At 63.6% G+C, this 54891-nt stretch carries 57 protein-coding genes, 1 tRNA gene and 1 pseudogene (1 of these 59 only partly in view); 24 read left to right on the top strand and 35 right to left on the bottom strand.

The window, feature by feature from the left end; genetic code table 11:
* On the bottom strand, positions 1–743 hold the 5' portion of the coding sequence (locus tag AC0L14_RS23685; protein ID WP_091600116.1) for a branched-chain amino acid ABC transporter permease. Its footprint begins 124 nt before the window's first position; the window shows 743 of its 867 coding nt (coding positions 1–743); it begins with the start codon at positions 741–743; the stop codon falls past the left edge of the window.
* 76 nt (positions 744–819) lie between these two features.
* The gene (locus AC0L14_RS23680) at positions 820–2022 is read right to left on the bottom strand and encodes an ABC transporter substrate-binding protein (RefSeq protein WP_292209467.1); all 1203 of its coding nucleotides are present in this window, start codon (positions 2020–2022) and stop codon (positions 820–822) included.
* Between the two features lie 200 nt (positions 2023–2222).
* Here AC0L14_RS23680 and AC0L14_RS23675 point away from each other — a divergent pair, with 200 nt between their 5' ends.
* Positions 2223–2630 (top strand): hypothetical protein, encoded by a 408-nt coding sequence (locus AC0L14_RS23675; protein WP_473750912.1) that lies wholly within the window; start codon positions 2223–2225, stop codon positions 2628–2630.
* Here the strand turns inward: AC0L14_RS23675 and AC0L14_RS23670 are convergent.
* The 10 genes from AC0L14_RS23670 to AC0L14_RS23625 form a co-directional block, all read right to left on the bottom strand.
* Positions 2627–4342 carry a DUF6538 domain-containing protein gene (locus AC0L14_RS23670; protein WP_473750899.1) on the bottom strand — a complete coding sequence of 572 codons (1716 nt, stop codon included), beginning with the start codon at positions 4340–4342 and terminating at the stop codon, positions 2627–2629. The two genes, AC0L14_RS23675 and AC0L14_RS23670, sit on opposite strands and share 4 nt — an antisense overlap.
* Positions 4343–4437: 95 nt before the next feature.
* Positions 4438–4522 (bottom strand) — tRNA-Leu (locus AC0L14_RS23665).
* Positions 4523–4603: 81 nt separating this feature from the next.
* The gene (locus tag AC0L14_RS23660; RefSeq protein ID WP_258121210.1) at positions 4604–5224 is read right to left on the bottom strand and encodes a 2,3-bisphosphoglycerate-dependent phosphoglycerate mutase; all 621 of its coding nucleotides are present in this window, start codon (positions 5222–5224) and stop codon (positions 4604–4606) included.
* Positions 5225–5256: 32 nt separating this feature from the next.
* Positions 5257–6099: a 4-hydroxy-tetrahydrodipicolinate reductase gene (dapB, locus tag AC0L14_RS23655; protein ID WP_473485726.1), complete on the bottom strand. Its 843-nt coding sequence runs from the start codon at positions 6097–6099 to the stop codon at positions 5257–5259.
* Complete coding sequence (locus tag AC0L14_RS23650) at positions 6096–7949, bottom strand: ABC transporter ATP-binding protein (protein ID WP_473750896.1); 1854 nt, start codon at positions 7947–7949, stop codon at positions 6096–6098. The genes dapB and AC0L14_RS23650 overlap by 4 nt, the downstream gene beginning before the upstream one ends.
* 127 nt (positions 7950–8076) lie before the next feature.
* Complete coding sequence (locus AC0L14_RS23645; protein WP_473642016.1) at positions 8077–9096, bottom strand: glucokinase; 1020 nt, start codon at positions 9094–9096, stop codon at positions 8077–8079.
* Positions 9097–9355: 259 nt separating this feature from the next.
* Positions 9356–10450, bottom strand: a complete 1095-nt coding sequence (gene mepA, locus AC0L14_RS23640) for a penicillin-insensitive murein endopeptidase (RefSeq protein ID WP_473642014.1) — start codon at positions 10448–10450, stop codon at positions 9356–9358.
* Between the two features lie 136 nt (positions 10451–10586).
* Entirely contained in the window at positions 10587–11492 is a 906-nt protein-coding gene (locus AC0L14_RS23635; protein ID WP_473750894.1) for an SDR family oxidoreductase, read from the bottom strand.
* Complete coding sequence (queG, locus tag AC0L14_RS23630) at positions 11489–12649, bottom strand: tRNA epoxyqueuosine(34) reductase QueG (RefSeq protein ID WP_473750893.1); 1161 nt, start codon at positions 12647–12649, stop codon at positions 11489–11491. Before queG ends, AC0L14_RS23635 begins: the two co-directional genes overlap by 4 nt.
* The gene (locus AC0L14_RS23625; RefSeq protein WP_123145987.1) at positions 12630–13322 is read right to left on the bottom strand and encodes a glutathione S-transferase family protein; all 693 of its coding nucleotides are present in this window, start codon (positions 13320–13322) and stop codon (positions 12630–12632) included. Before AC0L14_RS23625 ends, queG begins: the two co-directional genes overlap by 20 nt.
* 198 nt (positions 13323–13520) lie before the next feature.
* On the opposite strand from AC0L14_RS23625, the gene AC0L14_RS23620 reads away from it, so the two are divergent.
* Positions 13521–14327, top strand: coding sequence for an undecaprenyl-diphosphate phosphatase (locus AC0L14_RS23620; RefSeq protein ID WP_473485720.1), 807 nt, complete (start codon positions 13521–13523; stop codon positions 14325–14327).
* A gap of 208 nt (positions 14328–14535) precedes the next feature.
* Here AC0L14_RS23620 and AC0L14_RS23615 read toward each other — a convergent pair whose 3' ends face one another.
* The gene (locus tag AC0L14_RS23615; RefSeq protein ID WP_473485719.1) at positions 14536–15594 is read right to left on the bottom strand and encodes a class I SAM-dependent methyltransferase; all 1059 of its coding nucleotides are present in this window, start codon (positions 15592–15594) and stop codon (positions 14536–14538) included.
* A gap of 180 nt (positions 15595–15774) precedes the next feature.
* Between AC0L14_RS23615 and AC0L14_RS23610 the strand changes: the two genes are divergently transcribed.
* Entirely contained in the window at positions 15775–16659 is an 885-nt protein-coding gene (locus AC0L14_RS23610; RefSeq protein ID WP_473750892.1) for a LysR family transcriptional regulator, read from the top strand.
* A 55-nt stretch (positions 16660–16714) separates the two neighbouring features.
* Here the strand turns inward: AC0L14_RS23610 and AC0L14_RS23605 are convergent, their stop codons facing one another.
* Positions 16715–17092 carry a YraN family protein gene (locus AC0L14_RS23605; RefSeq protein WP_123145990.1) on the bottom strand — a complete coding sequence of 126 codons (378 nt, stop codon included), beginning with the start codon at positions 17090–17092 and terminating at the stop codon, positions 16715–16717.
* Positions 17085–18014: a 16S rRNA (cytidine(1402)-2'-O)-methyltransferase gene (rsmI, locus tag AC0L14_RS23600; protein WP_473485717.1), complete on the bottom strand. Its 930-nt coding sequence runs from the start codon at positions 18012–18014 to the stop codon at positions 17085–17087. The genes AC0L14_RS23605 and rsmI overlap by 8 nt, the downstream gene beginning before the upstream one ends.
* A 187-nt stretch (positions 18015–18201) precedes the next feature.
* Here rsmI and AC0L14_RS23595 point away from each other — a divergent pair, with 187 nt between their 5' ends.
* Positions 18202–18399 carry a hypothetical protein gene (locus AC0L14_RS23595; RefSeq protein ID WP_123145992.1) on the top strand — a complete coding sequence of 66 codons (198 nt, stop codon included), beginning with the start codon at positions 18202–18204 and terminating at the stop codon, positions 18397–18399.
* A 283-nt stretch (positions 18400–18682) separates the two neighbouring features.
* Here the strand turns inward: AC0L14_RS23595 and hemW are convergent, their stop codons facing one another.
* Genes hemW through rph form a run of 4 tightly spaced genes read right to left on the bottom strand, consistent with a single transcriptional unit; the run spans position 18683 to position 21653 of the window.
* Positions 18683–19846: a radical SAM family heme chaperone HemW gene (gene hemW, locus AC0L14_RS23590; protein WP_473528320.1), complete on the bottom strand. Its 1164-nt coding sequence runs from the start codon at positions 19844–19846 to the stop codon at positions 18683–18685.
* Positions 19843–20505: an RdgB/HAM1 family non-canonical purine NTP pyrophosphatase gene (rdgB, locus tag AC0L14_RS23585; protein WP_473485715.1), complete on the bottom strand. Its 663-nt coding sequence runs from the start codon at positions 20503–20505 to the stop codon at positions 19843–19845. Before rdgB ends, hemW begins: the two co-directional genes overlap by 4 nt.
* A complete protein-coding gene (locus AC0L14_RS23580) occupies positions 20505–20900 on the bottom strand; it encodes a VOC family protein (RefSeq protein WP_473639160.1) in 396 nt (131 codons plus the stop codon). The genes rdgB and AC0L14_RS23580 overlap by 1 nt, the downstream gene beginning before the upstream one ends.
* A gap of 36 nt (positions 20901–20936) precedes the next feature.
* Positions 20937–21653, bottom strand: a complete 717-nt coding sequence (rph, locus tag AC0L14_RS23575; RefSeq protein WP_292183601.1) for a ribonuclease PH — start codon at positions 21651–21653, stop codon at positions 20937–20939.
* A gap of 134 nt (positions 21654–21787) precedes the next feature.
* Between rph and hrcA the strand changes: the two genes are divergently transcribed.
* From hrcA to cysK, 4 genes are all read left to right on the top strand, one after another.
* A complete protein-coding gene (gene hrcA / locus AC0L14_RS23570; protein WP_095495919.1) occupies positions 21788–22903 on the top strand; it encodes a heat-inducible transcriptional repressor HrcA in 1116 nt (371 codons plus the stop codon).
* A 136-nt stretch (positions 22904–23039) separates the two neighbouring features.
* The gene (locus AC0L14_RS23565; RefSeq protein ID WP_029347942.1) at positions 23040–23237 is read left to right on the top strand and encodes a hypothetical protein; all 198 of its coding nucleotides are present in this window, start codon (positions 23040–23042) and stop codon (positions 23235–23237) included.
* A 206-nt stretch (positions 23238–23443) separates the two neighbouring features.
* A complete protein-coding gene (locus tag AC0L14_RS23560) occupies positions 23444–24061 on the top strand; it encodes a LysE family translocator (RefSeq protein WP_473485713.1) in 618 nt (205 codons plus the stop codon).
* A gap of 186 nt (positions 24062–24247) precedes the next feature.
* Positions 24248–25228: a cysteine synthase A gene (gene cysK, locus AC0L14_RS23555; RefSeq protein ID WP_473528322.1), complete on the top strand. Its 981-nt coding sequence runs from the start codon at positions 24248–24250 to the stop codon at positions 25226–25228.
* 252 nt (positions 25229–25480) lie between these two features.
* On the opposite strand, the gene AC0L14_RS23550 is transcribed toward cysK, so the two are convergent.
* Entirely contained in the window at positions 25481–26731 is a 1251-nt protein-coding gene (locus tag AC0L14_RS23550; protein ID WP_473528339.1) for an RNA polymerase sigma factor, read from the bottom strand.
* Complete coding sequence (locus tag AC0L14_RS23545; RefSeq protein WP_473528323.1) at positions 26731–27084, bottom strand: YciI family protein; 354 nt, start codon at positions 27082–27084, stop codon at positions 26731–26733. Before AC0L14_RS23545 ends, AC0L14_RS23550 begins: the two co-directional genes overlap by 1 nt.
* Positions 27085–27325: 241 nt before the next feature.
* Here AC0L14_RS23545 and AC0L14_RS23540 point away from each other — a divergent pair, with 241 nt between their 5' ends.
* The 3 genes from AC0L14_RS23540 (at position 27326) to AC0L14_RS23530 (ending at position 30911) form a co-directional block, all read left to right on the top strand.
* Positions 27326–28285, top strand: coding sequence for a TAXI family TRAP transporter solute-binding subunit (locus AC0L14_RS23540; protein ID WP_473528324.1), 960 nt, complete (start codon positions 27326–27328; stop codon positions 28283–28285).
* A gap of 161 nt (positions 28286–28446) precedes the next feature.
* Positions 28447–30537, top strand: coding sequence for a TRAP transporter permease (locus AC0L14_RS23535; protein WP_473528325.1), 2091 nt, complete (start codon positions 28447–28449; stop codon positions 30535–30537).
* Positions 30534–30911 carry a DUF1850 domain-containing protein gene (locus tag AC0L14_RS23530; RefSeq protein WP_473485709.1) on the top strand — a complete coding sequence of 126 codons (378 nt, stop codon included), beginning with the start codon at positions 30534–30536 and terminating at the stop codon, positions 30909–30911. Before AC0L14_RS23535 ends, AC0L14_RS23530 begins: the two co-directional genes overlap by 4 nt.
* Here AC0L14_RS23530 and AC0L14_RS23525 read toward each other — a convergent pair.
* The 3 genes and pseudogenes from AC0L14_RS23525 to AC0L14_RS23515 form a co-directional block, all read right to left on the bottom strand.
* A complete protein-coding gene (locus tag AC0L14_RS23525; protein WP_473485708.1) occupies positions 30830–32551 on the bottom strand; it encodes a DUF4166 domain-containing protein in 1722 nt (573 codons plus the stop codon). The genes AC0L14_RS23530 and AC0L14_RS23525 overlap by 82 nt on opposite strands.
* Positions 32552–32620: 69 nt before the next feature.
* Positions 32621–32958 (bottom strand): annotated as a pseudogene (locus AC0L14_RS23520) (thiol-disulfide oxidoreductase DCC family protein).
* A gap of 302 nt (positions 32959–33260) precedes the next feature.
* Positions 33261–33407 (bottom strand): hypothetical protein, encoded by a 147-nt coding sequence (locus tag AC0L14_RS23515; protein WP_123146006.1) that lies wholly within the window; start codon positions 33405–33407, stop codon positions 33261–33263.
* Between the two features lie 407 nt (positions 33408–33814).
* On the opposite strand from AC0L14_RS23515, the gene AC0L14_RS23510 reads away from it, so the two are divergent.
* Both AC0L14_RS23510 and ligD read left to right on the top strand, forming a co-directional pair.
* Positions 33815–34321, top strand: coding sequence for a YciE/YciF ferroxidase family protein (locus AC0L14_RS23510; RefSeq protein WP_473485707.1), 507 nt, complete (start codon positions 33815–33817; stop codon positions 34319–34321).
* A gap of 163 nt (positions 34322–34484) precedes the next feature.
* A complete protein-coding gene (gene ligD / locus AC0L14_RS23505; RefSeq protein WP_473528326.1) occupies positions 34485–37049 on the top strand; it encodes a DNA ligase D in 2565 nt (854 codons plus the stop codon).
* A gap of 8 nt (positions 37050–37057) precedes the next feature.
* Here the strand turns inward: ligD and AC0L14_RS23500 are convergent, their stop codons facing one another.
* The gene (locus AC0L14_RS23500) at positions 37058–37732 is read right to left on the bottom strand and encodes an ArsR/SmtB family transcription factor (protein WP_473528327.1); all 675 of its coding nucleotides are present in this window, start codon (positions 37730–37732) and stop codon (positions 37058–37060) included.
* Positions 37733–37800: 68 nt separating this feature from the next.
* On the opposite strand from AC0L14_RS23500, the gene AC0L14_RS23495 reads away from it, so the two are divergent.
* From AC0L14_RS23495 to AC0L14_RS23485, 3 genes are all read left to right on the top strand, one after another.
* Positions 37801–38019, top strand: coding sequence for a DUF1127 domain-containing protein (locus tag AC0L14_RS23495; protein ID WP_473485704.1), 219 nt, complete (start codon positions 37801–37803; stop codon positions 38017–38019).
* A gap of 96 nt (positions 38020–38115) precedes the next feature.
* On the top strand, positions 38116–38448 hold the full coding sequence (locus AC0L14_RS23490) for an NIPSNAP family protein (RefSeq protein WP_473485703.1): 333 nt from the start codon (positions 38116–38118) through the stop codon (positions 38446–38448).
* A complete protein-coding gene (locus AC0L14_RS23485; protein WP_473485702.1) occupies positions 38445–38789 on the top strand; it encodes an antibiotic biosynthesis monooxygenase family protein in 345 nt (114 codons plus the stop codon). Before AC0L14_RS23490 ends, AC0L14_RS23485 begins: the two co-directional genes overlap by 4 nt.
* A 6-nt stretch (positions 38790–38795) precedes the next feature.
* Here the strand turns inward: AC0L14_RS23485 and mbfA are convergent, their stop codons facing one another.
* Positions 38796–39779 (bottom strand): iron exporter MbfA, encoded by a 984-nt coding sequence (gene mbfA, locus AC0L14_RS23480; protein WP_473485701.1) that lies wholly within the window; start codon positions 39777–39779, stop codon positions 38796–38798.
* A gap of 178 nt (positions 39780–39957) precedes the next feature.
* Between mbfA and AC0L14_RS23475 the strand changes: the two genes are divergently transcribed.
* The 5 genes from AC0L14_RS23475 (at position 39958) to AC0L14_RS23455 (ending at position 43992) form a co-directional block, all read left to right on the top strand.
* Positions 39958–40281: a hypothetical protein gene (locus AC0L14_RS23475; RefSeq protein ID WP_123146013.1), complete on the top strand. Its 324-nt coding sequence runs from the start codon at positions 39958–39960 to the stop codon at positions 40279–40281.
* Positions 40282–40509: 228 nt separating this feature from the next.
* Positions 40510–41487, top strand: coding sequence for a threonine/serine dehydratase (locus AC0L14_RS23470; RefSeq protein ID WP_473528328.1), 978 nt, complete (start codon positions 40510–40512; stop codon positions 41485–41487).
* 41 nt (positions 41488–41528) lie between these two features.
* Complete coding sequence (locus AC0L14_RS23465) at positions 41529–42191, top strand: glutathione S-transferase family protein (protein ID WP_473528329.1); 663 nt, start codon at positions 41529–41531, stop codon at positions 42189–42191.
* Between the two features lie 132 nt (positions 42192–42323).
* A complete protein-coding gene (locus tag AC0L14_RS23460; RefSeq protein WP_473528330.1) occupies positions 42324–42797 on the top strand; it encodes a Crp/Fnr family transcriptional regulator in 474 nt (157 codons plus the stop codon).
* Positions 42757–43992, top strand: coding sequence for an NAD(P)/FAD-dependent oxidoreductase (locus tag AC0L14_RS23455; protein WP_473528331.1), 1236 nt, complete (start codon positions 42757–42759; stop codon positions 43990–43992). The genes AC0L14_RS23460 and AC0L14_RS23455 overlap by 41 nt, the downstream gene beginning before the upstream one ends.
* Before the next feature lie 113 nt (positions 43993–44105).
* Here the strand turns inward: AC0L14_RS23455 and AC0L14_RS23450 are convergent, their stop codons facing one another.
* From AC0L14_RS23450 to AC0L14_RS23435, 4 genes are read right to left on the bottom strand one after another with little or no spacing between them, the layout of a single operon-like run.
* On the bottom strand, positions 44106–45242 hold the full coding sequence (locus AC0L14_RS23450; RefSeq protein WP_473528340.1) for an ABC transporter permease: 1137 nt from the start codon (positions 45240–45242) through the stop codon (positions 44106–44108).
* A gap of 8 nt (positions 45243–45250) precedes the next feature.
* A complete protein-coding gene (locus AC0L14_RS23445; protein WP_473485697.1) occupies positions 45251–46171 on the bottom strand; it encodes an ABC transporter ATP-binding protein in 921 nt (306 codons plus the stop codon).
* Entirely contained in the window at positions 46168–47121 is a 954-nt protein-coding gene (locus AC0L14_RS23440) for an HlyD family secretion protein (RefSeq protein WP_473528332.1), read from the bottom strand. Before AC0L14_RS23440 ends, AC0L14_RS23445 begins: the two co-directional genes overlap by 4 nt.
* Positions 47118–47801, bottom strand: coding sequence for a CerR family C-terminal domain-containing protein (locus AC0L14_RS23435; RefSeq protein WP_473528333.1), 684 nt, complete (start codon positions 47799–47801; stop codon positions 47118–47120). The genes AC0L14_RS23440 and AC0L14_RS23435 overlap by 4 nt, the downstream gene beginning before the upstream one ends.
* 89 nt (positions 47802–47890) lie before the next feature.
* On the opposite strand from AC0L14_RS23435, the gene AC0L14_RS23430 reads away from it, so the two are divergent.
* Complete coding sequence (locus AC0L14_RS23430; protein ID WP_473485694.1) at positions 47891–48364, top strand: CYTH domain-containing protein; 474 nt, start codon at positions 47891–47893, stop codon at positions 48362–48364.
* A complete protein-coding gene (locus AC0L14_RS23425) occupies positions 48361–49308 on the top strand; it encodes a CHAD domain-containing protein (RefSeq protein WP_473750890.1) in 948 nt (315 codons plus the stop codon). Before AC0L14_RS23430 ends, AC0L14_RS23425 begins: the two co-directional genes overlap by 4 nt.
* A 183-nt stretch (positions 49309–49491) precedes the next feature.
* On the opposite strand, the gene AC0L14_RS23420 is transcribed toward AC0L14_RS23425, so the two are convergent.
* The 3 genes from AC0L14_RS23420 to AC0L14_RS23410 form a co-directional block, all read right to left on the bottom strand.
* Complete coding sequence (locus AC0L14_RS23420) at positions 49492–49761, bottom strand: helix-turn-helix domain-containing protein (protein WP_473485692.1); 270 nt, start codon at positions 49759–49761, stop codon at positions 49492–49494.
* Positions 49762–50102: 341 nt separating this feature from the next.
* Positions 50103–50804 carry a phosphatase PAP2 family protein gene (locus AC0L14_RS23415; RefSeq protein ID WP_473485691.1) on the bottom strand — a complete coding sequence of 234 codons (702 nt, stop codon included), beginning with the start codon at positions 50802–50804 and terminating at the stop codon, positions 50103–50105.
* Positions 50805–50921: 117 nt separating this feature from the next.
* Entirely contained in the window at positions 50922–51260 is a 339-nt protein-coding gene (locus tag AC0L14_RS23410) for a hypothetical protein (RefSeq protein WP_473485690.1), read from the bottom strand.
* 205 nt (positions 51261–51465) lie between these two features.
* On the opposite strand from AC0L14_RS23410, the gene AC0L14_RS23405 reads away from it, so the two are divergent.
* Positions 51466–53484 carry a PhoX family protein gene (locus AC0L14_RS23405; protein WP_473639097.1) on the top strand — a complete coding sequence of 673 codons (2019 nt, stop codon included), beginning with the start codon at positions 51466–51468 and terminating at the stop codon, positions 53482–53484.
* 90 nt (positions 53485–53574) lie between these two features.
* On the opposite strand, the gene AC0L14_RS23400 is transcribed toward AC0L14_RS23405, so the two are convergent.
* Positions 53575–54255, bottom strand: coding sequence for a GNAT family N-acetyltransferase (locus AC0L14_RS23400; RefSeq protein ID WP_473485688.1), 681 nt, complete (start codon positions 54253–54255; stop codon positions 53575–53577).
* Positions 54252–54743, bottom strand: a complete 492-nt coding sequence (locus tag AC0L14_RS23395; RefSeq protein WP_473750889.1) for a MarR family winged helix-turn-helix transcriptional regulator — start codon at positions 54741–54743, stop codon at positions 54252–54254. The genes AC0L14_RS23400 and AC0L14_RS23395 overlap by 4 nt, the downstream gene beginning before the upstream one ends.
* Between the last annotated feature and the right edge of the window lie 148 nt (positions 54744–54891).

Raw genomic sequence — 54891 nt, 5'->3', positions numbered from 1 at the left:
ATCATGCCGAGGATGAAGCCGCCGGCGATCGCTCCGCTGACCACGCCGGCCCCGCCGATCATCACCATCAAGAACGCCTTGATCGAGATCGGCCCGCCGATGCCCGAATTGACGCCGGTGATGGCGACCAGCAGCCCGCCGACTATGCCGGCAAGCATGGCGCCGAGCGCAAAGCCGATCATCGAATAGCGGTCGACCTCGACGCCCATCAGCTGCGCCGCGACCCGGTCCTGCGCCAGCGCCCGCATGGCGCGTCCCGGCTTGCTGTACTGCATGAAAAGCACGAAGGAGGCGATGAACAGTATGGCGAGTGCGCCGACCAGAAGCCGGTCGTAAGGCATTATGAGGCTGTCGGAGACGAAGACGCCGTTGACGATCTTCGGCACGCCGCGCTGCTTTTCACCGAACAGGAGGAGGATCACGGCGTCGAGGAAGAATGCGACCGCCGCCGCGAGAAGCATCGTACTTTCCTCCCGCACGCTTCGCCTAATCACCGTTCTGAAAAGGAATTTCTCGACCAGCGCTCCAATGACCAGCAGCGTGATACCGGACGCGACGAGCGCGACGACGAAAGGCATGCCGAGCTGGCCATAGACGGTGTAGGTGACGAAGCCGCCGAGAACGTACATCTGCCCATGGGCAAAGTTAAGCACGTTCATCAGCGCGAAGATCAGGGTCAGACCGAGCGCGATCAAGGCGTATTGCGCGCCAAGATAAAGCCCGTTGGCGATGACTTGTTCCATCAGGATGGTTCCCGGCCATTCAGAGGCTCAAGGCGAATGCACGAGCCTCTGCGGCAATCCGCTTCAGTGCAGTGCGTCAATCGACTTGAGCGACGAAGAGCGTCTCGAACTTGCCGTCGCGGTATTCCGTGACCACCATCGGGACCGAAAGCTGGCGCTTCTGGCCAAACGACGTCATTCCGACATAGGTCAGCTTGGCATCGCCCTTCAGATAGGGATTGGGCGCCGAGAAAGTGTCGATCGTCTTCTTGAACTCCTCGACATTGTCGATCGCGGCCGGGTTCGCCTTCAGCGTCTCGATGATGTATTCGAGCGCGTAGACCTTGGTGTTGGACTCGTCATTGTATTCGCCGAACATTTTCGTATAGCGGTCGACGAACTCCTTCATCGTGTCGGACGCGATTTCGGGCGTCGATGCGCCGCCGACTGAGATGAAGCCGTTGGCCAACTCGCCCGCGCCCTCTTCCAGCACCTTGGCATCCTGCGCCGTTTCGGTGGAGATCAGACCTTCGTAGCCGAGCTCGCGCGCGGCGCGGATCAGCAGCGGCGCATTGCCGGGCGCGACACCCGAAAGCACCAGCAGGTCCGGTTTTTGCAAAACGATCGGCGTCAGTACCGGCGTGAAATCGCGGGTATCGTTTTGGTAGACATCCGTGGCAGCCACAACCTCGAGCCCGAGCGCCTTTGCCGCGGCAACACCGCCATCCCGCTGGCTCAGCGGATCGGATTCGTTGGCGGCGACAAAGGCAACTTTTTTCACGCCCCTGTTTTCCATGAGATATTTGTAGATCGCCGGAGCCGACTGGTAGTTGGCGATCATGCCGAGCACGGCGTTGGACGCCGGCGGGGTGTAGAGTTCCTTCGGGAATGCGTAGGGAAAATAGATGATGCCCTTGGATTCTGCCACGGGACGCACCGCCGCCGCGCCGTCGTCGACATTCGGACCGACGACATAGTGGATGCCCTCCTGGGCCATCTTCTCCATGCCGGCGATCGCCCGCTTCGGGTCCTTCTGGTCGTCGAAGGTGACGATTTTGATGTCATAGGTCTCGTCACCAATCTTCACACCGCCGGTTTCGTTGATCCAGGCGGCGCGTGTCTGCATCGAGCGGACGTTGGATGTGCCCCACGCAGCGGCCGCGCCACTCGTCACGCCGACAAAGCCGATCTTGAGTTCCTTGTTGGCGGCGTGCACCGTGATTGTGCCGCCGGCCATGATTGCCAGCGCGGAGACGGCGCCGAGCGCGGCGAATGTGATTATTGAACGTCTGTTGATCATTGTTCTTCCCCTTGGAGGCCGCGCATTGTTGCGACAGAACTCGACCGATACGCGGACTTTTGTGAGTGAAGGCTCAAATCAATCACCTGTCAACAAAACTTTTAAAGATTGTTGACAATCTTGTGACCGGCCGTAGATGAAGGACGTAGGACCGATCGCGGTTCGGTGCTTTCTCGAGAGCTTCGTGGTGTCGGAAATTCCTGAAGCTCGCATCGTGGTCAGAGCGACGGGTGTCTTTCTCACACTACCGGACCAAGGATCAGGACGAGGTCGGCGTCGTGATCGAGGATCGACGCGGTCGGGTCGTCGGTATCGAGGTGAAGGCCTGCGCAACGGTTCCGCAGGACTTTCGGGGATTGCGCCAGTTGCAGGAAAGAGTTTCGGGCGCCGGCAGGCGTACGAAAGTCCCCGAGGAAGGAAGGACGGGCCACAGGCGGTGGGCTCGCGACGGCGAGCAGTTCGCGGGCGAGCGCGAGCCCTTACCGCGCGCGCCCATCCCGCGCAGCGGGTTGGTTTGTCGGCCCCCAAATGCGACGTCTGAGCAGTGGTTCGGCGATAACCGCTCTTGGCGCAACCAGGAGGTTACGAGCTTGCTCCAGCAGCTCTAAGCGTCTAAGGGCAAGCCGCGGCGCGGTGGCAGTTCGATCTTCTCGAGCGCTGATGCCATCAGGGCCAAGCCGATATGCCTGTAGACACCCGAGGAACTGCTGTCGGTGTGGCCCTGAATGGCGTCGGCCACGCTGTCAGAAATGCCAACCCTTGACGCTTCGGTCTTGAACCAGTGCCTCAACGCATGATTCGGCGCCTTGCGTCGATCGGAAAACCCATTCTTTCGAATCCAGGTCGCCAGGCGGTTGGCAACGCCTTTCGAGGCGTGCTTTCGCTTTGGATCGCCTGACGAGCGGCCGTAGAAGAGCGGACCTTGTCCCTTCTCCGCCACGAATTCCAGGAAGCCAGCTGTGAGAAGTGCAGGATGGATCGGCACCGTCCTTTCACTTTCTGCATTCTTGATACTGCCGGCATCACTTGCGGGCGTGATCTTGACGACCTTGAAATCCGTCTTCCTCAAATACGTGACTGCCCTGGAGCTGTGCCACTTCCCCGATCCGCGAGCCTGTCGCGGCTGCCAGCCAGGGGAGCCACTTCTTCCCGGGGTCAGAAGCATTGCTGGCCAGGTCCAGCAGACGAGCCACCTCCTCGCCGCTATAGCCGAGCATCTTCGTGCCCGCCTTCGTCTTGCGCGCGACCTTGATGCCCTGGGAGGGAGCGGAGGCCGCGAGCCTGTTCGCCACGGCAAACCTGAACAGCGGACGGGCGCAGCCGAGATAGCCTCGCAGATTGTGGCCGCCGCCTTGTTGGCTTTGACGAGCTTGTCCTTCCAGCCGACGATATCTTCGGTGGTGATGCGAGCAATGTCCTCCGCCTTGTCGCCGACGAACGACTTGAGGTCACGAGTGATACCCCGCCAGCTCGAAAGCGTGCTGGCGCTCGGATCGGTTTCCGCCTCCCAGCGCTCGAAGAGTTCGTCGAGCGAGATCGGCTTGGCGGCTGGTGCCGTCGGCAGGGAACTGCCCAAGCTAGGCGCCTCAGGATTTTCCACCTGCCGAAAATTGCCTGCACGAAGATCGCCCAGCGAAGGGTCGGGCTGGCCCTCGACAATCGCCCGTAGTGCGTCGAGTTCCTCCTCAAGCAGCAATCGGGAGAGAGCGATCGCATCCGGGCGGTTCATCCCTGCAATGCGCTTGTCAGCGATCGCGACCAATTCGCCAAGGTTCCCGGTCGCCCGCATGCTCTGCAGCGCCTCGATCCGCTTCCGGAGACGAAAGCGATTGACGAAGGCGATGACATTTTCGAGATCTCCTTCGGCAACGAGGTGATCGAAATAGGTATAGGCATCCTCTTCGTCGTGCCCGAAGTCGGCCGGCACCGGCAGCGGTCCGAACTCGCCGCGCCAGAACCGAGCGGGAGCCGCGGTCGCCTGGCTGAAGAGCTCCGCACGGCGGGAGAACTCCTGATCGCTCGCCGCGATGGCGTGTTCACGGGCGATCTCGCAGAAGCCGGCACGGAGCGTTCGGGAGGGTGGCGGCGTTGCAACGCCAAGATTGACACCGGCGATCTGATCAGCACGAATTTCGTCGAACCGGTTTTCCAGTTCGACGCTCTTGCGAGCGAGACGGCACTTGGCTGTTTTCAGATCTTTTGTGCGCAAGGACCGGACCACAATTTGACGCCCGTATATAGGGGCAATGTCCGTAGGAACCCAAATGCGACAGTAAAAAGTGCCGCTGCGCGTCATCATCCGTTCGGGCAGTGTCGCCATCCTGTTCGAGCCCCGACTATAACAGTCACTGTTACAACAGGGCCGAACTGGAAAGCGAATCAGAACCTGAATGAAATCAGGTACTTACAAGATGATGGTGCCCAGAAGAGGACTCGAACCTCCACTCCTTGCGGAACACGGACCTGAACCGTGCGCGTCTACCAATTCCGCCATCTGGGCTGGTGCGGGCTCTTTAGGCGGGCAAGGGGTGAGTGTCAACGCGCTTTTTTGCTCAATCAAGAAACACGCCCGCGCGCCGGCTCACCCCTCCAGCACTTCCTTCGAAGCCACGGTCGAATCAGCGTTGAGCTTGTAGATGACCGGCACGCCGGTGCCGAGCTCCAGTCTGACGATCTCCTCACCCGACTTGCCGTCCAGCGCCATGATCAGCGCGCGCAGCGAATTGCCGTGCGCCGCCACCAGCACGGTGCCGCCGCGCAGCACATGCGGCTGCAGGTCGTGCAGATAATAGGGCCAGACGCGCGCGCCGGTGTCCTTCAGGCTTTCGCCACCGGGCGGCGGCACGTCGTAGGAGCGGCGCCAGACATGCACCTGCTCCTCGCCCCATTTCTGGCGCGCGTCGTCCTTGTTGAGGCCGGAGAGGTCGCCATAGTCGCGCTCGTTCAGCGCCTGGTCGCGGATCGTCTCGAGATCGCTCTGGCCGACGGCGTCGAGAATATGCTGGCAGGTCTTCTGCGCCCTGATCAGCGACGACGTGAAGGCGATGTCGAACTTCATGCCGCGCGCCTTCAGCTTGGCGCCCGCCTCCTTGGCCTCGGCGTGGCCCAGTTCGGTCAGGTCGACATCGCGCCAGCCGGTGAAAAGGTTCTTCAGGTTCCATTCGCTCTGGCCATGGCGCACGAGCACGAGAGTTCCCGACATTTTTGCTCCTTCAGTTTGTGGATCAGATCGTCTCAGGCGAGTCCGAGCACGTCCCGCATCGAATACAGTCCCGGCTTCCTGCCGCGTGCCCACAGTGCGGCCTTGACCGCGCCGCGGGCGAAGATCGCCCGGTCCTCGGCATGATGAGCGAGCGTGATGCGCTCGCCGGTGCCGGCCAGCACCACGGAATGGTCGCCGACCACCGAGCCGCCCCGCAGCGTGGCGAAGCCGATCGAGCCCGCCTTTCGCACGCCGGTGTGGCCGTCACGCGACCGCACGCTGTTCCCGTCAAGATCGATGCCGCGCCCGGTGGCGGCGGCTTCACCGAGCAGCAGCGCCGTTCCCGAGGGCGCGTCGACCTTGTGCCGGTGATGCATTTCCAGGATCTCGATGTCGAAATCGTCGGCATCGAGCGCACGCGCCGCCTGCTCCACCAGCACCGCCAGCAGATTGACGCCGAGGCTCATATTGCCTGACTTGACGATCGTCGCGTGGCGCGCCGCCGCCGCTATCTTTGCATTGTCGTCGGCCGAGCAGCCGGTGGTGCCGATGACATGGGCGATGCGCGCCTGCGCCGCGTAGCCAGCGAATTCGACTGTTGCTGTCGGGCTCGTGAAATCGAGCACGCCGTCGGCCTTGGCGAAGGCCGGCAGCGGATCGTCGCCGATCGCCACGCCGATAATGCCGATGCCGGCAAGCTCGCCGGCATCCTTGCCGAGATGTGGCGAGCCGGGCCGCTCGATCGCGCCGGCGACGCGTGCGCCCGGTACGGTGTGGATGGCGCGGATCAGCGCCTGGCCCATGCGTCCGGCCGCGCCGACCACCACCAGGCCCATTTCATTGACGGGGAGGTCGTTTGTGGCCGTACCGCTCATAAATTTCTCCCAATCGCTTTTTTCGCGCGCCGCACCGGAATGTGGATTGGCGTGCCGTCGTCGACAAGCCCCAGCCCCTTGTTGCCCTGCACCCGGTGGAACCGGGCATATACGCTGTGCGGGTCGGCCATCAGCGAGGCATGCGTGCCTTGTTCGACCAGCCGGCCCTGTTCCAGCACGATGATGTGGTCGGCATTGACCACCGTCGACAGCCGGTGCGCTATGACGATCGTCGTGCGCCCTTGCATAACCTGGGTCAGCGCCTGCTGGACGCGCGCTTCGGCCTCGTTGTCGAGCGCCGAGGTCGCCTCGTCGAGCAGCAGGATCGGCGCCTGCCGCACGATGGCGCGGGCGATCGACAGGCGCTGGCGCTGGCCGCCCGACAGCGTCAGGCCGCCTTCACCGACAGGGGTGTCATAGCCTAGCGGCTGCTGGCGGATGAAGCCATCGGCCTCGGCCTGTTGTGCGGCCAGTTCGATCTCGGCGTCGCTGGCGCTCAGCCGTCCGTAGCGGATATTGTCGCGAATGGTGCCTTCGAACAGATAGGGCTGCTGCGAGACATAGGCGATGGAGCAGCGCAGCGACTGCTTAGTCACCTCTAAAATGTCCTGGCCGTCGACCTCGATGCTGCCCGCTTCGACATCGTGGAAACGCTGCAGAAGCGCCACCAGCGTCGACTTGCCGGCGCCCGAGGCGCCGACGATGGCCGTCATCTTGCCGGCGGCGGCGACGAAGCTGAGATCCTGCAGCACCGGAGCGTCGGCGACATAGCTGAACGACACATTGTTGAAACGCACCTCGCCCCTGGTGATCTTCGCTTCGGCCGCTCCGGCCGCGTCGCCTTGCTGCGGCTCGAGGTCGAGCAGCTCGTAGATCATGCGTGCATTGACCAGCGCCCGTTCCATGCCGACCTGCATGCGCGCCAGCCGCCGGGCCGGGTCGTAGGCGAGCAGCAATGCGGTGATGAAGGCAAAGACGGCGCCAGGCGGCTGGCCGCCGACGGCCGCCCGATAGCCTGAATAGGCGATGACGCCGGCGACGGCGAAGCCGGCCAGCATTTCGGAGATCGGCGTCAACCGTTCCGAGACGCGGGCGATGCGGTTTGCCCGTTGCTCGGCACCGTCGACAAGGCCGCTGACGCGGCGCGACAGCTCGTCCTCCAGCGTAAACGCCTTGACGATGGCGATGCCTTGCGTTGCTTCCTGCATGGCGCCGATCAGCCGCGAGTTTATCTGCACGGCTTCGCGCGTGGCGCGCCTTATTCTGCGGGTGAGGTAGACGACGGTGTAGATCAGCGGCGGTCCGATCAGCAGCGACATCAAGGAGAGCATCGGATCCTGCCAGATCATGACGCCGATCAGCGCGATGAGCGATACGGCGTCGCGTGCCACTGATGTCAGCGTCATCGACAGCAGGTCGCGGATGCCGTTGACATTCTCGTTGATCTGGGCGGCCAGCCGTCCCGAGCGCGTGTCGTTGAAGAAACCGATGCCGAGCTTCATCAGGTGAGCGAAGATGCGGCGTTGGTATCGGGCCACCAGATTGTTGCCGATCCTGGCCAGCGTCACCGCCTGGCCGTAGGTGGCCAGCCCGCGCAGCATGAAGGCGCCCAGGATCGATAGACAGATCAGCGCGATGAGATCGCCGCGCTGCTCATAGAAGATCTGGTCGACGACATCCTTCATGATCCAGGCGGTGAAGGCAGTCGTGGCCGCAACCGTCACCAGGCACAGAACCGCCAGAACATAATACCAGCGATAGTCGCGGCTATTCTCGGCGATGATGCGGCGGATCACCGCCACGATCTGGCCGGGCCGGGCTTTGGCTTGGTGGTTTGGCGACTGGTTCAAGTCGGGATCGTTCCGTGATGTCGGTTCGGCTCCGCGGCCGGGCCAATTCGGCAATCCTCTTAGCGCCCCGGCGGCGGCTTGCCTATGGCAGAGGCCGGCAAAACTTCGCCGCGGCTTCTGTCGTCATCTAGGCCCGCCAGCGCCGCCCGGCGGTCTGGACGCCGAACAGCGACGGGTTTCTGGCATAGGCGGCAAGGCCGGAAAGCGCTGCCAGCGGATGGGTGATCACATAGACGGGCATGGTGCGCATCAGCTCGCTGTGCGGCGCCTTGTCCTCGAAGGCGGCGCGGAAATTGCCGGTTTTCAGCGCCGGCAGGATTTTCTGCGCGATGCCGCCGGTCAGGAAGACGCCGCCGCGGCTCATGAACACCAGCGCAAGGTCGCCGGCGGTGCGCGCCAGGCAGGTGACGAACATCGACAGCGCTTCCTCGGCCACCGGATCTGATTTGGCCAATGCCGCGGCGGTGACCTCGGCCGGCGTGGTGAAAGGCGTCGGCTTGCCGTCCGCCTTGGCCACCGCCCGATACGCATTGACCAGGCCGCGTCCGGACAAAATCTGTTCGCCGGAGATTCTGCCATCGAGCTTCTCAATATGCGGAAAGACCTGGAAATCGCGCGGCGAGCGCGGCCCGATGTCCATGTGTCCCCCCTCGCCGGGCACCGGAATCCAGTGGTTCAGCGCGTGGACCAGGCCGGCGACGCCAAGCCCGGTTCCGGGACCGAGCACCACCCGTCCGGCATTGGGCTCCGGCGCATCGCCGCCGATCTTTTCCATATGCTCTTCGCCGAGCGCCACGACGGCCAGCGCCTGCGCCTCGAAATCATTGAGCACCACGACGTCGCTGAGGCCGAGGCGGGCAAACATCTTTCGCGGCTTGACGATCCACGGACAGTTGGTGAGCGGGATCTCGTCGCTATCGACCGGACCGGCCACCGCCAGCACCGCGGAGTTGGGCCGGACCGACGAGCGGTCGAGCACCGCCGCCTGGATCGCCTCGTCGATCGTGTTGAAATTGGCGGTCTGGACGATCTGCGGTTCGGTTGGTACCGAGTTCGCGTCGAGCACGATCGAAAAGCGCGCATTGGTGCCGCCAATGTCGCCGATCAGGACCGGAAACTGCAGCGCTGTGTCGTCGTCGCCTGGCATGCTCTCGTCCGTCCCGGTTCCCAATGGCGTTCCGCCGTTCTTTCGTTGACTAGCGCATGACCCGGGAAAGGGAAATCGGTTTTCGAAATGCGGCGCCCAAGATTCAGAGCAGGATGGGGTCAAATGTAGCTTAGACGGACGCGCAAGCAACCACTGGATCGCTGCACTTCTCGACTACTGTATCGGCATGGATCCATGCCGTTACGTGAGAGCGCCGCTGCGTTGAGAGCACCCTCGACCGCCTTTCCCTAATGTCGCCTCAGTTCCCCGGCCGCGGCCGTGGCAGTGGAATGCCGATCTCGGGCGTTGCCGCGAAGGCGTTGACCGAGGCCGGAAGCGCTGCTCCGCCGCTTGCGGATGCCCGCGCCGGCGCCGGAGCCGTCATGAGAACGGGTGCAGCCGCGACCGGCACGCCGTCGCCATAATAGGTGACCGCCTCCGCCGAAGCCGGATCTGGCCCATCGAGCACCGCCTGGCATGCTGCGGGCAGGCTCGCCATGGTCATCAGGTCGCGCGCTTTCGGCCTATCCGGGTTCTTGTTGGGACGCCACGGTTCCTCCGTGAACCACCAGGCCAGCGACTGGTCGCAGCCGTCGCCGGGCGCCGTGTTTTCCTGCGCTTTGCAATTGGGCGAGCCGGGCTGGCAGCCGATGCGGATGTGGAAGTGATAGTCGTGGCCCCAGAACGGCCTGACCTTGCGCAGCCATGCGCGGTCGCCTTTCACCGTGTCGCAGAGCTTCTTCTTGATGCCGGGATTGACCAGGATGCGCTCGACTTCCGCGTAGCTTGCCGCGCGCTTCAGGAGCCGCATATGCGCCGGCACCCAGAGCGCATCTTTCACCAGGTGGTTCTTTTCATCGACAAGCAAGGTGGCGCTCATGTTTTCGCGCTGCTCGAGCGAAAGCTTGCGGTCGGGCATCGGCGTCAGCCAGATGTCGGCGTCGAGGCCGATCTGGTGCGAGGCATGGCCGCTCAGCATCGGGCCGCCGCGCGGCTGCGAAATGTCGCCGACCAGCAGGCCGGGCCAGCCGTCGGCCGCGGCGTCGCGCGACAGTTTCTCGATCAGCGCGATCATTGTCGGATGGCCCCAGCGGCGGTTGCGCGAAGGCCGCATCACCTCCCATTTCGGGCCGTCCAGGGGAATGGCGACGCCGCCGGCAAAGCAGCCCTTGGAATAAAAGCCGATCGATTGCGGCGCAGCAACGGCCGGCAGCTTTTTGGCGCCGAACAGGTTTTTCGCAAGCTCTTCGGCCGCTGCAGGTCGTGCTGCAAGCCCTGCCAGGGCGAGAACGGCGAGCGCTGCTAATGCATGTCGCCCAAAAGTGCGCAGCGGTTTTTGGACAACGACATGCATCGACAGAGATCTAAAGCGCGTTGCGACGCGCTTTAGCAGCAGCGTTCTACCGGGCAATGATCGCTTCAACGTTTTCATGAGGCAGAACCCCTCTGCGATTTAGTCGAATCATATCACGCCCGGCGCGCGGTTTCGATCACGACCGCTTCATCGGGCTGCGCGCCTCGCCGTCGCGCCAGTTGCCCTCAGCCCACATATGGTCGAAGGCCACCCGGTAGTCGGGAAAGCGGAAGCGATAGCCGGCAGCCTTGATCGCCGTGTTGGCGACACGCTTGTTCTCGCCATAGAAGGACCGAGCCATCGGCGAAAGCTGGGCGGTCTCGAACGGAATTTCGGGTGGCGGTGTGACGCCCATCAGCCCCGCGGCATAGGCGACGACGTCCTGCGGCGGCGCCGGCAGGTCGTCGGTGACGTTGAAGATGCCGCCGCGATTGTCCTTGAGCAGATGCCAGAGCGCCCCCGCAATGTCGTCGCAATGGATGCGGTTGAACACCTGGCCCGGCTTGACCAGCCGCCGCGCGGTGCCGTCTTCCAGATTGACCAGGGCATTGCGGCCCGGCCCGTAAATGCCGGAAAGCCGCAGGATCGCCACCGGCCGGCCGATGTCCCGACCCAGTTTCAGCCAGTCCTGCTCGGCGGCGACACGCAGCATCGAGCGCTTCGACAGCGGCCGGCATTCGGCGGTCTCGTCGACCCAGCCGCCGCCGTGGTCGCCATAAACGCCGACGGTGGAGAGATAGGCGATCCATTCGAGCGCCGGCATCTCCGCCGCGATTGTCCCGCGCGCCGCATTCAGCACTGGATCGCCGGCCTCTTCCGGCGCCACCGAGACGACGAGATGGGTTGTTTTTTTGAGCGCGTCGCTGATTTCGGGTGTCAGCGCGCCGTCGAAAAGCAGCGGCTGGATTCCGGCCCGCAGCAGCGCTTCGAATTTCTCCGACGCGCGTGTCGTGCCAAGGATCGTGCCGGCATCCCTGTTGGCGCGGGCAAATGCCTTGCCCGAATAGCCGGCGCCGAAAATGAAGGTCTGCTTCTGGCTCATGCATGCGCCTCGATTTGATTTGCCAGCGCCAGGCGCCATTCGCGTCGCACGGCCTCGTCGCCTTCTGCTTTCAGTGCAGAGCTCGCACATTTGGCAAATTCGGTCTCTGGCACAAGCCGCGACAGCGCCCATACCGCCGCGCCACGCACCAGAGGCGAGGCATCGCTGAGCAGCGCGCACACGGCGTTGCCGAGCGAGGGTTCGCCGGAATTGCCGGCGGCGATCAGCACATTGCGGACAAAGCGGTCGCGACCGATCCGCTTGATCGGCGAACCAGTGAAGAACGACCGGAAAGCAGCGTCATCGAGCGCTAAGAGATCGGCGAGCGGCGGTTCGCGCAAGTCCGCGCGGGCGACGAGCTTTGCCTCGGATGCCGCCTGGGCAAACTTGTTCCACGGGCAGGCGGCGAGACAGTCGTCGCAGCCATAGATGCGGTTGCCGATTTTTTCCCGGAACTCATGCGGGATCGGGCCCTTGTTCTCGATGGTGAGATAGGAGATGCAGCGTCGCGCATCGAGCCGGTAGGGAGCCGGAAAGGCGTCGGTCGGACAAGCGTCGAGACAGGCGCGGCACGAGCCGCAATGGTCGTCCTCGGGCGTATCGGGCACAAGCTCGGCCGTCGTGAAGATGGTGCCGAGAAAGAGCCAGGAGCCGTGCTCGCGGCTGAGCAGATTGGTGTGCTTGCCTTGCCAGCCGAGGCCGGCGGCTTCTGCCAGCGGCTTTTCCATCACCGGAGCAGTATCGACGAACACTTTAACGTCGCCGCCGGCGCGGGCCGCGATCTTGCCGGCGATCTCTTTCAGGCGGCCTTTCATCACGTCGTGATAATCACGGTTCTGCGCATAGACGGAGATCGCGCCGCGCTCGCGCTTCACTAGGACCGCGCGCGGGTCGTGGTCGGGGCCATAGTTCATGGCGAGCACGATGATGGAGCGAACTTCGGGCCAAAGTGCCGTCGGCTCGCCGCGGCGCTCGAGTGTCTCGGCGATCCAGCCCATCGAACCGTGAAAGCCGTCGGCGACGAATTCGGCCAGCCTGGCCGGCGCCTGCGGGATGGCATTTGGCGTGGTGACGGCAACGGCATCGAAACCGGCGCGCCGAGCCTCGCGGTCGATCAGCGCGCGCAGGTTTTGCGCTCTAGAAATCGAGGTCCGCATAATGTGACACCGGCGAAAGGCCGCGTACCCGGTCGGACAAAAGCGGCCGGAACGATGGCCGTGATTTCACCCGTGCATACCATTCGCGCGCGGCAGCATGTTCACGCCAGTCGATCTCGCCGAGATAGTCGAGCACGGACAGAGCAGCCGCAGCCGCGAGGTCGGCATAGGTGACCTTGTTGCCGGCCAGCCAATGGCGTGTGCCGGCCAGCCAGTTGGTATATTTCATGTGCTGCCGGATATTGGCGCGCGCTGCACGAATCGCCGCCGAATCTGGCGAACCGCCGCCCGCCGTTTCCGGCATGACCGGCTTCAGCACGCGCTCGCGCACCAGATGCCGCGTCACCTCGCCATCAGCCTTGCTGAGATACCAGTCGGTCAGCCGGCGGATTTCGGCGCGCCCCATCGGGTCCTCGGCGAACAGCCGCTTGTCGCGCTTGAGCACGCCGCGCGTCTCGTCGAGATATTCGGCGATGACCATGGCGCCGACGATCGGCACGTCGCCCTCGGCAAGCAGGATCGGCAGCGTGCCTGCCGGGTTCAGCGCCAGGAACTCCTTGCGCCGCATCCACGGCTTTTCCTCGATCAGCGCCAGCTCCTCTCCATACTCGCCGAAAGCGAGGCGAACGAAGCGGCAGGTGGCGAACATCGGGTGGTGGAAAAGCGTCAGCATGGTCCCGCGATAATAGAGCGCACTGGCAAATCGCCGGCTGCGCCGGTAAGTCTTGGCCGCCCCGATTCAGAGGGCTGCCCGGTTCAAAGGGCCGCCCCGATTCAGAGGACCGTCAGGGTGCTGCGACCTATAGGAGGAGTTCCGCGCCATGACAAGCAAGCCGTTCTTCAAAGCCCTCACTCGAACTCCGAGGTTTACATGGAAAGCCAGACCATCGTCGAAGCGCTGCTGCTCGGCATGATCGAGGGCATGACCGAGTTTATTCCGGTCTCGTCGACCGGCCATATCCTGCTTGCCGGCCATTTTCTCGGCTTCCATTCGACCGGCAAGGCCTTCGAGATCCTGATCCAGCTCGGCGCCATACTGGCTATCCTCAGCGTCTATTTCCATCGTCTGTGGCAGATGCTGGTGGATCTGCCGCGTGATCGGGTGACGCGGCATTTCGTCCTCGGCATCCTCGTCGCCTTCCTGCCGGCGGCCGTCATCGGCGCCCTGGCGCATGGCTTCATCAAGACGGTGCTGTTTGAATCGCCGAGGCTGATCTGCGTCATGCTGATCATCGGCGGCGTCGTCCTGCTGTGGGTGGATCGGTTCAAGCCGAAGCCGCTCTACCATGACGTCGAGCGGTTTCCGCTCAGGCTCTATCTGCAGATCGGACTGTTCCAGTGCCTTTCGCTTATCCCCGGCACATCGCGCTCCGGCTCGACGATCGTCGGCGCGCTGCTTCTGGGCGTCGACAAACGGGCGGCTGCGGAATTCTCCTTCTTCCTCGCCATGCCGACGATGGTCGGCGCCTTCGCCTTCGACCTTTTCAAGAACCGCAATGTGCTGACCAGCGCCGATCTGCCCATAATCGTCGCCGGTTTCATGGCGGCCTTCGTCGCGGCGCTTATCGTCGTGCGATTCCTGCTCAACTACGTCTCGCGCCACGGCTATTCGCTGTTCGGCTGGTGGCGGCTGGTCATCGGCACCGTCGGCCTGGCGGCGCTTTTCGTCTGGGGGTAAGGCGGCACAGTTAGTTTATCGCCCTTCAGCCATCGCTGATTGGGCTCCTTAAGTCACTCCCGCAACAACCAGCCCCGAGACGGGTCCGTCACGCCGAGATCGCCACCGAGGTCTTCAAGCAGATCACGGAACCTGTCGAGAATGGCGATCATGGAGGGCGATAGCTTCCTCCGATCCCTTTGAGCTGCAATTTCTATCGACGGCCGCGCTAGGGGCGGGCCTCCAGCACCATGTTGAACGGCGTCTCCGTGGCGCGACGGAATCGCTTGAAGCCGCCGCCGGTCACCACCTGGCGTAGCCTCGCCTCGCCGGCCTGGGCGCCAAGCCCGAGCCCGACTTCCTGCGACAGGGACGCGGGCGTGCACACGAACGTGGAAGCGGCATAGTAGACGCGTCCGACGGGATTGAGGTTCGCCGCTAGATGATCATGCGCGAACGGCTCGACGATCATCCACGTGCCATCCGGTTTGAGCGACCCGTGGACATGGGTGGCGGCGCCCGCCGGGTCGCCCATGTCGTGAAGGCAATCGAAAAAAGCGACGAGGTCATAGGTGCCGGGATAGGTCTTGGCGGCCGCGACCTCGAAGCGCGTGTTGGCGCCGACGCCGGCTTCCTCGGCGGCCTTGCGGGCGCGCTCGATCGAAGGGGCGTGATAATCGAAGCCGACGAAGCGCGAATTGGGGAAAGCACGTGCCATGAGCACGGTCGATGCGCCATGACCGCATCCGACATCCGCGACCTCGACGCCGCGTTCGAGCTTCTCGACTACGCCCTCCAGGGCCGGCAGCCAGGAGTCGATCAGATTGGCATTATAGCCTGGACGGAAGAACCGTTCCGTACCGCGAAACAGACACGCGCTATGATCGTGCCATGCAACGCCCTTACCGGACTGGAATGCCTGCCTCACCTTTTCTTCGTCGAGCCATAGCGCGGATAGGACCTCGAATGCGCCAGCCATGAAGGCCGGGCTATCCTCATCGGCGAACACCAGCTCCTGCTCGGCGTTGAGATAGAACTCGTCCTTGGCTTCATCGTAGTCGACGTAGCCCGCCGCCGCCTGCCCGGAAAGCCACTCCCTTACAAGGCGTTCCTGGGTGCCGGTGCGTGTCGAAAGTTCGGCCGCCGTCATCTTGCCACCTTCGCGCAATGCCTTGAACAGGCCGAGTCTGTCGCCCAGCAAGACCCCCGCGCCCGTAGCGATCGCACCGAGATCGCCGACCATTTTCCCCAAGAATGCGTCCAACTTTTCCTGACTCGCTTCAGGCATCGGAATCTCCCTTTGGGCTCTCCAACCGCGTTCGGTGACGCCCGATCCTGGTTCAGATCGGCTCCAGCAGCGGCCAAGCTGCCATAAAGGCTGGTGAAGTTTACTTGAGCGTGAGGGCGGCGGATAATGCCGAATTATCATCGCGACGATGCACACGAGACATCGGCGAGGGGGCGTTTCATGGAGATGCACGAAATCCGCTATTTTCTGGCGGCCAGCGAGACTCTCAACTTTCATCGCGCGGCGGACCTCGTTCACGTCGGCCAACCTGCGCTGACGCGGGCCATACAGAAGCTGGAGGCGGAACTTGGCGGCCATCTTTTCCACCGCGAGAAAACTCGCGTCCGGCTCACCGATTTTGGCTGTCTGATGCGGACCCATCTGGACGAAGTTTTCCGGCGTTCGGAGACTGCGAAGAGGACAGCCAGGAGCTTCCTCTCTCTGGAAACCGCGTCGCTGACGCTCGGTGTGATGTGCACCATAGGCCCGCTGCGCTTCATCGGCTTCCTCAATATCTTTCGAGAGCGCTATCCAGGCATAGAAGTGACAGTGATCGAGGGCCCGGCAAGCCATCTCACCGACCTTCTGATGGAGGGCAAGCTTGACGTCGCCCTGCTGGCCAGGCCCGAACCCTTCGGCCATGGTCTGAAGGCGGATCCTGTTTACCGGGAGCGCTTCGGGCTCGCCTTCTCGACCGGCCATCCTTTCGAGATGCGCAATACGCTTCATCTTACCGACGTCCGCGGCGAAGCCTATCTTGAGCGCATCAATTGCGAATATGGCGATCACATAGACGGGCTATGCCGGAATATCGGCTTCGATATCCGCAGCGCCTTCCGCAGCGAGCGCGAGGATTGGATTCTGGCGATGATCGCTGCGGGCATGGGCGTCTGCTTCATCGCGGAGTACTCGGCCAGCCATCCCGGTGTCTGTCACAGGCCCGTCGTCGACCCTGAAATCATACGCGAGGTGTCGCTCGTTTCAGTGGCCGACCGCTTGCCTTCACCTGTTGTCTCGGCTTTTGCCAAGGCGGTGAAGGAGCACGACTGGCAAACGGCCCAATAGGTGCCCCCGTCGGCACCGTCGGCCTGGCAGCGCTGTTCGTTGGGGGACGGCGCACCTAATTCCGCCCGTAAAAAACATTCTCAACATGCACCGGCCAGCGCCACGGCAGCACCGCGACCATGTCGAAGCGAACCGACAATCTTCCATAGTCGGATTGGCGCGACAGCCAGAGGTCGGCGGCGCTTTCGATGCGGCGCTCCGATTCGTAAGCGATAGCCTCCATCGCTTCCATCAGTGTGCGGCGCGCTTTCACCTCGACGATCAGCACCAGGTCGCCGCGCCGCGCGATCAGGTCGATCTCGCCGAACCGCGTGCGGTGGCGGCGCGCCAGGATCCGGTAGCCTTTTACCATCAATGCCGCCGCCGCCAGCCACTCACTGCGGTGGCCGCGCCGATAGGCCCGCTGGCGGCTGGCGACCGGGCGTTCAGCCATCGCCGTCCTTCCCGGCGTCCCGGTTCTTCCCTGTGTCCTTGAGTTCGAGCAGCCGCCGGTAAAGCGCCTGCTTTTGGCCGCCGGTCATCTTGGCGGCTTCCGCCGCCGCCTTGGAGGCCGGCATTTCGGCGGCAAGCGAAAGCAGCAGCCGGTCGATGTCGGCCGGTTCGTCGGCGGTCGCTTCCAACGGGCCGACGCAGATGACGATCTCGCCCTTCGGCGTGTCGGCCGCCGCGTAATGATCGGCGAGCGACTGCAAGGTGCCAGTCCGCATTTCCTCGAAGGTCTTGGTCAGCTCGCGGCCGATCGCGGCCCTGCGCTCACCGCCTAGCGCCACGACCATGGCACTGAGCGTCTCGGCCAGCCGGCGCGGCGATTCGAAGAAGATCAGCGTCGCCGGCACGGTTTTAAGCGCCTCCAGCCGCGCCAGCCGCTGTCCAGTCTTCACCGGCAGGAAGCCGGCAAACAGAAAGGCGTCGGAGGGCAGGCCTGATGCCGTCAGCGCCGCAAGCGGCGCCGACGGGCCGGGGATCGGCACGACGCGAATGCCTTGGTCGAGCGCTTCGCCGACCAGCCGGTAGCCGGGATCGGAGATCAGCGGCGTGCCGGCGTCCGAGATCAGCGCCACGCTCTGCCCGGCCAGCAAGGCTGCGATCAGTTTTGGGCCGGCCTCTGCGGCATTGTGCTCGTGATAGGCAGTGGTGCGGCGGCGGATGCCGTAGCGGTCGAGCAGCACGCGGCTGACACGCGTGTCCTCGCAGGCAACGATATCGGCGGCGGCGAGCGTCTCAAGCGCGCGTAACGTGATATCGGCGAGATTGCCGATCGGCGTCGCCACCAGATAGAGCGCCGGCGCGAGCGGCCGGGCTGGTATTTCGGTCTGGCCGATCACATAGCTGCGTCTTGCCAACTCGCCGGTCACCGGTGTCCCCCGTCAGGCTCTGACACTTTGAATAGGCTCTGACACTTTGAATGCATTCGGCCCTGTTTGGCACGGCTCACGCTCGGTTGCAAAACCCGTGCCGAAGTGAAGCACTCGCCATGCCTTCGCCACAGTACGGAACGAAACCATGCCCGGCGGATTTACCCCTGATCTCGGGAGGAGCAGGATGGACAGTCTTAAGATACAGGACGTTTTCGAACCCTACTATGCAGGGCGCAAGCGCTTTGCCGCGCGAAAGGACAAGGGTCAGCCTGCCAAAACCGGCGCCGGCTTGGCCAAAAAGCCGCGAAAGCGTCGTCCTTCAAAGGCAACCGACCTGGAAATCAAGCCTTCGACCGGCACCGGCAGCACGATGGAGCACTGACCAGACGATGCCCAATCGCTTCGACATTTTCATCACCCGCCTTGAAACGAAAAGCTCCCGCAACGGAGCGCCCCCACACCCGATGAGCGATCAACACCGCGCCCGCCGCGACAAGGGCGACGCCAAGCCGGCACGCTCCGGTGAGGCGGACGCCGAGAAAGACCACGCCAAGGGCCGCCACAAACACGACGCCTAATTCCTCGGCCCAGAGGGCGCGCTGTCCCCTTCCCCATCAAAGGGTCTGCACTCCTGCTCCGCCCCTTAATGACGAAGGCATGGCGCTCTACCGCGCCAGATCCGCCACCACGGCGTCGAGCACGATCATGCCGGCCGGAGTGGCGCGCAGGCGGGCATTGCCGATCGGCGCGACCAGCCCCTCGCCCTGCAGCACTGACAGCCGTGCCGTCGAGAGGCCGCGGCCGGAAAACGCTTCGTAACGGGAGAGGTCGATGCCCTCAGTCAGCCTCAGCCCCATCAGCAGGAACTCGTCGGCCTCTTCCGAGCGCGTCAGGGTCTCGCCGCCAGTGATGCCATGGCCCTTGGCCTCGACCAGATTGGCCCAGGTTTCCGGCATTCTTTCGGCGATCGTCACCACGCGGCGGCCGTTTTCGACGAAGCGGCCATGCGCGCCGGGACCGATGCCGACATATTCGCCATAGCGCCAATAGGTCAGATTGTGCCGACTTTCCGCACCAGGCCTGGCGTGGTTGGAAATCTCGTAGGCCGGAAGTCCATGCGCGGCGGTGATCTCCTGCGTCAACGCGTAGAGATCGGCGGCAAGATCATTGTCGGGAACGGCGAATTTCTTGGCCGCATGCAGCGCGTGGAACGGCGTGCCTTCCTCGATGGTCAGCTGATAGAGCGACAGATGGTCGGCGGCGTGGCTGATAGCCTGTTCGAGCTCCGCCTGCCACGCTTCAGGTGTCTGGCCGGGCCGTGCGTAGATCAGGTCGAACGACAGCCGCGGAAAGATCTCACGTGCTAGGCCGATCGCATGCAGCGCTTCGTCGACATTGTGCAGGCGGCCGAGGAAGCGCAGATCCTTGTCGTTCAGCGCCTGCACGCCGAGCGACACGCGGTTGACGCCCGCCGCCCGGTAGCCGCGAAAGCGCTCGGCCTCGACCGAGGAGGGGTTGGCTTCCAGCGTCACCTCGATGCCGGCGGGCACCGTCCAGTTCTTCGCCACCGCGTCCAGCACCGTCGCCACGGTTTCCGGCTTCATCAGCGACGGTGTGCCGCCGCCGAGAAAAATGCTGGTCACCTCGCGCGGTCCGGTGCGGTGGCGCATCGTCGCAAGCTCGGCCTCGAAGGCGCGCGCAAAACGCTCCTGGTCGACCGGCTGGTGGCGGACATGGCTGTTGAAGTCGCAATAGGGGCACTTGGCCGCGCAGAACGGCCAGTGGATGTAGACGCCGAAGCCGGGGCTGCGGTCAAGCAGCATGGTCATTTCACAGCCGATCGTGCCAAATCCAGTCTGGCTTGCGCGAATTTCTGGAAGGCGCGGGCGCGATGCGACAATGCCGTCGGCTGGCCGGGCTTCCAGCCATGTTTTTCCTCTGCGGTCATCTCGCCGAAGGTCTTTTCGAAACCGTCCGGCACGAACACCGGGTCGTAGCCGAAGCCGAGTTCGCCGCGCGGCGGCCACACCAGCGTGCCCTCGACCTCACCTCGGAAATATTCGGCCGCGCCGTCGGGAAAGGCCAGGCAGATGACGGCGACGAAGCGGCCCTTGCGCTGCGCAGGCGCGACCGCGCCGACTTCCTGCAACGCCACTTCCGCTCGCTGCATCGCCATGCCGAAATCGCGCGAACCGTCCGGCGCCTCGGCCCAATCGGCGGTGTAGACGCCGGGCGCTCCGCCCAGCGCATCGACACACAGGCCGGAGTCGTCCGATAATGCCGGCAGGCCTGTCGCCTTGGCGGCGGCAAGAGCCTTGATATAGGCGTTCTCCTCGAAGGTGGTGCCGGTCTCGTCCGGCTCCGGCAGGCCGTATTCCTTGGCCGACTTCGCTTCTATGCCGAATGGCGCCATCAGATCGGCGAATTCGCGCAATTTGCCGGCATTATGGCTAGCAACGACAATTCTGTGCCCATCAAGCGAATGCATCAGAAGCCCCAGATTCTTGGTTCGGCGAATTCGATCGAATTGCCGGAAGGGTCGCGAATATAGATCGAGCGGCCGCCTTGCGGCCATTCGAACTCGCTTTCGATGGCGATTTTCTTCTGCTCAAGATGTGCCTTCCAGCGCACGATCTCGTCCGCACTCGCCGCAAAGCAGAGATGGCCGTCGCCGACAGTGCCGTGCGGCGGCACCTTCAGTCTGGCATCGGGCGCCGGCGGCACCTTGGTCGCCTCGGCGTTGAAGATGAGCAGCACGCCGTCCCCGCAACGGAAGAAAAGATGCCTGCCGTCGACCTTGCCCAGCAGATCGAGCCCGAGCACGCCGGTGTAGAAGGTTTCCGCAGCAGCGAGGTCTGTGACGTATAGTGCCGATTCCAGGATTGCAGAGGGGGGCGGACAAGCTCGGCATTTTTAGGGCTACGCCACGGCCATCTGCTGCAGGCTGACCAGTCGCGCAATGCCCTTCTTGGCCAATTCCATCAGCGCCGTGAACTGCTCTTCCGAGAAAGGCTCGCCCTCGGCCGTGCCTTGGATCTCGACGATGCCGCCCTTGCCGGTCATGACGAAGTTGGCGTCGGTGCCGGCCGAGGAGTCTTCGAGATAATCGAGGTCGATGACCGGCTGGCCGTCATGGATGCCGCAGGAGATAGCCGCGACATGGTCCTTCAGCACCTTGGCGACGCTGGCCATCTGCCGGGCTTCCATCCAGCGCAGGCAGTCATGGAGCGCCACCCAGCCGCCGGTGATCGACGCGGTGCGCGTGCCGCCATCGGCCTGGATCACGTCGCAGTCGACGGTGATCTGCTGCTCGCCGAGCGCCTGCAGATCGACCACGGCGCGCAGCGAACGGCCGATCAGCCGCTGGATTTCGAGTGTGCGGCCGCCTTGCTTGCCGGCCGAAGCTTCGCGGCGCATGCGCTCGCCGGTCGAGCGCGGCAGCATGCCGTATTCCGCCGTCACCCAGCCCTTTCCGGAATTGCGCATCCAGCCCGGCACTTTTTCCTCGAGGCTGGCCGTGCACAGCACATGGGTGTCGCCGAACTTCACCAGGCACGAACCTTCCGCGTGCTTGGAGACGCCGCGCTCGAAGGAGATGGCGCGCATTTCGTCGAATTGGCGTTTAGAAGGGCGCATTCAGGCTTTTTTCCTATCTTTTTCGGAATCGTGGCCGGCTTGTAGCCGCATGGGGCGCAGGGCGCAAAGGAAAATGGCCGGTTGCGCGGGTGTGGCCGAAGTCTATATCTTTGGGCCGGAGGTATTTGGCTCGAATGACCAAGGCAGTCGATCCCGGTTCCCAGTCGGCGGCAGTGCTCCAGTCGCCCGCGCTTCAATCGCCCGCACTCCAGTCGCTCGACATGCGCTCGCGCGACATCTTTCGGCGCATTGTCGATTCTTATCTGAAGGACGGCGAGCCGGTCGGCTCACGCAGCCTGTCGCGTATCCTGCCGTCGTCGCTGTCGCCCGCCACCATCCGCAACGTGATGAGCGATCTCGAGCATCTCGGCCTGATTTATGCGCCGCATATCTCGGCCGGCCGATTGCCGACCCAGGCCGGCCTGCGCTTCTTCGTCGATGCTTTTATGGAGCTTGGCGACCTCTCCGACGAGGAGCGCCGCACCATCGAGGCGCAGGTACGCGCCTCCGGCTCGGGCGCGACGCTGGAACATCTGCTCACCGAAGCCAGCCAGATGCTGTCCGGGATGTCGCGCGGCGCCGGCCTCGTGCTTGCCGCCAAGAACGAGGTGCCGCTAAAGCACATCGAGTTCATCCAGCTCGAGCCGAACAAGGCGCTGGCCGTGCTGGTGTCGCAGAACGGCGACGTCGAAAATCGCGTCGTCGACCTGCCCGCCGGCATCACCGTCTCGCAATTGCATGAAGCGTCAAACTTCCTCAATGCCCATATCCGTGGCCGCACGCTGGCCGAGGCGCGGATCGAGATCGCCCGCATCAAGGAAGAGACCAAGGCCGCCCTCGACACGCTGTCTCAGGATCTGGTCGAGAAGGGCCTTGCGGTCTGGGCAGGCGCCGAGAGCGGCCTGCCGGCGCGTCTCATCGTGCGCGGCCGCGCCAACCTGCTGGAAAATGTCACCGCGCAGGCCGACATCGAGCTCCTGCGGCATTTGTTTGAGGATCTGGAGACGCAGGACGGGCTGATCCAGCTTCTCGACCTTGCCGAGGAAGGCTCCGGTGTGCGCATCTTCATCGGCTCGGAAAACAAGCTGTTTTCGCTGTCCGGCTCGTCGCTGGTCGTGGCGCCCTATCGCGACAAGGACGCCCGCGTCATCGGCGCGCTCGGCGTCATCGGCCCGACCCGGCTGAACTACGCCCGCATCGTGCCGATGGTCGACTATACCGCGCAGCTTATTTCCCGCATGCTGCGGTAATGCATGTCGCCCAAAAGCCTGCCCTCGGTTGAGCAGCGGTTTTGGAATAACGACATGCATGAAAACAAGAAAGCAAAGCGAGTCGCAGGAACCCCTCAACCGCGACGCGCTTTGGGTGGACCTCAAGGAGAAAAAAATGGCGCTGGAATCATTCAAGGCTCAGATCAGCCTGTTGCTCGAGCAGATGATCAACCAGCCTGAGGATCAGCATGAAGTGCAGGAGCAGCTGCGCGAAAAGCTGAGGGAAATGCGCGCCATGGGCCTGCCGTTGCCGGCCGATCTCGTCGCGCTCGAAAAGCGTCTGGATGATGATTTTTACGCGGCCGGAAACTGAGCCCGAAAGACAAACGGTCGATTGCTTCAACTCTCCGTGTGCTGGACCAGTCAAAGCGGAACTTGATCGGTGGGTTCGCCTGGCCGGCGGCGCTGGTGCAATCGAATCCGACTCTCAGGGAGTACACGCCTGCCCGCCTTTGTGCGACAAGGTCAGTCTTAAAAGGTCGATTCCGATTTTCGGGGTCATGCGCTAAGGCCGAAACCATGACCCTCACCGGATTCCTCGCTTATAGCGTGGCCCTCGGTATCGCCGCCGCCATCCCTGGCCCGGGGCTGACCGCGCTTATTGCGCGTGCGCTCGGGTCCGGCTTTCGCTCGGCGCTCGCCATGTCCTTCGGACTAATGCTCGGCGATCTCGCCTATCTCACCGCCGTGGTGCTCGGCCTCGCTCTCGTCGCGCAGACCTTCGGCATGGCCTTCCTGGCGATCAAATGGCTGGGCGTCGCCTATCTCGCCTTCCTTGGCTGGCGCTTCTGGACGAGCGGCATCACGTCCGAAACGGTGGAGGCGAAGAAGGGCAGGGGCGGGTTGGTGTCCAGCTTTATTGCGGGCCTCGCCGTCACGCTCGGCAATCCGAAGACCATGATCTTCTATCTCGCCATCACGCCGACCATCGTTGATCTGAAGACCATCACACTCGCCGACTACGGCATCCTCGTGGCGCTCACGCTCGTCGTGCTCCTGGTGGTGCTGGTGCCCTATCTGGTGCTGGCGGCCAAAGCGCGCGGGTTCCTGAAGTCGCCGCGCGCGCTGAGGGCGCTGAACCGCACCGCCGCCGGTTTCATGGCCGGCGCGGCGGCTGCGATCGCCGCCCGGCAATAGGTCACTTTGGCCTCGGCTGGAATGCTTTTCCGGGGCGAGTGTGTTTTCAGCATGCGACCCACTCGGATATTTTCAAACGGCAGACTATCTTGCGCGGCCGAAGGCTTTATCCTGCCTGGTCGAGAATTAGCTGCCTGACTCTTGCCCGTCTGACTCTTGCCCGCCTAACTCTTGGGAGCGAAACCAATGAACAAGCCCGCCACCACCGCGCATGTGCCCGGCCGCGGCCGCATCTACAATTCGATCACCGAGACGATCGGCGACACGCCGCTGGTGCGGCTCGACAAGTTCGCCAATGAAAAGGGCGTCGTTGCCAATCTGCTGGCCAAGCTCGAATTCTTCAATCCGATCGCCTCGGTCAAGGATCGCATCGGCGTCTCGATGATCGAGGCGCTTGAGGCATCGGGCAGGATTGCGCCCGGCAGGACCACGCTGATCGAGCCGACCTCGGGCAACACCGGCATCGCGCTCGCCTTCGCCGCCGCCGCCAAGGGCTACAAACTGATCCTGACCATGCCGGAAACGATGTCGGTGGAACGCCGCAAGATGCTGGCGCTGCTCGGCGCCGAACTGGTGCTGACCGAAGGGCCGAAAGGCATGAAGGGCGCCATCGCCAAGGCCGATGAGTTGGCCGCGACGCTGCCCGACGCCATTATTCCGCAGCAGTTCGAGAATCCGGCCAATCCGGAAATCCACCGCCGTACCACCGCCGAGGAAATCTGGAACGACACTCATGGAGAGGTCGACATCTTCGTCGCCGGCATCGGCACCGGCGGCACCATCACCGGCGTCGGCCAGGTGCTGAAGCAGCGCAAGCCCTCCGTGCATGTCGTCGCCGTCGAGCCGGAAGCCTCGCCGGTGCTGTCGGGCGGCCAGCCCGGCCCGCACAAGATCCAAGGCATTGGCGCCGGCTTCGCGCCGAAGATCCTCGACACGACGATCTATGACGAGATCGTCAAGGTCTCCAACGAGGATTCGGTTGCCAATGCGCGGCTCGTCGCCCGCCTCGAAGGCGTCCCGGTCGGCATCTCGTCGGGTGCTGCCCTGCAGGCGGCGATCGTCGTCGGCTCACGGCCGGAGAACAAGGGCAAGAACCTCGTCGTCGTCATCCCATCCTTCGCCGAGCGCTATCTGTCGACGATCCTGTTCGAAGGGCTGGGGGCTTAGGGCATATTGGTATTTGTGCCGGTCTGCGGTTGCGGTTTCCTGCGCTTCCGTATCGCCCGCTAATTGTCGAAGCCGGCGCGGCCCCTCACCTGCCTGCCGGCATCCTCTCCCCGTAAACGGGGCGAGGGGCGCTCTCATAGACGGCCTCGCCAATCGCCAGCGTTGCAGAACAGGGCAATGAGGGGCGGCGCCTGCGCTCGGCCTTAGCTCCCAAACATCGGATCTTGTCTGACCTCCGGCCTTTCCCGGACCTCATTCTTCGGCTGCGAGTCCCGCCCGCCGTTCCTGCAGGAACCGGCGCACGGCCGGATCGCGTTCGAGGCCGATCGCCCGGTTATAGGCCTCGGCCGCTTCCCGGGTTTTGCCGAGCCTGGCCAGGAGGCCCGCGCGGGCGGCCCAATAAGGCTGATAATCATGCAGCCGTTTGTCGTCGCCAAGCCCATCAAGTGCGCTCAATCCCGCCGCGGCGCCGTCGGCCTCGGCGATGGCCACCGCGCGGTTGATCGATACCACCGGCGAGCCGGCAATCACCGACAGCGCATCATAGAGCTGTTTGATCGCGGTCCAGTCGGTCCGGCCGGTCAGCCGCCTTGTCGTATGGGCGGATTGCACGGCTGCCTCGAGCTGATAGCGGCCGACGACGCCCTTGGCCGCGGCGTGCTTCAGCAATGTCTCCGCTTCGTCAATCAAGGCCCCGTCCCACAGCGCAAGCTCCTGCTCGGCCAAAGGCACATAGTCTCCGGCGGCGTTGCGCCGCGCCGCACGCCGCGCCTCGGCAAACAGCATCAGCGCCAGCAGGCCGAGCGCTTCCGGCTCATCCGGCATCAACGACGCCACCAGCCGGCCGAGCCAGATGCCTTCGGTCGCGAGATTGCGGCGCCGTGTCTCGGTGCCGGCCGGATCGGACCAGCCTTCGGCAAACGCGGTGTAGATCGCTTCCAGCACCGCATCCAGCCGCTCGCCGAGCTCGGCCCGCTCCGGCACCCGGAACGGAATGCCGGTCTCGCGGATGCGGCTTTTGGCGCGCACCAGGCGCTGGCCCATCGTTGCCGGCGACACCAGGAAGGCCGAGGCGATCGTCGCTGCGTCGAAGCCTAAAATGGTCTGCAGGATCAGAGGCGCGCGCACGCCAGCCTCGATCGCCGGATGGGCGCAGGCAAACATCAGCCGCAGCCGCTCGTCGGGCAGGTCTTCATCGGCCATGCGGGCCTCGATCTCCTCGGCGATCAACCTGAGATGGTCGCGGCCCGCCTCGCTGGTCAGCCGCCGCCGGATCGCGTCGACGCTACGTCTGCGTGCCACCGCCAGCAGCCAGGCTTCCGGCTTCTGCGGCACGCCGGCTTGCGGCCAGCGTTCCAGCGCCGCCGCAAAGGCATCGGCCAGCGCGTCCTCAGCGCCGGCCACGTCACGCATGCGCGCGGCGAGATAGGCGACCAGCTTGCCGTAGCTTTGGCGGGCGGCTGCATCCGCCGCCGCCCGTGCTATGTCGGGCTGTTCCGATATCACATGGTCAGTTCCCAGATCGGCCGCACCTCCACGGTGCCGGTGCTGGCACCTGGGCAGCGCGCCGCCCAGGCAATCGCCGCGTCGACGTCCTCCGCCTCGATCATGTAGAAACCGGCAAGCTGTTCCTTGGTGTCGGCATAGGGGCCGTCGAGCACGTTGGTCTTGCCGTCGGCTATCCGCACCGAGGTGGCGGATTGCGTCGGCTTCAGCCGGTCGCCTGCGAGCCAGGTTCCGGATTTCTTCAACGCTTCCGTGTAGCTGACATAGGCGCTCGACATCTGGGTCACCGCATCCGCCGGCGCTGCCGCCATCCCGGCTTCGTTTGCGTAGATCAAAAGCATGTATCGCATGGTCTTCTCCCGTGGTTTCGAAGGCCGCGTCGTTGCCGGCCGCACCAATGTCGCGCATCGTTGCCCGATTTCGACAGGCGCTGCGAAAATCTTTTCGGCCCGGGTGGCATCTCGCGCAAGCCTGCATATCCACGGCATCGACCGTTGGTCTAATCGGCGCAATTGCGGGTTGGCATTTCCTGCCCGCTGTCTAAACTCGCCTCGGGTCGTGCGGTGGCAAATATTTCAGGGAGGAAATCACATGTACAATTTCAGGACGAAGTTTATTGCCGCCGGCGCGCTGGCGCTGTCGCTGGGCCTTGGCGCGGTGTCGGCCACGGCGCAGGAATTCATCAACGTGCTGACCGGCGGCACCTCGGGCGTCTATTATCCACTCGGCGTCGCGCTGTCGGAAATCTACGGCAAGGGCATCGAAGGCGCCCGCACCCAGGTGCAGGCGACGAAAGCTTCGGTCGAGAACCTCAACCTGCTGCAGCAGGGCAAGGGCGAGATCGCCTTCGCGCTCGGCGATGCCGTCAAACTGGCCGCCGAGGGCAATACCGAAGCCGGCTATCCGGGCAAGCTCGACAAGCTGCGCGGCATCGCCGCGATCTATCCCAACTACATCCAGATCGTTGCCAGCAAAGAGTCCGGCATCAAGACACTCGCCGACCTCAAGGGCAAGAGCCTGTCGGTCGGCGCGCCGGCCTCCGGCACCGAGCTCAACGCCCGCGCTATCTTCGCCGCCGCCGGGCTGAAATACGAGGATCTCGGACGGGTCGAGTATCTGCCCTTCGCCGAATCGGTCGAGCTGATCAAGAACCGCCAGCTCGACGCCACGCTGCAATCGGCCGGACTCGGCGTCGCCTCGATCCGCGACCTCGCCACGTCGGTGCCGATCAACGTCGTCGCCGTCCCGGCGGAGGACGTCGCCAAGATCGGCTCGCCCTATCTTTCGGTGGCCATTCCCAAGGGCACCTATGAGGGCCAGACCGAGGATGTCGCGACCGCCGCCGTCGGCAATTTCCTCATCACCCACGCCGACGTCTCCGACGAGACCGCCTATCAGATGACCAAGCTGTTGTTCGAAAATCTCGACCAGCTCGCCGCCGCCCATGCAGCCGCCAAGACGATCGACATCGCCAAGGCGCTCGACGGCATGCCGGTGCCGCTGCATCCCGGCGCCGAGCGGTATTACAAGGAAAAGGGGCTGGTGAAGTAGGGCCGCTCCCTCCCCCTTGAGGGGAGGGTGGACAGCCGCCGAAGGCGGATGGACGGGCGGGGTCGTTGCGGCAGTGCGCGGCCCCTGAACCGACCCCACCCGCCTCGCTTCGCTCGGCACTCTCCCCTCGAGGGGGAGGGCGCCCGCCAGGAACCCCGCCAATGACCGAAACCCCGACCGTTCTTTCCCCCACCGCCGAAGCCCCGGTCGAAGGCCTGCCGCCGGGTTTCGGCGAAGGGCTCGCCGGCAAGGCCGCCTTTCTCATCGCCATCGCCTTCTCCATCTTCCAGATCTACATCGCCGCCTATGGCAGCCTGCCGAGCCAGGTGGTGCGCGCCATGCATGTCGGTTTTCTGCTGCTGCTCGGCTTTGGCCTGATCGCCAATCTGCGCGCCACAAGCACACCGGCCAAAGCAGCGTTCTGGACGCTCGGCTTGCTCGGCTTCGCCACCGGCCTCTACAATTGGGTGTTCTATGCCGATCTCATCCGGCGCTCCGGCTTCCTCACCACGCCGGACCTGATCGTCGGCGCGGTGCTGATCGTGCTGGTTTTCGAGGCAGCGCGGCGGCTGATGGGGCTGCCGCTTGCTCTGATCGCCTTGATCTTCTTCGCCTACGCATTCGCCGGCAATCATCTGCCGCCGCCCTTCATCCATCGCGGCTATGATTTCGCCCAGCTCATCGACACCTTCGCCTTTGGCACCGAAGGCATATACGGCACGCCGGTCTACGTCTCGGCCGCCTATATCTTCATCTTCGTCGTCTTCGCCGCCTTTCTCGAACGCGCCGGCATGATCGCGCTGTTCAACGATTTCGCCCTTGGCCTGGTCGGCTCTTGGCGCGGCGGCCCGGCCCAGGTCTGCGTTCTGTCCTCGGCGCTGATGGGCACCATTTCCGGCTCCGGCGTCGCCAATGTGGTTGCCTCCGGCCAGTTCACTATCCCGCTGATGAAGCGCTTCGGCTTTCGTTCGGCCTTCGCCGGCGCCGTCGAGGCGACCTCGTCGATGGGCGGCCAGATCATGCCGCCGGTGATGGGCGCGGTCGCCTTCATCATGGCTGAGACACTGAACATTCCCTATGCCGAGGTGGTCAAGGCGGCGATAATCCCGGCGCTGCTCTATTTTGGCGCCTGCTTCTGGCAGGTCTACCTGGAGGCCGGCAAGGCCGGCCTGCAGGGCATGGCCAAGGCGGACCTGCCCAATCCGTGGGACGCGGTGAGAAGACATTGGCCGCTGGTGCTGCCGCTGGCCGCACTTATCTATCTGCTGTTTGCCGGCTATACGCCGATCTTCGCCGGCACCATGGGGCTGGCGCTGACCATCGTGCTCATCCTCGGCACGCCGCTGGCGGCGCTGATCGGGCCGCTTGCGTTCCGCATCGTCTTCTGGCTGGCGCTCGGGCTTGCCGCCGCCTCTTTCATGAGGTTCGGCGTCAATATCCTCAGCTTTGTGATCGCTGGGCTAATTGTCGCCTGCGTCACATTCAGGGGCGGACGCGAGACGCTGCAGATATGCATAGACTCGCTTGCCGAGGGAGCAAAGAACGCGCTGCCGGTCGGCATCGCCTGCGCCATCGTCGGCATCGTCATCGGCACTTTGACGCTCACCGGCATCGCCTCCACCTTCATCGGCTTGATCATCTCCATCGGCGAGAACAATCTGTTCCTGTCGCTGGTACTGACCATGCTGACCTGCCTGGTGCTCGGCATGGGCATCCCGACGATCCCCAATTACATCATCACCTCGTCGCTGGCCGGGCCGGCATTGCTGTCGCTTGGCGTGCCGCTGGTGGTCAGCCATATGTTCGTCTTCTATTTCGGCATCATGGCCGACCTCACTCCGCCGGTGGCGCTGGCCGCCTTCGCCGCCGCGCCGATGGCCAAGGAGAGCGGCCTCAAGATCGGCATCCAGGCCACCAAGCTTGCCGTCGCCGGCTTCGTCGTGCCGTTCATGGCGGTCTATACCCCGGCGCTGATGCTGCAGGACCCCGGTCCGATCGCCGCCCAGTTCAGTTATCCGGTCGAGGTCGCCTATATCGTCGCCAAGGCCTGCATGGGCATTGCCCTGTGGGGCGCAGCCGCCGTCGGGTTCCTCGCCCGGCGCATGGCCTGGTGGGAACGTCTCGTCGCCTTCGCCGCCGGCGTGCTGCTGGTTGCCGCACTGCCTGTCACCGACGAAGCCGGCTGGGCGCTCTCTGTCGCCTGGATCGGCTGGCACTGCTGGCGTGCGCGGCAAGCCACCGGCACCGCATGAGCCTCTGTATCCTCGCCGCCGGCAAGACGGTGACGCTCACTGTCGCCGCCTTCACGCTCGCCTGGACGCATTCGGTGGAAAAGACGCATTGGCAGGAAGACTGGAAGGTGATGCCGTCCGGCTTGCAAATCGTCGAGGCACGGATCAAGGGCTCGGGCGCCGGCATGGAACCGCCGGAAGGCTCGGTGCTGCGAGACGGTTGGTGGATCTATAAACCAAAGATGGCGCCGCAGCGGCGCCTTGTGCTCGCGGCCTCTGGCGCGACAGGTGAAGGCTGGACGCTCTGCACGGTTCAGGGCTGCCGCGAACTCGCCAAGGCGGCAGGCGATGCGACCGTGCTGGAGCCCTGCGAAGGTTCGAGCCAGCCGCGATAACGGACGATGATTCCAGTGAAGCGGTGTGAAATCTCGACATGGAAGCGGAACCGGCCGTCTTCCACGGTTTCGTAGGATGTCGAGCGCGGGCACAGCCACAGCGGCAGCGGCAGACCCCAAATGCTCCATCGACGCAGGGCGAGCGTCAGCCGTCCATCTTCGGCGACCAGCGCCATCGCGAAGGTCAACGGGCCGAAGCGTTCGCACAGCAGCCGCTGCGACCGGTCCCGGCCAGCGCACTGTCGGCTTGAAAAACTGTGCGCGCCGAATGTCCGGGTCCAGGTTTCGCCATCCTTGCCGGGTTCAAACCGGACACGGACAGGGATATCGGCGCACGGCTTCGGAAACCCGACCAGCCAGGCCGTTAGCCGGCCAAGGATATTACCTCCGCGCTCGACCCGCGCCCGTCCTTCCGCTGTCGTCGTGCCATCATGCATGGCGCGGATCTCGTCCGGCAGGCTTAGCCAGGCGTCGCCGAGCAAGGCGGCATAAAGCGGCGTGTCCAAATCAACGGGTTCGTTTCTGAAACCTGTGTAGATCGTCTTGCTGGCAAACAGCGCTTCATAATCCTCAAGCTCCAAATCGTGCACGGCAGCCCGCGCGCCAGGCGGCGCCTCATGTCCATCCAGCGCCTTGCGGACCAGCGCCTCGACCGCCATCGACGGGATCAGCGGCCCGTCATTGCCCTCCGCCAGCAGGTGCCACGATCGTGTGACCGCTACGCCCGTCTGGTCCGATCCCGCCACCTCGACGAACATGCCGCCGCGGTGCTCGCCCCAGCGCAGCCGGTTCGTCGCCATCTGCATGAGCGGGGCCAGCGGCGAAAGCGAGCGGACTGTTCGCGCGCGCACCAGCCAGGCAAGCCCGATCAAGGCGCGGTGAAGCACTTCGGGAACCGGCCCAGCTCCCATCCAGATGGTTTTCGCTTCCGGCCAAAGCTCTGCCAGTGCGCGCAGGTCGGGGACGTCGACCAGCGAGAACAGCGTATTTCTCAGTGGCAGGCGGCCCGGCGGCGCGATGGTGTAGCGCGTCTGGTCGGTGAACGGATGGCCTAGCGCTGAACGACCGTTCCGCACGAGCGTGACCGGCTGGCCGGCATAGCCGGCTATGGCGCGGATCACGTTTTCGCCGACACCGGCAAACGGCGACGGCGCGATGCCGCCGCGGATGCGGTCGACCCGAGCCATGTCCGCAGACAGGCGACGCACTGCCGCCGCCGTCAGCACCGGAAAACTGGAGACCCCGGACAGCACGAAAAGACCAGCCTCTCGCGCCGCCTCATTGAACGCAGACACGCCGGCGACGAAATCCGAGCCGTCGGCGAGGTCGAGATAGTTGACGCCCTGGTCCATGCAGGCCTCGATCAGGCGGTACCGGCCCTCGCCATAGGCCTGGAACGGGCCGCTGGCATCGATCAGTATATCGGGCCGCAGCGGTGAAAGTTGCTCGACGATATCGCCGTCGCGGTCGAACAGCGCAGGAACGATCCGGGCGACGGCACGATCGCGGCTCTTGCAGTAGGCATCGGCCCTAGCCAGCGAGCGCCCGGCGACGATCAGGGTTAGGCGCGGCTCGTTTTCAAGCAGTTCGACGATCCGGCCGCCAAAGCTGCCATAGCCGCCGACGATGAGGATCTTCATCGCGGCTCCCCCAAAAAGCTAAGGGTCCCGCTATATCGGGCAAAGCGAAAACCTGCTGGAGCTCGGCGCCTAGCCAATCAGCCCCCCCTCCAACTCGGCGGAAGGGATCTCGCAACTCGCTTTCCTGCCGAACAGCGCGTAACGGTTCTTGGCAATGCGATCGTAGAGCCAGTTGCGGAGCGGGCGCGGCAGCAGGAGCAACGACTTCGCCGCCCGCCACCGCCAGCCCCGTTCGGCCATGGCGGCAACGAACCTGTCCAGGCGGGTGAAGGCGGCGCCGTCGATGAGGGCCAGATTGGTCTCGTAGCTGTCCGTCCGCAGTCCATATTTCGAAACAGTGCTTCACCGAGCGGTGACTGCGCCGTGGCGAAGCGGAAGCGGCTTTTGCGGTCGAGCCCCACCACCATGCGCACGAAGCCCGAGCACAGCACGCAAACGCCGTCGAACACGATCAACGGCTGGCTTGCATCGAAGGCGGGTTTTTCAGGAGGATTGTCTGGCTGGGTGGTCACGCGAGTCCCGGCTGCTTGGTGTCAAACGACACTAAGCTTGCCGGCTGCGAGATCAAAGTCCCTAGAATCTCAGAACCTTGGTGTTGTCGCACGCCGCCTGTCGGCGAGCGCACGACGTTCCACGCGATAGGTCGTCGCACGGTGATCGGCGGCCGGCCTGCAGATCCGGCTGTCGTGACGGATTTCCATGGTCGTCATCAGTGTGCGCTGATGCCGAGCGTATGGCTGCGGCGTGCGCAAGCGGGGCCAGGGCCGCGCATGTAATAGCGCTCCGGCCGGTAGGTCGGCGCGACAAATTCGCGGATGGCGGCAGCGTAGCCGATGAGGTGCGTCAAGAAGCTCATTTTACCTGTCCCTGTCCCGATTTCGGATGTCCCTTCCAAATTGCGGAGATCATAGCGTCTAGGCGTGAATAGTCGGTGAACACGATGTTAATATCTGGTCGAAAAGGCCTTGGTTCGTGGCCGCAATGCGGCTGATTCGGGGTCTTTCCATGCAGTTCGTCGACATTTCGGTCGATGTGACTTTTGCATCACATATGTTTCGTTTGGATGTCGCTCGGACGCGTTTCTGTTTCAGCCTTGGCCAGCGCCGCGAAATTTCCTTGCTTGCTTGGGAAAGTCAGGAACCCGTCCGAACGCCGGACGTTGACGCCCAGAGCCGGGACCCACCCGGCCCAGCAGGCTGCGGCTTCCGAGCGAAACCGCCGCCGGAACCCCAAACCAGCAAGAACAATGGAAAGGCAAAAGCCATGGGTTTCTTTTCGAAAGACATCAAGACGCTGGACGACCTCTTCGTCCACACGCTGCGCGATATCTATTACGCCGAAAAACAGATCGAGAAGTCGCTGCCGAAGATGATCGACAAGGCGACCGACCCGCAGCTGAAAGCCGGCCTTGAAAAGCACCTCGGCCAGACCAAGGGCCATATCGAGCGCGTCGAGAAGGTGTTCGAACTGCATGGCGTGAAGGCCAAGACGGTCAACTGTCCGGCTATCGACGGCATTCTCGAGGAAGCCGATGAAGTCAGCGGCGACATCGATGACAAGGACGTTCTCGACGCCGCCCTGATCGCATCCGCGCAGGCGGTCGAGCACTATGAAATAACCCGTTACGGCACGTTGATCGCCTGGGCCAAGCAGCTTGGCCGCACCGACTGCGCCAATGTCCTGGCCAACAATATCAAGGAAGAGCAGGCGATCGACCGCAAGCTTACCGAGATTGCGGAAGCCAAGGTCAACCTTCAGGCCGCCGAATAGCAGTCTCGATCCAGGCAATGCCGGGCAACCCGGCTTGCCTCGCTTTTTCGCGGGGCCGGAACTGAAACTGTTTCTATCCGTTCAAGGCCTCGTGTCGGCGTCGCCAAGCCGAAGCCGTCACAGCAAATCGGCGCCACACCAAACCGTTATAGGATCGCGTGTTATGGCCAGCCTTGAGCAGTATCATGCCAAGCGCGATTTCAAGAAGACCGCCGAGCCGGCCGGCAAGGTCGTTCGCAACAGGAAAGGTGAGGCTGGCGGCATCTTTGTCGTCCACAAGCACGCCGCGACACGGCTGCATTACGACCTTCGGCTAGAGCATGGCGGCGTGCTGTGGAGCTGGGCGATAACACGGGGTCCGAGCCTCGATCCGCATGAAAAGCGGTTCGCCGTGCATGTCGAGGACCACCCGATCGACTACGCGTCCTTCGAGGGCACCATTCCCAAGGGCGAATATGGCGGCGGCTCGGTCATCGTCTGGGACGAAGGCAAATGGCAACCGGAGACCGATCCGGCCCAGGCGATGAAAAAGGGCCATATCAGCTTCGAGTTGCACGGCCACAAGCTGAACGGTCTCTGGCATCTGGTGCGGCTGAAGCCGCGTCCCGGCAAAACGCGCGACAATTGGCTGCTGATCAAATCCGACGATGCCGCCGCGCGCCCAGGCGAGGACATTTTGCAGGAGGCGCCAAAGTCGGTGAAGTCGGGCCTGACGATCGAGGAGGTCGGCGAAGGCAAGACGGCCGACGGCAAGAAGCCAAGGGTCTGGCATTCGAACAAACGGCCCACCAGCAAGGCGAAGGCCAAGGCGGCAAAGCAGCTCGAATTCATCGCACCATGCCTCGCCACACTGCAGAGGGATGCCCCTCCCGGCAAGGAATGGCTGCATGAGGTGAAATTCGACGGCTATCGCATGCAGGCGCAGCTTGCCGGCACAAAGGTGCGGCTGTTGACCCGCACCGGCCTAGACTGGACGGACAAAATCGGCGGCGCGATTGTTGCGGAACTCAAGCGTCTGAAATGTACCGACGCCATCGTCGACGGCGAGATCGTCGTGCTGGCGGACAGCGGCGTCTCGTCCTTCGCGCTGCTCCAGGCTGACCTGTCGGCCGGCCGCACGGATCGTTTTCTCTATTACGTCTTCGACCTGATGCGTCTCGACGGCGAAGACCTGCGCCCAGAGCCGCTGGTCGAGCGCAAGCAGACTTTGCAGGACTTGCTTGGCAAACAGCCAGACAATTCGGCAGTCCGCTTCAGCGACCATTTTGCCGAACCGGGCAAGGTCATGCTGGAGCACGCCTGCCGCATGGGGCTGGAAGGCATCGTTTCCAAGCGCGCCGACGCGCCCTATCGCAGCGGCCGCGGTCTGTCCTGGGTGAAGTCGAAATGCACGCTGCGCCAGGAATTCGTCATCGGCGGCTACCTGCCGTCGGAGAAGACCGGGCGTGGATTGCGCTCCTTGCTGGTCGGCTACCATGAGGGCGGCAAGCTGCACTATGCCGGCCGTGTCGGCACCGGCTTTTCGATGCAGAGTACCAACGACCTGAAGAAAAAGCTGGATGCGCTCAAGGCGAAAACCTCGCCCTTCGACAGGGCGGTACCGAGGGGCAAAGGGCTGGGCAAAAGAGTGGTTTGGGTGAAGCCCAAACTTGTCGGCGAAGTGGAGTTCCGTACCTGGACGTCCGACCGTATAATACGCCACGCCTCGTTCCAGGGATTGCGCGAGGACAAGCCGGCGGAGGAAGTCGTGGAGGAAAAACCGAAGGCACCCGCTGGCAAGGCCGACGCCAAGGCAAAGCCTGCCGACACCAAGGCAAAGCCTGCTGGGGGCAAGGGCGAGAAATCCACCTCTGTCAAATCCACGGAGGCGGCAAACACCGTCGTAAAACTTTCTCATCCGGACAAGCTTCTGTGGCCGCAGGAGAAGGTATCGAAGCAGGGCCTGCTCGATCACTACGCTTTGGTCTGGCCGCGCATGCAACAATTCGTCATCGATCGGCCGCTCAGCCTTGTGCGGGCGCCGGACGGCGTCGGCGGCCAACGCTTCTTCCAGAAACATGCCTCGGCCGGCATGCATGACAAGATCGCCAAGATGAAGGATCCGACGGACGGCGAGGAGATACTGTTCATCCGCGACATCGACGGTGTCGCTGCCTTGGTCCAGCTCGGCGTGGTCGAGATCCATATCTGGGGCTGCACCATCGATGAACTGGACAAGCCGGACCAGATCATCTTCGATCTCGATCCCGACGAAGGCGTCGACGTGAAAGCGGTGCGCGCGGCGGCGCTCGAAATTCACGGCCGGCTCGATGCGCTGTCATTGCCGAATTTCGTCAAGACGTCGGGCGGCAAGGGCTACCATGTCGTCGTGCCGCTGAAACCGTCGGCGGATTGGGATGAGGCGAAGGACTTCGCCCATGATTTCGCCCGCGCCCTCGAGCAGGCCGCCCCTGATCGGTATACAGCGACGCTGTCGAAGAAGGCGCGCACCGGCAAGATCTTCGTCGACTATCTGCGCAATGGCCGCGGGTCGACCACGGTGGCACCCTATTCGTCGCGCGCCAAGAAAGGCGCTACGGTCTCAATGCCGGCGACCTGGGCGGAGATCGAGGCCGGGTTGGCGCCGAACGCCTTTCCGATCGGCGACAAGACGACGCTGAAGCAGTTGGCGAAAGCCGATCCCTGGGCGGATTTTTTCAAGCAGGGCAAGCCGCTCAAGCGCGGCTGATCAGTTTTTCAGCCGAGAAACACCTTCTCGAACGCCTGCTTGCCCATCGGCGAAAAGATCACAGCGCGGCTGTCTTTCTCGCGTCGCGCCCATTTCTCGGCGATAATCTTGTCGAGAATGGCCGCACCCAGCGTGCCGGCCAGATGTGAGCGCCGCACGCTCCAGTCGAGGCAGGCCCGGCACACCGGTCGTCGCGCCTTGCTCTCGACGTCGATGCCGATCGCGGCGAAATGCGAGGCGGCCGACGGCCCGAGCCGGATTTCCTTGTCGTGGCGCAGGAGAACTTGTCTAGCGACAAGACGGTCGAGCATCGCCACGGCCTGCTCGCCGGCGAGGTGGTCGTAGCAGACCCGCGCCACGCGCATGGCGGCGTCGCGCGGGCCCGGCCGCACCCGCTGTGGCCCGACCGCAGCGGCGACGCCGGCAATCGCCTCGATCATGCCGGCCACCTGCGGCCCGGCGAGGCCGTAGTAGCGATGCCGCCCCTGGCTTGCCAGCGTCAGCAGCCCACCCTCCATCAGTTTCGACAGATGCGAGCTGGCGGTCGGCAGCGACACGCCGGCCTCGAGCGCCAGTTCGCTCGCTGTCAGCGCCGTGCCACCCATCAGCGCGGTCAGCATGTTTGCCCGCGCTGGATCGCCGATCAGGCTGGCGATGCGGGCTATGTCAGGTCCTTCACGCATAGTTCGTCCGCCATCGAAGCATTCTTGTCAGATAACCACTATTCTCTGCTCAGATCAAGGAGACGAAGATGACCGCAAGAGCCGCCCCCAACGCCGTGCCCGACAGCCGCTTCGGCCGCCGGCCGTTTCCGTTCATCGTCTTGTGCCGATTGCGGCTCCTGGCTTGGTATGATCGCCATCTGCAGCGCCTCGACCTTGCCGAGATTGACGAGCATCTTTTGCGCGATCTTGGCCTGACGCCGGAAGACGTTCGCCGCGAATGCGCGAAATCCTTCTGGCAAGCATGACTACCGGTGAAATTGCTTAGCACATCGATCCACGGAATATTTCGACCCCGCTCGAACTGTCGCCGCAACGAACCATACTCAGCAAGGAGACAAAAGATGACCATCACCTGCTTTATCCGCTACGAGATCGACCCGTTCGGCAAGGCGGCGTTCGAGGAGTATGCCCGCATCTGGGGCCAGGCGATCCCGCGCTGCGGCGCCGATCTGATCGGCTATTTTGCGCCGCATGAAGGCTCGGCCACCACCGCCTACGCCGCCTACAACATCGACAGCCTCGCCGCTTACGAAGCCTACCGTGCCAGGCTCGCCGCCGACCCGGCCGGCAAGGCGAATTATGAATTCGCCCGGCGTGAAAAATTTATCCTCAAGGAAGATCGCATGTTCCTGAAACTCGCCTCCGGGCCGCATGCCTCTCTGGTGAAACTATGATCGCCGTCATCTTCGAGGTCGAGCCGGCAGCGGGCAAGCGCGACGCATATCTCGGCCTCGCCGCCGACCTGCGCCCGCTGCTCGACGGCATAGACGGTTTTCTGTCGATCGAGCGCTTTCAGAGCCTCACCGACCCGAACCGCATCCTGTCGCTGTCGTTCTGGCGAGACGAGGAGGCGGTGAAGGCCTGGCGCAACACGGGGGAACATAGGCGGGCTCAGAAGGCCGGCCGTGGCGGCATCTTTGCCGGCTACCGTCTGCGTATCGCCCACGTCGTGCGCGACTATGGCCTGACCGAACGTGCAGAGGCGCCTGAGGACAGCCGGGCGCTGCATGGGTAGGGCTTTCTAAGCATTCCCTATCAGCACGCCCGCCGCGAACACCAATCCGCCGCCCAGCACCACCTGAAAGGCGGCGCGCCAGAACGGCGTCTGCATATAACGGTTCTGCACAAAGGCGATCGCCCATAGTTCGAAGAACACCACCACCACCGCGAGAATTGTCGCGGTCCAGAAATACGGAATTAGGTAGGGCAAGGCGTGACCGAGACCGCCCAGCGCGGTCATGACGCCCGTGGTGATGCCGCGTTTTACCGGCGAGCCGCGGCCCGACAGCTTGCCGTCGTCGGAAGCCACCTCGGTGAAGCCCATCGAGATGCCGGCGCCGATCGAGGCGGCAAGCCCGACCAAGAAGGTCTGGAATGTGTCATGCGTGGCAAACGCGGCGGCGAAGATCGGCGCCAGCGTCGACACCGATCCGTCCATCAGCCCGGCCAGGCCCGGCTGCACATAGGTCAGGATGAACTGGCGTTGCTCGGCCGCTTCTTCCTCGTTCTTCACCGCGCCCGGCACATGCTTTTGCTCCAGCCGCTGCGCCAGCGTCTCGTGGCCCTGTTCGGCCACCGCCAGATCGTCGAGCAGCTTTCGTGTCGAGGCGTCGCTGGTGCGTTTCGCCGCCTCGACGTAGAACAGGTACGCCTGCCGCTCCATCGCCTCGGCTTGGCTGCGTACATGCTCGATGCCGAGTGGCCTGACCAGCCAGTCGGGCTTGCGATCGTAATAGCCCCTCACATGCTCGCGCCGGATCAGCGGAATGCGCTCGCCGAAACGCTCGCGGTGAAGTTCGATCAGCGAGTCGCGATGGCCGTCCTCCTCCTCGGCCATCTCCTCGAACACTTTGGCCGAATGCGGAAAGCTATCCGCCAGCCCGTCGGCATAGGCACGATAGATACGCCCGTCGTCTTCCTCGGAAGAAATGGCGAGCGCCAGGATCTCTTGCTCCGAGAGCGATTCGAACGGACGGCGGCCAAAACCGAAAACACGGGAAAGCATGAGAAATTCACCATAGTTTAGAATAATTCTAAACTAGGGTTTGGCGCGCCATTGGTCAATCGCGCCCGTCTGCCGAACGTCCAAAATTAGGAGCTCCGGGAATCCTTCTCTGCCCCTTAATTATTGGCGAATGTTCACCTATATAGCTGAACCTAAGCCAAGAAAAAGGAATCCGTAGATGCCGGCAAAACAGTCCACGCATGCATTCGACCCGAAACCCGTTCTCGACCTGATCGCCGGTATCGAGGCCGATTTGCAGCGCCTCAAAGGCCTGGTCGAGCAGCAGGTCGAAAAATTCGATCCGGCCAACCCGCACAACAAGGCCCCCGACGGCAAGCTGACCGAGGAGGGCGTCGAGTGTTGCTACCGCATGTTCGACGAGGGCAAGTCGCGCTATTCGGTTGCCCAGCAGATGAAGATCTCCTTCGCCGCCGCCACCCATCGCTTCAACACCTGGCGCAAGATGGGCGGCGCCAAACGGAAAAGGACGCTTTTGGGGTAAGAAGCGGCCGGGCGAAGATCTCCTGACTTCGTCACCCTAGGGCGGAGCGAACGCGAAGCGGAGCCCTAGGATAACGAAGTTAGGGAGGCTTCGGCCAAACGTCGGGGCGCTGATGAAGGCACCACGCTCTTTTCGCAATCCACGAATTGTAACGGTCACATTTTTCCAGTGGTGCGCGGCCTGGTTTTCCGTGCACCATGGGCGATCTCACTTCTGCAGGACCTCGCCATGACCACCCTTCCCGGCATCGCCGACATCCGCGCCGCAGCAGCGCGATTGTCCGGCCTGATCGTCGAAACGCCGCTGATCGAATCGCCTGAGCTGAACAAGCGCTTCGGCGCCAGGATCCTGTTCAAGCCGGAGACGCTGCAGCGTACCGGCTCATTCAAGTTCCGCGGCGCCTACAACAAGCTGTCGTCGCTGGGCGATGAGGAGCGCAGCCGTGGCGTCGTAGCCTTCTCGTCGGGCAATCACGCGCAAGGCGTCGCCGCCTCGGCGGAGATGTTTGGCGTCAATGCGGTCATCGCCATGCCCACCGATGCGCCGGCGATGAAGGTCGGCAATGTCAGGAAAATGGGCGCGGAAGTGGTGCCGTTCGACCGTTTTCGCGATGACCGCATGACGGTGGTTCGCCCGTACGTCGAACGCGGCATGGTCCTGGTCCCACCTTTCGACGATCCGGCCATCATCGCCGGCCAGGGCACGATCGGCCTCGAACTGATGGCGCAAGCGAAAGCGCTCGGCGTGAGCCTCGACGCGGTCGTCATTCCCTGCGGCGGCGGCGGCTTGAGCAGCGGCATCTCGATTGCGGTCAAGGATGCCTCGCCGGGCACGGCCGTCTGGGCGGTGGAACCCGAACATTTCGACGACACCTGTCGTTCACTGGCCAGAGGTGCCCGGGTTTCGATCGAACCCGGCCACACTTCGATCTGCGACGCGCTCCTCACCGCCGAGCCGGGCGCGATCACCTTCGAGATCAACCGCAGGAATCTCGCCGGCGGCATTGCCGTCTCCGACAAGGCCGCGGCACAGGCTATGCGTGACGCCATGGCCCATCTCAAGCTGGTGGTCGAGCCCGGCGGCAGCGTCGGGCTGGCCGCACTGTCATCAGGCGAGATCGAGCTATCAGGCAAATGCATTGCCGTGGTGCTGTCCGGCGGCAATGTCGATTTCGGCACCTACGCTGAGATCATGGCGGCGGCTTAGGTGGCGACCGAACCAGCACCATTCAAAAAGGCTGACATGGAATGAAACTGTTCTTCAGCCGCAATCCCAATCCTCGCCTCGCGGTCGCGGTGGCACGTTATCTCGACGCAAAGGTCGAGTTTAAATTCGCCTCCCCCTTCGCTCCGGGGCAGGCTGAGCGATTTCGCCCACTGAATCCAAATCTTTCATTGCCCATACTTGTAGGCTCGGGAAAAAGCCTCTGGGAGACCGATGCCATAGCCTGCCGGCTGTCACGCGACGCGCATTCGGATCTCTGGCGCACCGGCGATGACGAACCCGAGATGATCCGATGGCTCAGTTGGGGGAAAGAGAACTTCGCAAGAGCTTGCGACGTCGTGCATTTCGAACGCGGGACCAAACAGCGGTATGGGCTCGGCCCGATCGATCAGGGCCGGGTTGAGGAGGGGTTGAGAGACTTCCGCACGGCCGCTGCAACACTTGAGGCCGAGCTTTCCGAGCGAGAATGGCTGGTTGAAAATTCGGTTTCCTATGCCGACTTTCGAATGGCGACGTTTCTGCCCTTCAACGATGTCGCCAGATTGCCGCTCGATGATTATCCTTCTGTCAGCCGCTGGTATCGTCAGCTTGAAGAAATCGACGCCTGGCGCGATCCTTTCCAAGGACTGGAAGCGCCTGAATTGCCGCCGGTCCCGGGAAGCCCGCATGAACTTCGATCCGAATGATCATGCCCATCGGCACAACCCGATGCGCTATCAAAGCGCGGTGTTTCACGACCTATCCGCCATGGCGAGAGTCCCCCCTTTTTCTGTTGATCAAAACGGGAAAACAACGCTAACTGGCTCCCGCGAGGGACCATGCTGACAGTTGATGAAGTGCGAGCAATCCCGTTGTTTTCGGGTTTGCCGCCGGCCGAACTGGAGCGGCTGGCGCGGACAGCGGCCGACCTCCATCTCAGCCCTGGAGAGTTCGCAGTTCACGAGGGCGGAGAGGCAGCGCTGTTTGCGGTTCTCGCCGGCAGGATCGAAGTCGTAAAAACCTTCGACGGCGTCGAGCGGACGCTCGGCTGGCGGCTGCCGGGAACGATATTCGGTGAGGTGCCGATTGCCCTGGGCTCGGGTTTCCCGGGCGGGTACCGCGCCACTGAGCCGTCCCGCGTGATGCGGATCGAGGTTCAGCAGTACTACTCCATCGCCGCGGTTTCAAAGGACGTCGCCCAGAAGGTCAGCGCTTGCCCGCGAGCGGATGGGCGGGCTGCAGAGCGTCACTGCCGAGCCGCAGAAGCCGCGCGTGACATTGGTCGGCCATCGCTGGGACACGGCGTGCGGTGATCTGCGCCGGTTTCTGGCCCGCAACCAGATCTCATTCACCTGGCTGTTGCCCGACACCTCAGATGCCGAGGCTTTCTGGTCTGCCATGGGCAAGCCGGCTCTCGATGGTCCCGTTGCCCGGCTGGCGGACGGAGAGATCATGGAAAGTCCCGCCGTGCGCGATCTTGCCATGCGCCTCGGGCTGCAGACGCGCCCGCGCGGCGCCGAATACGATGTCGCGATCATTGGCGGCGGGCCGGCCGGCCTTGCCGCGGCGGTCTACGGCGCATCCGAGGGACTGCGCACCATCGTCGTCGAGCGCGAGGCGCCCGGCGGACAGGCGGGGACATCGTCGCGGATCGAAAACTATCTCGGCTTTCCCAGCGGAATCTCCGGCGACGAACTGGCCAGCCGCGCGCTGCAGCAGGCGAGGCGGCTGGGCGCCGAAATCCTGGTCACCCGCTCCGTCGCCGGCATCGATCCGGCGACGCACCAGCTGTTTCTCGACGGTACCGATGCCGTGCGGGCGCGCAGCCTCATTCTTGCGACAGGCGTGACATGGCGTCGTCTCGCCATCGACGGGTTCGACCGCCTTATTGGCAAGGGCGTCTATTATGGAGCCGCGCGGAGCGAGGCAAGCACCACACATGGACTGGACGTCTTCCTGATCGGCGCCGGCAACTCGGCCGGCCAGGCAGCGCTGCATTTTTCGGGCCATGCGCGCAGCGTGACACTGCTCGTGCGCGGCCCGGCGCTTGCAGACAGCATGTCTCACTACCTTATCGAGCAGCTCAGGGCGAAATCGAACGTAAAAGTCCAGCTTCGGTCCGAAGTCCAGGCTGTGCACGGCGAGACTCACCTGACGGCGATCGACACTCTCGACAAGGCCGGCAATGAGGTGAGCCGGCACGATTGCGGCGGGCTCTTCGTTTTCATTGGCGCCAACGCAGAGACCGAGTGGTTGCCGGCCGACGTCGTGCGCGATGCCCGCGGATACGTGCTAACCGGGGACGATGTGAAGAAGGCCGGCGGCTGGTCGCACGACCGCGACCCCTATCTGCTCGAAACCAGTGCGCCCGGCGTCTTTGCCTGCGGCGACGTACGCTTGAGTCCTGTCAAGCGGGTTGCGTCAGCGGTCGGAGAGGGCAGCATGGCGATCGCGTTCGTTCACCAGTATCTGGCGAATGAAGGAAAGGCCCACCGCAGCCGAAGCTAGACAGGGGCCGGCAACGTCCGCTCATGTTGCGTGCTCGGCTCCGCCGACCACTTCAAACGGCATGGTCCCACGCGTCGGCTATTGACGGCAGCCGGCCTGACTGAGTTTTGATCCTAGTCCAGCGTTCGGCGGAACCGCACCAGTGCGACGCCGGCAAACAGCGCTACGAACATGACGAGCCAGCCGATTTCCGTCGCGACCGCCGGCAGTTCGGCACCCTTCAGCATCACCGCGCGGATGATGCGCAGGAAATGCGTCAACGGCAGGATTTCGCCGAAAGTCTGGGCCCAGCCTGGCATGCCGCGATAGGGGAACATGAAACCGGACAGCATGATCGACGGCAGGAAGAAGAAGAAGGTGAGCTGCAGCGCCTGCATCTGCGTGCGCGCCATCGTCGAAATGGTATAGCCGAGCAGCACCAGCGCCAGCACGAAGATCAGGACCGCCGTCAGCAGCAGCGGCATCGACCCGGTGAACGGAATGGCAAACAGCAGTTTCGCCGCCGCGAGCACCACCACCACTTGTACCGCGCCGACCACCAGATAGGGCAGCACCTTGCCCAGCATGATCTCGAGTGGACTGGACGGCATCGCCAGAAGGTTTTCCATCGTGCCGCGCTCGGTCTCGCGCGTTAGCGCGATCGAGGTCATCATTACCATCGTCATCTGCAGGATGACGCCGAGCAGGCCGGGCACGATGTTGTATTGCGAGATGCCTTCCGGATTGTAGCGCCGGTGCACCACCACTTCGAGCTGGCCCCGGGCAGCTTCGGCGGCCGTCTCCTGCATGCCGCGTGCCCGGAGCAGCGCCTGGTTGGCGACAGTGCCGAGCGTCGAGATGGCGCCGCTGGCGACGGCTGGGTCTGTCGCGTCAGCCTCGATCAGGATCTGCGGCTGGTCGCCGCGCTCGACCCGCCGGGCAAAATCCGCGGGGATGGTGACAACGAAGGCGACATCGCCGCGCGCCATCAGGAATTCCGCCTCGGCGGCACTTTGCACGACACGGTCGAACCTGTAATAGCCGGTGGTTTGCAGCGCCGAAACCATGGCCCGCGTGTAAGGATCGCTGCTCATCGCCACCAGGGCTGCCGGCAGGCTCTTCGGATCGTTGTTGATGGCATAGCCGAACAGCACCAGCTGCATCAGCGGCACGCCCAGCATCATGGCGAAGGTGATGCGGTCGCGCCGCATCTGGATGAACTCCTTGATCAGCAGCGCGCCGAGCCTGGCGAAGGAAAAGACGCTGTCTATCCGGTTTCTCATCCCATATTGTCCTTCGAACCGGACATGAACTGGATGAACACATCCTCCAGGCTGGTCTCGCCCGGCGTCACCGTCACGCCCCTGTGCTCCTTCTCGACGTCGGCGAGTGCTGCCTGAAGCGCTTTCTTGTCGGAGCCGACGACATGCAGCGTCGCGCCGAACGGCGCCACCTGGTCGACGCCGGGGCGGCCGCTGAGTGCGGCAGCAACCTGGTCAAGCTGCGGGCCTTGCACCACAAAGGTCGTCAGCCCGGCATTCCTGACCACCTCGTCGACCGTGCCGGTGGCCAGCATCTTGCCGTACGAGATGTAGCCGATGCGGTGGCAGCGCTCGGCCTCGTCCATGTAGTGGGTGGAGACCAGCACGGTCAGCCCGCCGCTGGCCAGGCGATGGATCTCGTCCCAGAATTCACGCCTGGCTTTCGGATCGACCCCCGCCGTCGGCTCGTCGAGCAGCAGCAATTTCGGCTGATGCATGATGCAGGCGGCCAGTGCCAGCCGCTGCTTCCAGCCACCGGACAGCGTACCGGCCAGCTGGTCCTTGCGCGAGGTGAGGCCAAGATCCTCCAGCGTCCTGCCGACATGCTCGTTAAGCGGCTTCAACCCATAAAGCCGCGCCACGAATTCGAGATTCTCGGCTATGGTCAGATCCTCATAGAACGAGAATTTCTGCGTCATGTAGCCGACTTCGCGCTTGATCCTCAGACTGTCGGTGCGGATGTCGAAGCCGAGCACCGTGCCTTCGCCCTCGTCCGGCGTCAGCAGGCCGCACATGATGCGGATGGTCGTCGTCTTGCCCGAGCCGTTCGGGCCGAGGAAGCCGACGATCTCGCCCTCGGCCACCGTCATCGTCACATGGTCGACGACGGTCTTGTCACCAAAACGCTTGACCAGGCCATGGACATCGATGGCGTTCATTTGCCGATATCCGCCAGATCGACATCGACGATCTGCCCCGGTTGCAGCGCGCCGGCATCGCCCTCCGGCCGCGCCTCGACCAGATAGACCAGCTTCTGCCGGGTCTCGAGCGAGTAGATCACCGGCGGCGTGAATTCCGGGTCCGGCGACACGTAGCTGACGCGCGCCTTCACGTCAGGCCCGCAGCCGTCGCAATGGACGTTAAGCAGCGTTCCGACCTTTATCGACGAGAACGCGTTTTCCGGAACATAGACGCTGAGCTTCACGGCGCCGTCCGGCAGCATCGAAATGACAGGCGCGGTCGGACCGGCGGTATCGCCCGGATTGCGGATCACGTCGTTGACACGGCCCGGCGACGGCGCCGCAAGCACACGCTTCGACAGCCGCCAGCGCGCTTGCTCCAGCGCCGATTGCGCCTGCCTGACCTTATTGTCGGCGGCCTTGATCGTCTCGGGCCGTGCCGGCAGGCCGCCGACAGCGAGATTGGCTTCCGCCTGGCCGAGCTGCGCGTTGGCTGTCTCCAGCGTCGCCGAGGCGGTGTCAAAATCGGCCTGGGTGCCGGTGCCGCGTTTGAACAGATCACTGGCGCGGGTGTATCTGCGTTTGGCGTCGGCGGCCTGCGCCTTGGCCATGTCAACCTGCGCCTTGAGCACCTCAATCTCTTCCGGCCGTTTGCCGACCTGCAGGTCGGCAAGTTGCGCCTGGGCCTGGGCAAGAGCCGCCTCGGCCTGTGCGACGGCTATTTTTGCGTCGGCGCTTTCCAGCGTCACCACAGGCGTACCCGGCGCGACGCTGTCGCCGCGCCTTACCGAAATCGTCTCTACCTGCGCCACCTCGATCGGCGCGAGCAGCACATAGTCGCCTTCGACATAGCCGACGGCGAGCGGCGGCGCCGGTGCGCAGGCACTGAAAAGCAGGGCGGCGAGCGGCAAAGAGCAGAGGAAACTCATGACCTACGATCCTTCCGGGCGGCCAATATCGCCCCAAGATTATCCGTCACCGCCGCCGCAATCTTGGTGGCCTCGGCATCGCCGATCCCTCGCCAGCCCATGCGGCGCATCACCGCTTCGCGGCCGATGCGAAAATAGACGACCTGGCCGATCAGCGTGAACACGGTGAGTCGGGTAGCCTCGCTTTCGGCCGGCTCGCCAGTTGCCTGCTCCCAGATCAGGCAGAGCCTACGATGCGTCGGCTCGAACACGCCGTCATAGATGCGGTCGAGTGCCGCCGTAGGATGCGAAAGTTCGCGCAGGACGAACTGCACGATTTCACCGGCCTCCGGCCTGGCCACGATGAAGGCCACCATCCGCTCCAATGCGGTGAAGAGTTGTGCCCGCGCCGCTTCAGGGTCGTTTGGCGCCTGCAGATCGCCGATCGCCTGGCCGGCAATGGCCTGGATGGTGTCGACGATATAGTCGGCCGCTGCCGCGCGAAGTCCTTCCTTGCCGCCGAAATGATAGGCGATCGAGCCGATATTGGCCTTGGCCTCAGCCGCGATCTCGCGCGTCGAGGTGCCGTCGAAACCCTGCCGTCCGAACAGCGTCAGCGCTGCCTGGACAAGTGCTGCGCGCGTCATGTCGGCGGGCGATACCTCGCGACGCGGAATTTTGGCGTTTGTCGGCTTGCTCATATCAAGTATTTAATCAATCGAATGATTAAAGTCAACCCCGCCTATCTCCATCTTGCCATCTCCAGCCGCACGCGCTTTAGTGCGAAGCCATGGTCAAGGAAATCGAGCGCAAGTTCCTGGTCTCCGGCGCGCAGTGGCGGGATCTGGTCGAGGCGGACATCCGCATTCGCCAGTTCTATCTCGCCGCCGCACCCGACCGCTCGGTCCGCGTGCGCATCAGCGACGGCGCCTTGGCAAAGCTGACGCTCAAATTCGGCAGCAAGGCCCGCGAACGTGACGAATTCGAGTATCCGATCCCGCTGGCGGAGGCGGAAGAGATGCTGGCCTTCGCCATCGGACGTGTCATCGAGAAGACACGCCACCATGTTAGGCATCGCGGCCATCTCTATGAAGTCGATGTCTTCGGCGGGACGCTTAGCGGTCTGGTGGTCGCCGAGCTTGAGACGCCCGAGGACGTGCAGGACGAAATGCTGCCAGATTGGCTCGGCCGCGAAGTCACCGGCGAGCAGAGGTTCTACAACGCGTCGCTCGCCATCGAGGGGGTTCCGGAGATCGCCGCATGAGCTATCGCATCGATCCGCGCCTGCCGTTAACCGGCGAGGTCAGGCGCATCCTCGCCGAGGAGATCGGCAAGGCGCTCGTCCATCTGGACGCGGCGCATGACAGGCCGGAGCAGGCGCTGCACAAATGCCGCAAGCGGCTGAAGAACGTGCGCGCCTTGCTGCGCCTGGTCCGTTCCGGAGACGAAACATTTTGCGGGACCGAGAATCAGTGTTACCGACAGGTGGCTGCCCTGCTTGCCGGTCCGCGCGAGGCAACCGCGCTGGTTGAAACCATCGATCGGCTGGCGGCAAGCTTTCCCGAGCAAAGCGCCGGCGGCGGTCTCGATGCCGTTCGCGACACGCTCGTCGCGCGCCAGCACCAATTGCATGGTGGAGCCGGCCTCGGCGCAGCGATAGCTGCCGCGATTGCCGCTTGCGAGGAGGGTATCAGCCGGATCGATACGCTGGCCTTGCCCGACCAGCCCGAACAGGCCGCCGATGTGCTTGCCGAAGGCGCCCGCATCACTCTGCGTCGTGCCAGAAAGGCGCTGGACAAGGCAGGCTCCCGCGGTGAGGCCGATGATTTCCATGATCTGCGCAAGGCGGCCAAGACCCACGGCATGCATCTGTCGCTGCTCGGAAGGCTGTGGCCGACGCCGATCAAGGCCCGGCGCAAGGCGGTCGACGAACTCGGCGAAAGACTGGGCGAACTGCATGATGTGTTCGTCCTGCGTACGCTTCTCGATGCCGACGACCGGCCGCTCGGCTCTCCTCAGGAAATGCGGCTTCTGAGCAAGCTGTTGAAGCGCTCGGAGAAAAGCCTGAAAAAGACCTGTCTCGCCGCGGCAGCCGATCTGTTCGGCGACAGCCCCAGGCGCTCGACAAGGAAACTCGCGCGCAAAGTGCGTGACGATCTGGCCGCTGCGCCGCGCGAAGATGCCAGCGCGCCCGGCGCCGCCGGCTGACGCGGTGCTTGCATTGGTATCCGTCCCGAGATCGTTGACAAATAAGGAGGAGGTTTAGACCTCTCCCGGGGGGCTTTTTTCAGTTGCGCCCGCGCACAGCGGTTTGGGGCACGCATAAAAACCAAGGAGGCGGCGGGATCGTCGGCAGGACTGTCGGCGGTCGCCGTCGCGACTTTTATCGGCTCAGCCTGGCGGCTTCTGCGGCACGACCGGCTTGAGGCGCACGCCCCTGCCGCCGCGCTCGCTGGCCTGGTTCTCGCCGATCTGTTCCACGCCGGCCTCATCGAGAGCCTGGATGACCTTCATCAGCGTATCGACCACGCCCCTGACCACGCCGTCGCTTGCTTCCATGCGCTGAATGGTTGGAAGCGAAACCCCGGCGCGCTCGGCGAGCATCTTCTGATCGATGCCGGCCAGCGCCCTTGCGGCGCGCATCTGCGCGGCAGTGATCATCGGCTAAGAACCTCCGTCTGAGTCTGCATTTCCATGTGTAATACCATCATTATGATGGTTCAACCATCATGATGCACATGTCACGCATGCACACACCAAAACCGCCTGGGTCTTGCAGAGCTCGCGCGTTTCGCGTCGTCTGGCGGAAATAGCCACGGCGGTCTTCAATTTTCAGCAATCGAAATTCAAAGGGATTAACAGTTGAGAGTTTTCAGGGCTTTTGATGTGGTCGACGTTCTTAGTGTCGACGGTTTTCCAGCTGGCAGGTTGCGGGCATGAGCTCGCCAACACGCTGATTTGACCGCACGCTGACCGACGCAGCGTCGTTCTGACCAGCCGGTTCAGGCGCCGTCGGTCTGCCCGCGCCAGCGCTGTAACGCCCATGCGGCCAGCCAGCACAGCATCGCCCAGGCGAAGCCGGCGCACCAGCCAGCCAGCACGTCGGACGGCCAGTGGACGCCGAGATAGACGCGGCTGATACCGACCAGCAGTGCCGTCAGCACCGCCAGCGACAGCACGTAAATCTTCGTCGTTCGCCCAGGCAGGAAGCGCGACGCCATGCTGCCCAGCGTCAAATATGTCACCGCCGACAGCATCGCATGGCCGCTCGGAAACGAAAGCGACGCCACGTCGGCGAGATGCGAGACCAGATCGGGGCGCGGCCGGTCGATTCCGAGTTTCAGCGTGCTTGACAGGACCTGTCCGCCCGCCACCGCTACGAAGACGAGAAATGCTGGTCCCGGCCTGTGGATCAGCAGCAGATAGACAATCACCGCCGCCGTGATCAGCCCGAGCACGATGGCGCTGCCGAGGCTGGTGATGTCGCGCATCGCCCCTTCCAGCCATGGCGGTCCGATCGGATTGTCGGGCTGGCCCGCTTCACGAAAGGCGAGCAGGATTTCCGTGTCGAAGGCGTGCGGCGTGGTGTCTCGCGCCACCTCCATCAGCTCCTCGAATCCCCACAGTCCGCCGGCGATGACCAGTCCGGCCAGCAGCACCGGGAATTCGATCCAGTTGAGCAGCTTGCTTGCGGTATTCTTCATCGGCCCGATCGTCCTACAGCGCCGAGCGTCCTTTTAGACGCGCAAAGTACGCTGTAGCATTTTGACTGGCGCATGATCCCCAGCGAAATCGATTCCGATTTTCGGGGTCATGCGCGGTTACAGTTTTTGCAGATAGGGCCCGAGCGTGATCAGCGCCACCGCTGCGACGGCGAGCGCGATGCCGGTCGCCTGCAAGGCATCGACGCGCTCGCCGAAGAACACCAGTGCCACCACGTTCACCGATACCAGCTGGATCACCGCCGACAGGCTGAACGACACCGACATGCCGAATTCACGGATCAGCCTCAGCATGATAAGATTGCCCGCCGAATAGAGCGCCAGGGTCAAAACGATCTTGCCGAGGCTCGGCGCCATTCCCCATTGCTTGGCCGCCGTCGCCGCCAGCAGGAAGATCACCGTCGAAATGCCAAGCTGCCCCAGTCCCCAGAAACTCACTTTTTTGTCCCTCTCGATGCGATCTTCCGCGCCTGCCGCAGATGTTGTTTCCGAAGCTCGGGTCGCGGTCAAGCGGAGCTGATCATGGACATGAAATCGGGGCTGGAATTGGCCGGCAACGTCATCAAACTGTGATCTGCTGGCGATAGGCGGTCAGTCAAGCAACACGCTCCAGCCATCCCAAAGAAGCCAGAGGCAAGCCCCCATGACTGAACATCGCTCGACCGGACATCTTTCCCCAAATGCCCATTTCCGCACCAGTCTGCTTGAGGAAAACGATGGGCCAGGAGCCAATCCCACTGACAACCAGACGATGGGCGAGATCATCGCCGCGCGTTTCTCGCGCCGTGGTTTCCTGCAGGGATCGCTCGCGGCAACCGCCATCGCCGTCACCGTCAGCCCGCTCGCGCTGATCCTCGCCGACGATGCCCGCGCCGCCGGCGGCTCGGCCTTCAGCTTCAACGAGGTCGAGGCCGGCGTCGACGACAAGCATCATGTCGCCGCCGGCTACGACGCCGACGTGCTGCTGCGTTGGGGCGATCCGCTGTTCGCCGATTCGCCGGACTTCGATCCGACAAAACAGTCGGCGCAGGCCCAGGAAAGACAGTTTGGCTACAACAACGACTATGTCGGCTATATCCCGATCGACGGCTCGGCCGAGCATGGCCTGCTGGTGGTCAACCACGAATACACCAATTCGCATCTGATGTTCCCGGGCATCGTGAAAGTCGGCGAGAAGGACGGCAAAAAAGCGCTCGAAATAGCGCCCTTGAGCAAGGAACAGGTCGATGTCGAGATGGCAGCACACGGCGGCACCATCGTCGAGATCCGCAAGGAGTCGGGCAAATGGCAGGTGGTGCGCGACGGCAAGCTCAATCGCCGCATCACCTCCAACACCGAGATGGCACTGTCCGGCCCGGTCGCCGGACATGACCGCGTCAAGACCAGTGCCGATCCGACCGGCACGAAGGTCTTCGGCACCGCCAACAATTGTGCCGGCGGTGTCACGCCCTGGGGCACCTACGTCATGGCCGAGGAAAACATCCACGGCTATTTCTCGGGCGAACTGCCGGCCGGTCACGCGGAAGCCGCCAACTACAAGCGCTTGGGCATTCCCGAAGGCGCCTATGAATGGGCGGCGCATTATGACCGCTTCGACATCGGCAAGGAGCCGAACGAGCCCAACCGCTTCGGCTGGATCGTTGAGGTCGACGTCAACGACCCGACCTCGGTGCCGAGGAAGCGCACTGCGATGGGCCGCTTCAAGCATGAGGGCGCTGAATCAATCGTCGCCAAGGATGGCCGTGTCGTCTTTTATCTCGGCGACGACGAGCGCTTCGACTATGTCTACAAATTCGTCACCGCCGGCAAGTTCAACGCCGAGGACCGCGCCGCCAACATGGATCTTCTCGACGACGGCTCGCTCTACGTCGCCAAATTCGCCGAGGACCGGTCGATCGAATGGCTGCCCATCGTCTTCGGCCAGGGCCCGCTGACGGCGGAGAACGGCTTTGCCAGCCAGGCCGACGTGCTGATCGAGACGCGCCGCGCTGCCGACCTGCTCGGCGCCACCAAGATGGATCGCCCCGAGGATATCCAGCCCAATCCGACGACCGGCAAAGTCTACGTCATGCTGACCAACAATTCGAAGCGCAAGACGGATCAGGTCGATGCCGCCAACCCGCGCGCCGAAAACGCCTTCGGCCACATCATCGAGATCGTCGAGGACGGTGGCGATTTCACTGCTGCCAAGGGCAAGTGGGAAGTGCTGCTGAAATGCGGCGATCCCTCGGTGGCCGAAGTCGGCGCCACCTTCTCGACCGCAACCACCGCCAATGGCTGGTTCGGCATGCCGGACAATTGCGCCATCGATTCGGCCGGCCGGCTCTGGGTCTCGACCGATGGACAGGGCCCGAAGGCGACCGGCCGCACCGATGGCCTGTGGGCGGTCGACACCGAAGGCGAGGCGCGAGCGACCTCGAAGCTGTTCTTCCGCGTGCCGATCGGCGCCGAAATGTGCGGTCCGCTATTCACGCCCGACGACCAGACCGCCTTCGTCGCGGTTCAGCATCCGGCCGATGGCGGCGAAGACTGGGAGCCTTTTGGCCGTCCCTCTTACTATGAGGACCTGTCGACCCGCTGGCCCGACTTCAAGCCTGACATGCCGGTGCGGCCATCGGTCGTCGCCATCACCAAGCAGGGCGGCGGCAAGATCGCGGTCTGAATCGCCGCAAGGTGCTAGCAGCGCCAAGGAAGGATTTCGTCGATACGAAATCCTTCCTTTTCCTGATGCGCGGGAATGCGCCTGATGGGCTCATTCGGCGCGCTGAACCACGGCCACGTTCATCATGCTTCTCAACCTGAAGCCAATGGACTCGTATAATCCTATGGCCGTGGTGTTGCTGGCATAGGCGTGGAGATAGGGAACTTCGCCGCGCGCCGCTATCTGGTTTGCCACGAACAGCGACAGCAGCTTGCCCAGGCCACCGCCCCGAAATTCCGGATGTGAGCACACCCCGCTAAGTTCGGTATAGCCGGGTTGCTTCATGCGTTCGCCGGCCATCGCCGCAAGTCGGCCCTCGATCTTCACACCCCAAAAATCGCCGAGGCTCAAGGCTTCGAGCGTGAATGGGCCAGGCTTGGTGACCAATGCCAAGGCGAGCATCTCAGCTGCATCGTCTCGCGTCAGACGTTGCACGCGCTTGTCGGAGACCATCTGCAATGGCCGCTCGGCAATCATCTGAACCCCGGGCGCGGTCGAAGTCGCCGAAAGTTCCGCGGGCAGAGCAATGGCGTCCACCTGAAGCAGGATCGCACTCTCGCCTGGGGACACAAGTTTTCCGAGCGCCTGCAGGCTTTCCGCATCGTCCGCGGCACTGGCGGCGAAGGGAGCTATCGAGGGCCGATACCGCATGGCGAGGTCGTCACCTTGCGCGAAGGCTTGGTGTCGCGTCCGAAGCGCGCTCCACACGGGACGGTCAAGCAGGTATTTCATCGCGCGGCACCTTCCGGCTTCCTTACACGACGGTCGAGAGGCGCCGCGGCGAGGCCGTCCTCGATGGCGGCCAGCTGATCAAGAAGCGGCCCAGAAAGATCCGCGCACAGATTCGCGACGGCATTCTCGATGCGCGGCCAGACGTCGTGCTTTGCAACATCGACCAGCCGCTGGCCGTGCAGGGTGAGGCAGACAATCCTGCACCGCTGGTCATCATCCGATGGACTGACCTCGACCAGTCCCAATTCGGCCAGAAGCGACACGCTCCGCGTTACACCTGGCTGCGCGACCCCGAGGGATTTCGCCAGTTCCCCGACTGGCAGCGGGCCCAGCCTGTCGAGCGCAGCCAGCAGCGGGTACTGGCTCGACTGAACCGGCACATCGAGGCAGTCGAGCAGGCGCTGCGTATCCGCCTGCAATTGCTCGCCAATACGCTTCAGCCTGCTGCCCAGGCACAGGAAGCCAAGGGACCTTATGACGTCTTCCATAATCGACTCGCCAGCACATTGATAACATCATATATAACATTATATGGAAATCAAGCGCCGCCATCGCACGGCAGGGCAACGAGTCCAGGTTAACGGGCTTGGAGAGCTGCCATCAGGTAGTCGGTATCCCAGGTTGCGAGTTTTCGCT

The organism is Mesorhizobium sp. WSM4841 (assembly GCF_055811515.1).
Note: the sequence above shows the minus strand (reverse complement) of the source record. Positions and strands in the feature narration are given on the sequence as shown.

Bases quoted from the DNA above. Each gene is read 5' to 3' on its own strand.
- AC0L14_RS23535 (WP_473528325.1), top strand. From the start codon at position 28,447: ATGACCGAAACCCCGACCGTTCTTTCCCCCACCGCCGAAGCCCCGGTC.
- mbfA (WP_473485701.1), bottom strand. From the start codon at position 39,779: ATGCTTTCCCGTGTTTTCGGTTTTGGCCGCCGTCCGTTCGAATCGCTC.
- rdgB (WP_473485715.1), bottom strand. From the start codon at position 20,505: ATGCATTCGCTTGATGGGCACAGAATTGTCGTTGCTAGCCATAATGCC.
- AC0L14_RS23395 (WP_473750889.1), bottom strand. From the start codon at position 54,743: ATGGAAGACGTCATAAGGTCCCTTGGCTTCCTGTGCCTGGGCAGCAGG.
- AC0L14_RS23400 (WP_473485688.1), bottom strand. From the start codon at position 54,255: ATGAAATACCTGCTTGACCGTCCCGTGTGGAGCGCGCTTCGGACGCGA.
- AC0L14_RS23500 (WP_473528327.1), bottom strand. From the start codon at position 37,732: ATGCGTGAAGGACCTGACATAGCCCGCATCGCCAGCCTGATCGGCGAT.
- AC0L14_RS23510 (WP_473485707.1), top strand. From the start codon at position 33,815: ATGGGTTTCTTTTCGAAAGACATCAAGACGCTGGACGACCTCTTCGTC.
- AC0L14_RS23620 (WP_473485720.1), top strand. From the start codon at position 13,521: ATGGAAAGCCAGACCATCGTCGAAGCGCTGCTGCTCGGCATGATCGAG.
- AC0L14_RS23460 (WP_473528330.1), top strand. From the start codon at position 42,324: ATGCTGACAGTTGATGAAGTGCGAGCAATCCCGTTGTTTTCGGGTTTG.
- queG (WP_473750893.1), bottom strand. From the start codon at position 12,649: ATGCGGACCTCGATTTCTAGAGCGCAAAACCTGCGCGCGCTGATCGAC.
- AC0L14_RS23440 (WP_473528332.1), bottom strand. From the start codon at position 47,121: ATGAGTTTCCTCTGCTCTTTGCCGCTCGCCGCCCTGCTTTTCAGTGCC.
- hemW (WP_473528320.1), bottom strand. From the start codon at position 19,846: ATGACCATGCTGCTTGACCGCAGCCCCGGCTTCGGCGTCTACATCCAC.
- AC0L14_RS23420 (WP_473485692.1), bottom strand. From the start codon at position 49,761: ATGATCACTGCCGCGCAGATGCGCGCCGCAAGGGCGCTGGCCGGCATC.
- AC0L14_RS23670 (WP_473750899.1), bottom strand. From the start codon at position 4,342: ATGGCGACACTGCCCGAACGGATGATGACGCGCAGCGGCACTTTTTAC.
- AC0L14_RS23660 (WP_258121210.1), bottom strand. From the start codon at position 5,224: ATGTCGGGAACTCTCGTGCTCGTGCGCCATGGCCAGAGCGAATGGAAC.
- AC0L14_RS23545 (WP_473528323.1), bottom strand. From the start codon at position 27,084: ATGCGATACATGCTTTTGATCTACGCAAACGAAGCCGGGATGGCGGCA.
- AC0L14_RS23530 (WP_473485709.1), top strand. From the start codon at position 30,534: ATGAGCCTCTGTATCCTCGCCGCCGGCAAGACGGTGACGCTCACTGTC.
- cysK (WP_473528322.1), top strand. From the start codon at position 24,248: ATGAACAAGCCCGCCACCACCGCGCATGTGCCCGGCCGCGGCCGCATC.
- AC0L14_RS23645 (WP_473642016.1), bottom strand. From the start codon at position 9,096: ATGCCAGGCGACGACGACACAGCGCTGCAGTTTCCGGTCCTGATCGGC.
- ligD (WP_473528326.1), top strand. From the start codon at position 34,485: ATGGCCAGCCTTGAGCAGTATCATGCCAAGCGCGATTTCAAGAAGACC.
- hrcA (WP_095495919.1), top strand. From the start codon at position 21,788: ATGACCAAGGCAGTCGATCCCGGTTCCCAGTCGGCGGCAGTGCTCCAG.
- AC0L14_RS23485 (WP_473485702.1), top strand. From the start codon at position 38,445: ATGATCGCCGTCATCTTCGAGGTCGAGCCGGCAGCGGGCAAGCGCGAC.
- AC0L14_RS23615 (WP_473485719.1), bottom strand. From the start codon at position 15,594: ATGCCTGAAGCGAGTCAGGAAAAGTTGGACGCATTCTTGGGGAAAATG.
- AC0L14_RS23565 (WP_029347942.1), top strand. From the start codon at position 23,040: ATGGCGCTGGAATCATTCAAGGCTCAGATCAGCCTGTTGCTCGAGCAG.
- AC0L14_RS23470 (WP_473528328.1), top strand. From the start codon at position 40,510: ATGACCACCCTTCCCGGCATCGCCGACATCCGCGCCGCAGCAGCGCGA.
- AC0L14_RS23610 (WP_473750892.1), top strand. From the start codon at position 15,775: ATGGAGATGCACGAAATCCGCTATTTTCTGGCGGCCAGCGAGACTCTC.
- AC0L14_RS23560 (WP_473485713.1), top strand. From the start codon at position 23,444: ATGACCCTCACCGGATTCCTCGCTTATAGCGTGGCCCTCGGTATCGCC.
- dapB (WP_473485726.1), bottom strand. From the start codon at position 6,099: ATGAGCGGTACGGCCACAAACGACCTCCCCGTCAATGAAATGGGCCTG.
- rph (WP_292183601.1), bottom strand. From the start codon at position 21,653: ATGCGCCCTTCTAAACGCCAATTCGACGAAATGCGCGCCATCTCCTTC.
- AC0L14_RS23625 (WP_123145987.1), bottom strand. From the start codon at position 13,322: ATGCTGACGCTTTTCCACCACCCGATGTTCGCCACCTGCCGCTTCGTT.
- AC0L14_RS23445 (WP_473485697.1), bottom strand. From the start codon at position 46,171: ATGAACGCCATCGATGTCCATGGCCTGGTCAAGCGTTTTGGTGACAAG.
- AC0L14_RS23475 (WP_123146013.1), top strand. From the start codon at position 39,958: ATGCCGGCAAAACAGTCCACGCATGCATTCGACCCGAAACCCGTTCTC.
- AC0L14_RS23435 (WP_473528333.1), bottom strand. From the start codon at position 47,801: ATGAGCAAGCCGACAAACGCCAAAATTCCGCGTCGCGAGGTATCGCCC.
- AC0L14_RS23415 (WP_473485691.1), bottom strand. From the start codon at position 50,804: ATGAAGAATACCGCAAGCAAGCTGCTCAACTGGATCGAATTCCCGGTG.
- AC0L14_RS23425 (WP_473750890.1), top strand. From the start codon at position 48,361: ATGAGCTATCGCATCGATCCGCGCCTGCCGTTAACCGGCGAGGTCAGG.
- AC0L14_RS23465 (WP_473528329.1), top strand. From the start codon at position 41,529: ATGAAACTGTTCTTCAGCCGCAATCCCAATCCTCGCCTCGCGGTCGCG.
- AC0L14_RS23540 (WP_473528324.1), top strand. From the start codon at position 27,326: ATGTACAATTTCAGGACGAAGTTTATTGCCGCCGGCGCGCTGGCGCTG.
- AC0L14_RS23495 (WP_473485704.1), top strand. From the start codon at position 37,801: ATGACCGCAAGAGCCGCCCCCAACGCCGTGCCCGACAGCCGCTTCGGC.
- mepA (WP_473642014.1), bottom strand. From the start codon at position 10,450: ATGCATGTCGTTGTCCAAAAACCGCTGCGCACTTTTGGGCGACATGCA.
- AC0L14_RS23525 (WP_473485708.1), bottom strand. From the start codon at position 32,551: ATGAAGATCCTCATCGTCGGCGGCTATGGCAGCTTTGGCGGCCGGATC.
- AC0L14_RS23595 (WP_123145992.1), top strand. From the start codon at position 18,202: ATGGACAGTCTTAAGATACAGGACGTTTTCGAACCCTACTATGCAGGG.
- AC0L14_RS23605 (WP_123145990.1), bottom strand. From the start codon at position 17,092: ATGGCTGAACGCCCGGTCGCCAGCCGCCAGCGGGCCTATCGGCGCGGC.
- AC0L14_RS23430 (WP_473485694.1), top strand. From the start codon at position 47,891: ATGGTCAAGGAAATCGAGCGCAAGTTCCTGGTCTCCGGCGCGCAGTGG.
- AC0L14_RS23490 (WP_473485703.1), top strand. From the start codon at position 38,116: ATGACCATCACCTGCTTTATCCGCTACGAGATCGACCCGTTCGGCAAG.
- AC0L14_RS23405 (WP_473639097.1), top strand. From the start codon at position 51,466: ATGACTGAACATCGCTCGACCGGACATCTTTCCCCAAATGCCCATTTC.
- AC0L14_RS23680 (WP_292209467.1), bottom strand. From the start codon at position 2,022: ATGATCAACAGACGTTCAATAATCACATTCGCCGCGCTCGGCGCCGTC.
- AC0L14_RS23515 (WP_123146006.1), bottom strand. From the start codon at position 33,407: ATGAGCTTCTTGACGCACCTCATCGGCTACGCTGCCGCCATCCGCGAA.
- AC0L14_RS23635 (WP_473750894.1), bottom strand. From the start codon at position 11,492: ATGAGCCAGAAGCAGACCTTCATTTTCGGCGCCGGCTATTCGGGCAAG.